The organism is Carnobacterium sp. 17-4 (assembly GCF_000195575.1).
Classification (GTDB): domain Bacteria; phylum Bacillota; class Bacilli; order Lactobacillales; family Carnobacteriaceae; genus Carnobacterium_B.
This window is the reverse complement of the sequence record NC_015391.1, coordinates 510,858-568,528: the sequence shown is the minus strand read 5'-3', so window position 1 is coordinate 568,528 and position 57,671 is coordinate 510,858. Positions and strand designations below refer to the sequence as shown.

At 37.6% G+C, this 57,671-nt stretch carries 52 protein-coding genes, 18 tRNA genes, 3 rRNA genes, 2 pseudogenes, 1 riboswitch and 2 other annotated features (2 of these 78 cut by a window edge); of the genes and pseudogenes, 14 read left to right on the top strand and 61 right to left on the bottom strand.

The window, feature by feature from the left end; translation table 11 throughout:
• The 3 genes and pseudogenes from leuS to CAR_RS13375 all read right to left on the bottom strand — a co-directional run.
• Positions 1 to 1,400, bottom strand: partial view of a leucine--tRNA ligase gene (leuS, locus tag CAR_RS02840; protein WP_041556106.1) — the 5' portion only. 1,018 nt of this gene lie to the left of the window's left edge; 1,400 of the gene's 2,418 nt are visible here — the first part of the coding sequence; the start codon lies at positions 1,398 to 1,400; its stop codon lies beyond the left edge, outside the window.
• A 68-nt stretch (positions 1,401 to 1,468) separates the two neighbouring features.
• Positions 1,469 to 1,709 (bottom strand) — a binding site (T-box leader).
• Positions 1,710 to 1,796: 87 nt separating this feature from the next.
• Positions 1,797 to 2,051: pseudogene (locus tag CAR_RS13300) on the bottom strand (heavy metal-binding domain-containing protein).
• Positions 2,052 to 2,088: 37 nt separating this feature from the next.
• Complete coding sequence (locus CAR_RS13375) at positions 2,089 to 5,856, bottom strand: LysM peptidoglycan-binding domain-containing protein (RefSeq protein ID WP_013710202.1); 3,768 nt, start codon at positions 5,854 to 5,856, stop codon at positions 2,089 to 2,091.
• A gap of 344 nt (positions 5,857 to 6,200) precedes the next feature.
• On the opposite strand from CAR_RS13375, the gene CAR_RS02830 reads away from it, so the two are divergent.
• Together CAR_RS02830 and CAR_RS02825 are read left to right on the top strand one after the other, a co-directional pair.
• Positions 6,201 to 6,860: a phosphatase PAP2 family protein gene (locus CAR_RS02830; RefSeq protein WP_013710201.1), complete on the top strand. Its 660-nt coding sequence runs from the start codon at positions 6,201 to 6,203 to the stop codon at positions 6,858 to 6,860.
• Between the two features lie 171 nt (positions 6,861 to 7,031).
• Complete coding sequence (locus tag CAR_RS02825) at positions 7,032 to 7,595, top strand: class I SAM-dependent methyltransferase (RefSeq protein WP_013710200.1); 564 nt, start codon at positions 7,032 to 7,034, stop codon at positions 7,593 to 7,595.
• A 53-nt stretch (positions 7,596 to 7,648) separates the two neighbouring features.
• Here CAR_RS02825 and metK read toward each other — a convergent pair whose 3' ends face one another.
• From metK to yugI, 26 genes are all read right to left on the bottom strand, one after another.
• Positions 7,649 to 8,839 carry a methionine adenosyltransferase gene (gene metK / locus CAR_RS02820; protein WP_013710199.1) on the bottom strand — a complete coding sequence of 397 codons (1,191 nt, stop codon included), beginning with the start codon at positions 8,837 to 8,839 and terminating at the stop codon, positions 7,649 to 7,651.
• Positions 8,837 to 8,924: riboswitch (SMK box riboswitch) on the bottom strand. Its footprint overlaps the gene before it by 3 nt.
• A 1,130-nt stretch (positions 8,925 to 10,054) precedes the next feature.
• Positions 10,055 to 10,126 (bottom strand) — tRNA-Glu (locus tag CAR_RS02810).
• A gap of 19 nt (positions 10,127 to 10,145) precedes the next feature.
• A tRNA-Ile gene (locus CAR_RS02805) sits at positions 10,146 to 10,219 on the bottom strand.
• Between the two features lie 8 nt (positions 10,220 to 10,227).
• Positions 10,228 to 10,298 (bottom strand) — tRNA-Gly (locus CAR_RS02800).
• Between the two features lie 10 nt (positions 10,299 to 10,308).
• Positions 10,309 to 10,381 (bottom strand) — tRNA-Phe (locus CAR_RS02795).
• Positions 10,382 to 10,396: 15 nt separating this feature from the next.
• A tRNA-Asp gene (locus tag CAR_RS02790) sits at positions 10,397 to 10,469 on the bottom strand.
• A gap of 37 nt (positions 10,470 to 10,506) precedes the next feature.
• Positions 10,507 to 10,579, bottom strand: a tRNA-Met gene (locus tag CAR_RS02785).
• Positions 10,580 to 10,606: 27 nt separating this feature from the next.
• Positions 10,607 to 10,696 (bottom strand) — tRNA-Ser (locus CAR_RS02780).
• Between the two features lie 37 nt (positions 10,697 to 10,733).
• A tRNA-Ile gene (locus CAR_RS02775) sits at positions 10,734 to 10,807 on the bottom strand.
• 19 nt (positions 10,808 to 10,826) lie between these two features.
• Positions 10,827 to 10,900: transfer RNA gene (locus tag CAR_RS02770), tRNA-Met, on the bottom strand.
• Between the two features lie 37 nt (positions 10,901 to 10,937).
• Positions 10,938 to 11,010: transfer RNA gene (locus CAR_RS02765), tRNA-Ala, on the bottom strand.
• Positions 11,011 to 11,020: 10 nt separating this feature from the next.
• Positions 11,021 to 11,094: transfer RNA gene (locus tag CAR_RS02760), tRNA-Pro, on the bottom strand.
• A 30-nt stretch (positions 11,095 to 11,124) separates the two neighbouring features.
• A tRNA-Arg gene (locus CAR_RS02755) sits at positions 11,125 to 11,198 on the bottom strand.
• A 3-nt stretch (positions 11,199 to 11,201) separates the two neighbouring features.
• Positions 11,202 to 11,290, bottom strand: a tRNA-Leu gene (locus tag CAR_RS02750).
• A gap of 50 nt (positions 11,291 to 11,340) precedes the next feature.
• A tRNA-Gly gene (locus CAR_RS02745) sits at positions 11,341 to 11,412 on the bottom strand.
• Positions 11,413 to 11,419: 7 nt separating this feature from the next.
• Positions 11,420 to 11,492, bottom strand: a tRNA-Thr gene (locus tag CAR_RS02740).
• A 35-nt stretch (positions 11,493 to 11,527) separates the two neighbouring features.
• A tRNA-Leu gene (locus CAR_RS02735) sits at positions 11,528 to 11,612 on the bottom strand.
• 41 nt (positions 11,613 to 11,653) lie between these two features.
• Positions 11,654 to 11,726: transfer RNA gene (locus CAR_RS02730), tRNA-Lys, on the bottom strand.
• A gap of 1 nt (position 11,727) precedes the next feature.
• Positions 11,728 to 11,803: transfer RNA gene (locus CAR_RS02725), tRNA-Val, on the bottom strand.
• Positions 11,804 to 11,829: 26 nt separating this feature from the next.
• A 5S ribosomal RNA gene (rrf, locus tag CAR_RS02720) occupies positions 11,830 to 11,945 on the bottom strand.
• 90 nt (positions 11,946 to 12,035) lie between these two features.
• Positions 12,036 to 14,956: ribosomal RNA gene (locus CAR_RS02715) — 23S ribosomal RNA — on the bottom strand.
• Between the two features lie 235 nt (positions 14,957 to 15,191).
• Positions 15,192 to 16,753: ribosomal RNA gene (locus CAR_RS02710) — 16S ribosomal RNA — on the bottom strand.
• Together the 16S, 23S and 5S rRNA genes with 18 tRNA genes alongside form the textbook arrangement of a ribosomal RNA operon.
• 537 nt (positions 16,754 to 17,290) lie before the next feature.
• Positions 17,291 to 17,821, bottom strand: coding sequence for a GNAT family N-acetyltransferase (locus tag CAR_RS02705; protein ID WP_013710197.1), 531 nt, complete (start codon positions 17,819 to 17,821; stop codon positions 17,291 to 17,293).
• Between the two features lie 203 nt (positions 17,822 to 18,024).
• Entirely contained in the window at positions 18,025 to 19,371 is a 1,347-nt protein-coding gene (locus CAR_RS02700; protein ID WP_013710196.1) for a glucose-6-phosphate isomerase, read from the bottom strand.
• Between the two features lie 132 nt (positions 19,372 to 19,503).
• The gene (locus CAR_RS02695) at positions 19,504 to 19,887 is read right to left on the bottom strand and encodes a hypothetical protein (RefSeq protein ID WP_013710195.1); all 384 of its coding nucleotides are present in this window, start codon (positions 19,885 to 19,887) and stop codon (positions 19,504 to 19,506) included.
• A gap of 65 nt (positions 19,888 to 19,952) precedes the next feature.
• Positions 19,953 to 20,333, bottom strand: coding sequence for a S1 domain-containing post-transcriptional regulator GSP13 (gene yugI, locus CAR_RS02690; protein WP_013710194.1), 381 nt, complete (start codon positions 20,331 to 20,333; stop codon positions 19,953 to 19,955).
• A 229-nt stretch (positions 20,334 to 20,562) separates the two neighbouring features.
• Between yugI and CAR_RS02685 the strand changes: the two genes are divergently transcribed.
• Positions 20,563 to 21,744 carry a MalY/PatB family protein gene (locus CAR_RS02685; RefSeq protein WP_013710193.1) on the top strand — a complete coding sequence of 394 codons (1,182 nt, stop codon included), beginning with the start codon at positions 20,563 to 20,565 and terminating at the stop codon, positions 21,742 to 21,744.
• A gap of 50 nt (positions 21,745 to 21,794) precedes the next feature.
• Here CAR_RS02685 and CAR_RS02680 read toward each other — a convergent pair whose 3' ends face one another.
• The gene (locus CAR_RS02680) at positions 21,795 to 22,385 is read right to left on the bottom strand and encodes a peptidylprolyl isomerase (RefSeq protein WP_013710192.1); all 591 of its coding nucleotides are present in this window, start codon (positions 22,383 to 22,385) and stop codon (positions 21,795 to 21,797) included.
• A gap of 201 nt (positions 22,386 to 22,586) precedes the next feature.
• On the opposite strand from CAR_RS02680, the gene CAR_RS02675 reads away from it, so the two are divergent.
• The 3 genes from CAR_RS02675 (at position 22,587) to CAR_RS02665 (ending at position 24,942) form a co-directional block, all read left to right on the top strand.
• Complete coding sequence (locus CAR_RS02675; protein WP_041556105.1) at positions 22,587 to 23,090, top strand: divergent PAP2 family protein; 504 nt, start codon at positions 22,587 to 22,589, stop codon at positions 23,088 to 23,090.
• A gap of 156 nt (positions 23,091 to 23,246) precedes the next feature.
• A complete protein-coding gene (locus CAR_RS02670; protein ID WP_013710190.1) occupies positions 23,247 to 24,239 on the top strand; it encodes an NAD(P)/FAD-dependent oxidoreductase in 993 nt (330 codons plus the stop codon).
• Positions 24,240 to 24,435: 196 nt separating this feature from the next.
• Positions 24,436 to 24,942, top strand: a complete 507-nt coding sequence (locus CAR_RS02665) for a phosphatidylglycerophosphatase A family protein (protein WP_013710189.1) — start codon at positions 24,436 to 24,438, stop codon at positions 24,940 to 24,942.
• A 56-nt stretch (positions 24,943 to 24,998) separates the two neighbouring features.
• Here the strand turns inward: CAR_RS02665 and CAR_RS02660 are convergent, their stop codons facing one another.
• Genes CAR_RS02660 through CAR_RS02645 form a run of 4 tightly spaced genes read right to left on the bottom strand, consistent with a single transcriptional unit; the run spans position 24,999 to position 28,665 of the window.
• Positions 24,999 to 25,598 carry a TIGR01906 family membrane protein gene (locus tag CAR_RS02660; RefSeq protein WP_041556790.1) on the bottom strand — a complete coding sequence of 200 codons (600 nt, stop codon included), beginning with the start codon at positions 25,596 to 25,598 and terminating at the stop codon, positions 24,999 to 25,001.
• A gap of 29 nt (positions 25,599 to 25,627) precedes the next feature.
• Positions 25,628 to 26,392, bottom strand: a complete 765-nt coding sequence (locus tag CAR_RS02655) for a TIGR01457 family HAD-type hydrolase (RefSeq protein WP_013710187.1) — start codon at positions 26,390 to 26,392, stop codon at positions 25,628 to 25,630.
• Positions 26,393 to 26,422: 30 nt separating this feature from the next.
• Positions 26,423 to 27,247: a YutD family protein gene (locus CAR_RS02650; RefSeq protein WP_013710186.1), complete on the bottom strand. Its 825-nt coding sequence runs from the start codon at positions 27,245 to 27,247 to the stop codon at positions 26,423 to 26,425.
• A gap of 26 nt (positions 27,248 to 27,273) precedes the next feature.
• Positions 27,274 to 28,665, bottom strand: a complete 1,392-nt coding sequence (locus CAR_RS02645; RefSeq protein WP_041556104.1) for a bifunctional metallophosphatase/5'-nucleotidase — start codon at positions 28,663 to 28,665, stop codon at positions 27,274 to 27,276.
• A 586-nt stretch (positions 28,666 to 29,251) separates the two neighbouring features.
• Between CAR_RS02645 and CAR_RS02640 the strand changes: the two genes are divergently transcribed.
• The 5 genes from CAR_RS02640 to CAR_RS02620 all read left to right on the top strand — a co-directional run bounded on the left by CAR_RS02640 (position 29,252) and on the right by CAR_RS02620 (position 32,624).
• Complete coding sequence (locus tag CAR_RS02640) at positions 29,252 to 29,980, top strand: amino acid ABC transporter ATP-binding protein (protein ID WP_013710184.1); 729 nt, start codon at positions 29,252 to 29,254, stop codon at positions 29,978 to 29,980.
• A gap of 21 nt (positions 29,981 to 30,001) precedes the next feature.
• On the top strand, positions 30,002 to 30,802 hold the full coding sequence (locus CAR_RS02635; RefSeq protein ID WP_013710183.1) for a transporter substrate-binding domain-containing protein: 801 nt from the start codon (positions 30,002 to 30,004) through the stop codon (positions 30,800 to 30,802).
• Between the two features lie 67 nt (positions 30,803 to 30,869).
• Positions 30,870 to 31,517 carry an amino acid ABC transporter permease gene (locus CAR_RS02630; RefSeq protein ID WP_013710182.1) on the top strand — a complete coding sequence of 216 codons (648 nt, stop codon included), beginning with the start codon at positions 30,870 to 30,872 and terminating at the stop codon, positions 31,515 to 31,517.
• Positions 31,518 to 31,560: 43 nt separating this feature from the next.
• Entirely contained in the window at positions 31,561 to 32,184 is a 624-nt protein-coding gene (locus CAR_RS02625) for an amino acid ABC transporter permease (RefSeq protein WP_041556787.1), read from the top strand.
• 107 nt (positions 32,185 to 32,291) lie between these two features.
• Positions 32,292 to 32,624: an MGMT family protein gene (locus CAR_RS02620; protein ID WP_041556103.1), complete on the top strand. Its 333-nt coding sequence runs from the start codon at positions 32,292 to 32,294 to the stop codon at positions 32,622 to 32,624.
• A 3-nt stretch (positions 32,625 to 32,627) separates the two neighbouring features.
• On the opposite strand, the gene CAR_RS02615 is transcribed toward CAR_RS02620, so the two are convergent.
• The 7 genes from CAR_RS02615 to CAR_RS02585 form a co-directional block, all read right to left on the bottom strand.
• Entirely contained in the window at positions 32,628 to 33,086 is a 459-nt protein-coding gene (locus CAR_RS02615) for a GNAT family N-acetyltransferase (protein WP_052303129.1), read from the bottom strand.
• Between the two features lie 6 nt (positions 33,087 to 33,092).
• Positions 33,093 to 33,533, bottom strand: a complete 441-nt coding sequence (locus CAR_RS02610; RefSeq protein ID WP_013710178.1) for a VOC family protein — start codon at positions 33,531 to 33,533, stop codon at positions 33,093 to 33,095.
• An 85-nt stretch (positions 33,534 to 33,618) separates the two neighbouring features.
• Positions 33,619 to 34,428: an aldo/keto reductase family protein gene (locus CAR_RS02605; RefSeq protein WP_013710177.1), complete on the bottom strand. Its 810-nt coding sequence runs from the start codon at positions 34,426 to 34,428 to the stop codon at positions 33,619 to 33,621.
• A gap of 161 nt (positions 34,429 to 34,589) precedes the next feature.
• Positions 34,590 to 35,156 carry a hypothetical protein gene (locus CAR_RS02600; RefSeq protein ID WP_013710176.1) on the bottom strand — a complete coding sequence of 189 codons (567 nt, stop codon included), beginning with the start codon at positions 35,154 to 35,156 and terminating at the stop codon, positions 34,590 to 34,592.
• 190 nt (positions 35,157 to 35,346) lie between these two features.
• On the bottom strand, positions 35,347 to 35,616 hold the full coding sequence (locus tag CAR_RS02595; RefSeq protein WP_013710175.1) for a toxin-antitoxin system YwqK family antitoxin: 270 nt from the start codon (positions 35,614 to 35,616) through the stop codon (positions 35,347 to 35,349).
• Between the two features lie 119 nt (positions 35,617 to 35,735).
• Positions 35,736 to 36,272: a DUF1697 domain-containing protein gene (locus tag CAR_RS02590; protein ID WP_041556102.1), complete on the bottom strand. Its 537-nt coding sequence runs from the start codon at positions 36,270 to 36,272 to the stop codon at positions 35,736 to 35,738.
• 45 nt (positions 36,273 to 36,317) lie between these two features.
• Positions 36,318 to 37,238, bottom strand: coding sequence for an alpha/beta hydrolase (locus CAR_RS02585; RefSeq protein WP_041556101.1), 921 nt, complete (start codon positions 37,236 to 37,238; stop codon positions 36,318 to 36,320).
• A 190-nt stretch (positions 37,239 to 37,428) separates the two neighbouring features.
• On the opposite strand from CAR_RS02585, the gene CAR_RS02580 reads away from it, so the two are divergent.
• Together CAR_RS02580 and CAR_RS02575 are read left to right on the top strand one after the other, a co-directional pair.
• On the top strand, positions 37,429 to 38,205 hold the full coding sequence (locus CAR_RS02580) for an ABC transporter ATP-binding protein (RefSeq protein ID WP_013710172.1): 777 nt from the start codon (positions 37,429 to 37,431) through the stop codon (positions 38,203 to 38,205).
• 2 nt (positions 38,206 to 38,207) lie between these two features.
• The gene (locus CAR_RS02575) at positions 38,208 to 39,854 is read left to right on the top strand and encodes a hypothetical protein (protein WP_041556100.1); all 1,647 of its coding nucleotides are present in this window, start codon (positions 38,208 to 38,210) and stop codon (positions 39,852 to 39,854) included.
• A 112-nt stretch (positions 39,855 to 39,966) separates the two neighbouring features.
• On the opposite strand, the gene CAR_RS02570 is transcribed toward CAR_RS02575, so the two are convergent.
• The 7 genes from CAR_RS02570 to CAR_RS13125 form a co-directional block, all read right to left on the bottom strand.
• Positions 39,967 to 40,545: a type 1 glutamine amidotransferase family protein gene (locus CAR_RS02570; RefSeq protein ID WP_013710170.1), complete on the bottom strand. Its 579-nt coding sequence runs from the start codon at positions 40,543 to 40,545 to the stop codon at positions 39,967 to 39,969.
• A gap of 140 nt (positions 40,546 to 40,685) precedes the next feature.
• Positions 40,686 to 41,090, bottom strand: coding sequence for a DUF956 family protein (locus CAR_RS02565; protein ID WP_013710169.1), 405 nt, complete (start codon positions 41,088 to 41,090; stop codon positions 40,686 to 40,688).
• 151 nt (positions 41,091 to 41,241) lie between these two features.
• Positions 41,242 to 42,153 (bottom strand): PTS system mannose/fructose/sorbose family transporter subunit IID, encoded by a 912-nt coding sequence (locus CAR_RS02560; RefSeq protein WP_013710168.1) that lies wholly within the window; start codon positions 42,151 to 42,153, stop codon positions 41,242 to 41,244.
• A 21-nt stretch (positions 42,154 to 42,174) separates the two neighbouring features.
• Entirely contained in the window at positions 42,175 to 42,975 is an 801-nt protein-coding gene (locus CAR_RS02555; RefSeq protein WP_013710167.1) for a PTS mannose/fructose/sorbose transporter subunit IIC, read from the bottom strand.
• A 38-nt stretch (positions 42,976 to 43,013) separates the two neighbouring features.
• Positions 43,014 to 44,000 (bottom strand): mannose/fructose/sorbose PTS transporter subunit IIA, encoded by a 987-nt coding sequence (locus CAR_RS02550; RefSeq protein WP_013710166.1) that lies wholly within the window; start codon positions 43,998 to 44,000, stop codon positions 43,014 to 43,016.
• Between the two features lie 485 nt (positions 44,001 to 44,485).
• Positions 44,486 to 44,638 (bottom strand): hypothetical protein, encoded by a 153-nt coding sequence (locus CAR_RS13130; protein WP_158305240.1) that lies wholly within the window; start codon positions 44,636 to 44,638, stop codon positions 44,486 to 44,488.
• 39 nt (positions 44,639 to 44,677) lie between these two features.
• Positions 44,678 to 44,830 (bottom strand): hypothetical protein, encoded by a 153-nt coding sequence (locus CAR_RS13125; protein ID WP_158305239.1) that lies wholly within the window; start codon positions 44,828 to 44,830, stop codon positions 44,678 to 44,680.
• 31 nt (positions 44,831 to 44,861) lie between these two features.
• Between CAR_RS13125 and CAR_RS02540 the strand changes: the two are divergent.
• Positions 44,862 to 45,533 (top strand): annotated as a pseudogene (locus tag CAR_RS02540) (bifunctional hydroxymethylpyrimidine kinase/phosphomethylpyrimidine kinase); the annotation flags it as partial.
• 384 nt (positions 45,534 to 45,917) lie between these two features.
• On the opposite strand, the gene CAR_RS02535 reads toward CAR_RS02540, so the two are convergent.
• The 13 genes from CAR_RS02535 to CAR_RS02475 form a co-directional block, all read right to left on the bottom strand.
• Positions 45,918 to 47,564: a peptide ABC transporter substrate-binding protein gene (locus CAR_RS02535; RefSeq protein ID WP_013710164.1), complete on the bottom strand. Its 1,647-nt coding sequence runs from the start codon at positions 47,562 to 47,564 to the stop codon at positions 45,918 to 45,920.
• A gap of 62 nt (positions 47,565 to 47,626) precedes the next feature.
• Positions 47,627 to 47,894: a binding site (T-box leader), on the bottom strand.
• A 165-nt stretch (positions 47,895 to 48,059) separates the two neighbouring features.
• Positions 48,060 to 48,461: a thioredoxin family protein gene (locus CAR_RS12820; RefSeq protein WP_013710163.1), complete on the bottom strand. Its 402-nt coding sequence runs from the start codon at positions 48,459 to 48,461 to the stop codon at positions 48,060 to 48,062.
• 21 nt (positions 48,462 to 48,482) lie between these two features.
• Positions 48,483 to 49,355 (bottom strand): PhnE/PtxC family ABC transporter permease, encoded by an 873-nt coding sequence (locus tag CAR_RS02525; protein WP_013710162.1) that lies wholly within the window; start codon positions 49,353 to 49,355, stop codon positions 48,483 to 48,485.
• Complete coding sequence (gene phnE, locus CAR_RS02520) at positions 49,352 to 50,143, bottom strand: phosphonate ABC transporter, permease protein PhnE (protein WP_013710161.1); 792 nt, start codon at positions 50,141 to 50,143, stop codon at positions 49,352 to 49,354. Before phnE ends, CAR_RS02525 begins: the two co-directional genes overlap by 4 nt.
• A 15-nt stretch (positions 50,144 to 50,158) precedes the next feature.
• Positions 50,159 to 50,932, bottom strand: coding sequence for a phosphonate ABC transporter ATP-binding protein (gene phnC, locus CAR_RS02515; RefSeq protein ID WP_013710160.1), 774 nt, complete (start codon positions 50,930 to 50,932; stop codon positions 50,159 to 50,161).
• 28 nt (positions 50,933 to 50,960) lie between these two features.
• Positions 50,961 to 52,019: a PhnD/SsuA/transferrin family substrate-binding protein gene (locus CAR_RS02510; RefSeq protein ID WP_041556098.1), complete on the bottom strand. Its 1,059-nt coding sequence runs from the start codon at positions 52,017 to 52,019 to the stop codon at positions 50,961 to 50,963.
• A gap of 110 nt (positions 52,020 to 52,129) precedes the next feature.
• Positions 52,130 to 52,942 carry a PHP domain-containing protein gene (locus tag CAR_RS02505; protein WP_013710158.1) on the bottom strand — a complete coding sequence of 271 codons (813 nt, stop codon included), beginning with the start codon at positions 52,940 to 52,942 and terminating at the stop codon, positions 52,130 to 52,132.
• Positions 52,943 to 53,647, bottom strand: coding sequence for a phosphonate C-P lyase system protein PhnL (phnL, locus tag CAR_RS02500; RefSeq protein ID WP_013710157.1), 705 nt, complete (start codon positions 53,645 to 53,647; stop codon positions 52,943 to 52,945).
• Between the two features lie 28 nt (positions 53,648 to 53,675).
• Positions 53,676 to 54,299 carry a chloramphenicol acetyltransferase gene (locus CAR_RS02495; protein WP_013710156.1) on the bottom strand — a complete coding sequence of 208 codons (624 nt, stop codon included), beginning with the start codon at positions 54,297 to 54,299 and terminating at the stop codon, positions 53,676 to 53,678.
• Positions 54,296 to 55,474, bottom strand: a complete 1,179-nt coding sequence (gene phnM / locus CAR_RS02490) for a phosphonate metabolism protein PhnM (protein WP_013710155.1) — start codon at positions 55,472 to 55,474, stop codon at positions 54,296 to 54,298. Before phnM ends, CAR_RS02495 begins: the two co-directional genes overlap by 4 nt.
• Positions 55,475 to 55,531: 57 nt before the next feature.
• On the bottom strand, positions 55,532 to 56,308 hold the full coding sequence (locus CAR_RS02485; RefSeq protein ID WP_013710154.1) for an ATP-binding cassette domain-containing protein: 777 nt from the start codon (positions 56,306 to 56,308) through the stop codon (positions 55,532 to 55,534).
• A gap of 55 nt (positions 56,309 to 56,363) precedes the next feature.
• Positions 56,364 to 57,233, bottom strand: a complete 870-nt coding sequence (locus tag CAR_RS02480; RefSeq protein ID WP_013710153.1) for an alpha-D-ribose 1-methylphosphonate 5-phosphate C-P-lyase PhnJ — start codon at positions 57,231 to 57,233, stop codon at positions 56,364 to 56,366.
• Positions 57,230 to 57,671: the final stretch of a carbon-phosphorus lyase complex subunit PhnI gene (locus tag CAR_RS02475; protein ID WP_013710152.1), read on the bottom strand. Its footprint extends 665 nt past the window's final position; the window shows 442 of its 1,107 coding nt (coding positions 666–1,107); the start codon falls outside the window, past its right edge — the gene reads right to left on this strand; its stop codon occupies positions 57,230 to 57,232. The genes CAR_RS02480 and CAR_RS02475 overlap by 4 nt, the downstream gene beginning before the upstream one ends.

Genomic DNA, 57,671 nt, shown 5'->3' with positions numbered 1-57,671 from the left:
TTTGCTAACGGAGATTCTCCGGTTCCACTTGGCTTGATTTCATCTGTTTTAGGCAATATCAATGGCAATTCAGATTCAGGTAATGTTGTTGATGTGCCATCTTCCCAATGTATAACGGGAATAGGTTCACCCCAATAACGTTGACGAGCAAATAGCCAGTCACGCAAACGATAAGTCGTTTCTTTTTTACCAACACCATTTCCTTCTAGCCATTTATTCATTTTATCGATTGCCTCTTCTTTGCCAAGACCGTCCAAAAAGCCAGAGTTGATGTGCGGACCATCTTCTGTAAATGCAGCATTTGCTACATCTCCGCCTTCAAGTACTGGGATGATTTCCAGTCCAAACGCTTTAGCAAATTCGTAATCGCGTTCATCATGTGCTGGAACTGCCATAATCGCACCTGTTCCATATGAAGCCAAGACATAATCTGCAATCCAAATCGGAATTTCTTTACCGTTTACTGGATTAATTGCATAGGCACCTGTAAATACTCCTGTTTTGTCTTTGTTTAAGTCTGTACGATCTAAATCACTTTTCAAGCTAACTTTTTCAATATAGGCGTTAACTTCTGCTTCTTGTGCCGGAGTAGTAATTTGTTTAACTAAATCCAACTCTGGAGCCATAACACTGTAAGTTGCTCCAAATAATGTATCAGGGCGTGTCGTAAAGACAGTAAACTTATGATCCGTTCCTTTAACTTTAAAGTCAACATTTGCCCCAATTGATTTTCCAATCCAATTGCGTTGCATATCTTTGATACTTTCAGGCCAATCCACTAACTCTAGATCATCCAACAAACGGTCAGCGTAAACTGTAATTTTCAGCATCCATTGTTTCATTGGTTTACGGTAAACTGGATGTCCTCCACGTTCACTTTTCCCATCAATCACTTCTTCATTAGCTAGTACAGTTCCTAGAGCCGGACACCAGTTAACAGCTACCTCTGCTTCATAAGCTAAACCTTTTTCATACAATTTAGTAAAAATCCATTGTGTCCATTTGTAATAGTCAGGATCTGTTGTATTTATCTCGCGCTCCCAATCGTAGCTGAATCCCAATGAGTTGATTTGACGGCGGAACGTTTCGATATTGTGAGCTGTAAATTCAGCTGGGTCATTTCCAGTATCCAATGCATACTGCTCAGCCGGAAGCCCAAATGCATCCCATCCCATTGGGTGCAATACATTAAATCCTTGAGCTCGTTTCATACGAGAAAGAATATCGGTCGCAGTATACCCTTCTGGATGTCCTACGTGTAATCCTTGTCCTGATGGATAAGGAAACATATCCAATGCATAGAAATTTTCCTTCTCAGCATCTTCTGTTGTACGGAATGTATTATTAGATGCCCAATATTTTTGCCATTTTTTTTCAATCGTTTTATGATTAAAGCTCATATTTATCCCTCTTTCATCTCTTTTTAAAAACAAAAAATCGCCCTATGAATGCAGATTACTATCTGTACTCATAGGACGACTAAACAATTAATTATTCGTGGTACCACCTATGTTTTCTCCAACCATTCTCTTACTGACAGAATACTTGCAGACTCCTCATACCCTTAACGCAGGTGCTACGTCTTTGTCTACTCTAATTTCAACAAAGCAACTCTAAAGGCGAGTTCGAAAGTCTTTTTTATGCATTTCCACCATCCATGCACTCTCTCAAAAAAAATCGTTTCTACTATTCCTTTTCACTGTTTTTTTCTATTGATTTCATTTTAACAAAAATTTGCTCCCGGAGCAATAAGAAAAGCAGTCTGTCCAGTTCAACATCTGCTAGAACCTGTTAATTCAAGTTAAACTTTTCAACTTTACTGCCGTTCCACTGCAAGTCACCATAATCATTCCGTTATCTGATCCTAAGGTTTCATAATCCATTTCCTCTAAAGCTTTGCTACGAGCTTCTAACAGTTCATTCTCGTATCCCTAAGCACGTCCAGCAAACATATTGCGCAGCCCAGCATCTATATCTTTAATTAAGTTGATACCAGAAATAACTTCTCCAAATAAAATTTCTTCATAAGATGAAATTTTATTTGAAAACAGAAACGGAGACCCAACTTTTGTCGAGTCTCCGTTATCATTATTTGATAATCAAAGATTGACCAACAAATATAACATCTGATTTTAAATAGTTTGCTGTTTTTAAGTCTGAAATAGACATGCCGTATTTTTGAGCAATATCCCATAGAGTGTCGCCACTTACAACTTTATGAGTTCCAGATGTAGTTGGTTTAGTTATTACTGCAGAATTAGAAGCTGCACCTTTATTTACTACCAATGTTTGACCAATACTGATTGCATCCGTTGATAGGTTGTTCCATGATTTCAAGTTTGAAATAGATACTCCATATTTTGAACTAATTGCAGTCAACGTATCACCTGATTTTACAGTGTATGACGTATTGCTTGTATTTCCAGTACTTGGCGCCGGTGTTGGCGTTGTTGTACCACCTTTGATCGTTAAGGCTTGATTCACATATATCGCATCTGTTTTTAAGTTGTTCCATGATTTCAAGTTCGCAACAGTTACACCGTGTTTTGAACTGATTCCAGTCAACGTATCACCTGATTTTACAGTGTATGACGTGTTGCTTGTATTCCCGGTACTTGGACTTGGTGCTGGTGTTGCCGTTGTGTTACCACCTTTAATCGTTAAGGCTTGATTCACATATATCGCATCTGTTTTTAAGTTGTTCCATGATTTCAAGTTTGCAACAGTTACACCGTGTTTTGAACTGATTCCAGTCAACGTATCACCTGATTTTACAGTGTATGACGTATTGCTTGTATTTCCAGTACTTGGCGCCGGTGTTGGCGTTGTTGTACCACCTTTGATCGTTAAGGCTTGATTCACATATATCGCATCTGTTTTTAAGTTGTTCCATGATTTCAAGTTTGCAACAGTTACACCGTGTTTTGAACTGATTCCAGTCAACGTATCACCTGATTTTACAGTGTATGACGTATTGCTTGTATTTCCAGTACTTGGCGCCGGTGTTGGCGTTGTTGTACCACCTTTGATCGTTAAGGCTTGATTCACATATATCGCATCTGTTTTTAAGTTGTTCCATGATTTCAAGTTCGCAACAGTTACACCGTGTTTTGAACTGATTCCAGTCAACGTATCACCTGATTTTACAGTGTATGACGTATTGCTTGTATTTCCAGTACTTGGTGCTGGTGTTGTCGTTGTGTTACCACCTTTAATCGTCAACGCTTGGTTCACGTAAATCGTATCTGTTTTTAGATTATTCCACGATTTCAAATTTGAAACAGTTACACCGTGTTTTGAACTGATCCCAGTCAACGTGTCACCTGATTTTACAGTGTATGACGTATTGCTTGTATTTCCAGTACTAGGACTTGGTGCTGGAGTTGTTGATCCACTTTTAATCGTCAATGTTTGGTTCACATATATCGTATCTGATTTTAAGTTATTCCACGATTTTAAGTTCGAAACAGATACACCGTATTGAGATGAAATTCGAGTCAACGTGTCGCCTGATTTTACTTTATAAGACGTGTTGCTTGTATTTCCTGTACTTGGATTTGGCGTAGGTGTTGTTGTCCCACCTGTTGTTGATCCACCTTTGATCGTCAATGTTTGGTTCACATATATCGTATCTGATTTTAAATTATTCCACGATTTTAAGTTCGAAACAGATACACCGTATTGAGATGAAATTCGAGTCAACGTGTCGCCTGACTTTACTTTATAAGACGTGTTGCTTGTATTTCCTGTACTTGGATTTGGCGTAGGTGTTGTTGTCCCACCTGTTGTTGATCCACCTTTGATCGTCAATGTTTGGTTCACATATATCGTATCTGATTTTAAATTATTCCATGATTTCAAGTTCGAAACAGATACACCGTATTGAGATGAAATTCGAGTCAACGTATCACCTGATTTTACTTTATAAGACGTGTTGCTTGTATTTCCTGTACTTGGATTTGGCGTAGGAGTTATTGTCCCACCTGTTGTTGATCCACCTTTGATCGTCAATGTTTGGTTCACATATATCGTATCTGATTTTAAATTATTCCATGATTTCAAGTTCGAAACAGATACGCCATATTTTGATGCAATAGCTGTCAATGTATCGCCTGATTTCACTTTGTAAGATGTACTGCTCGTATTACCCGTATCTGGTGTTGAAACATTATTATCATTTGATACCGGAATATTCGGCGTTGTTGGTGCTGTTTCTCCAGAAGATTTCGTGTCATACTGCGTTAAGTTATAAGTTTTTATAATAGCATTTAACTTAGAAGCATAGCTAGGATCCGTTGCGTATCGTCCTTGTAACCATGCAGTTGCTTCATATGCATTATTTGAATTACTGGCCCATGCACCTGAGTAATAGCCATTATCCCAAGAAGTTCCTCTTTTTAAGAGATTAGCGTTATCTTGCAATGATTCAGCATATGATGGGTATTTCTTAAAGTTTTGCGGGATGTAAATCCAACCTGTTGAAGAACTCCATTCAGATGTATACATTGTAACGGTATTCCCATTGTAACTTCCTTTTATACCAAATAAATTATAGTTTGGATTAGTTGATAATTTACTAGTACCATAACCGCTCTCTAATGCTGCTTGAGCAATCATAACTGAAGCATACAAATTGTTATTTGCAGCTACTTGTTTTGCATATGATGTAATGCCATTAACAAATCCAGCAGGTGTTGATGCATCTACAATTGCATTATTAGTATTAGTTGGCGTTGCTGTTGGTGTACTTTTTGACGCAGTTTCATTTAAAGCTAAGACTTGTCCTATTTTAATAAGATCTGTTGATAATTTATTCCATTTTTTCAATTGTGCTACAGAAACATTATTAGCTTTACTAATTTTATTTAGTGTATCACCAGACTTAACAGTATATGTTTTAGCCTTTTCCACAGCAGCTGTTGTTACTGTTGTTGCTACTTTTTTAGCCGAAGTCGTAGCTGCTATTTTAGCTGAAGTAGTTGCTACTTTAGGAGTTACTACTTTAGCTTCTTCTACGATAACTTCTTCTTTAACTTCTTCTTTAACTGGTTCTGTTACTGGTTCTACTACTGGTTCTACTACTGGTTCTACTACTGGTTCTACTACTTTGTTCTCTGGAATACTTGGTACTTCTACAACTACTGATTCAATTGGTTCAGTAGTAACATTATTATTTTCTTCTACTATTAATTTTTCTGTTGGAACACCCTTTTCGGTTTCCAATGATTCTTCTACTTCTGTTTCTTCTGTAACTACTGTAGCAGTATCCTCAGCTTCTTTTACTGATTCTTTTTCAGGTACATCAGCTTTAGATTCATCTAACTTTTCTGTGATGTCTGATTTTGGTATAACATCATCTGTCGTTTCAGTTTCTTCAATAACAACATCAATTGTTTCAATATCAGCGGGAGTTTCTGTTTCTTTATTTAACTCTGACGTTTCTAAAGCAACTGTAAATAATTCATCAATTTCTTCGATTGATAATTCTTCAAATTTTAAAGAATCAAAATGTTCAGTTGACAGAACTAATTTAAGTTCATCAATAAGTTGTTGTTTTTCAGTGGCATCTTCTTCTGGTATGTATTCGCTATTGGCTGCTTCTATGGCTACTTTTTGGCCTTCTTCAGTTGCAGTATTATTCTGTTCAATTGTTTCTTCCAGTTTTTGACTACTGGTCTCAGCTAATTCATTTGCACTAGCTGATGCAGAGAATGTTGGGAATGCTAGTAAACTCACTAATAACGTCGTACTGAAAACAGCTGTGCCTTTTTTGATCAATCCATTAGCGTTCTCTGATTGAACAAAGTTTGTTTGATTCTTTACAGCTGAAATTCTTTCTTTCCTTGTTTTTTCCAAAGTGAGTACCTCCTATTTTTTATTTTCACCATTTTTAGGGGTTAATTTCCATAGAACTATTGCTATTTTATTATAACTTTGCCACACTTATAATGATAGCTTAACTTAAGTAGATGACAGATTTTTAATAAACGTTACACAAACGTAATATACCGGAACTACATGTCTTAAATGTAATGAGAGAAAATAGATACCTCTTTAAAATTCAAATCTTTTTTCATTACCTTTCTTAAATAATATCTGTTCCTTTTAGTTTATTCTACACAATGAGTATGCTAAACTTATTCTTCAAGAGTACAAGTATCTCTGATGTGCTTATTTTAGAGAAAGTATGAGAAAAAATCATGAAAACTTCTACTGTTAAGCCCTTTTATACCTCCATTATTTTTTTGATTTGCATACTATTATTACTCCCATTTGGTGTCCTTGCTTTTGGAGTAGCTCAGCGATCAGAATGGCTAAATTCATTTGACCGATTTTTTGCTTCTCCAATTTTAGTCAATCGTTCTCCTGTAAAGACAACATTTTATTCTTTGATAACTGATTTAGGAGGTACTTTTTTTATTGTTTTACTGACTGTTTTAGTTGGTCTTTACTTTATATGGCGAAAAAAAGACTCCAAAACCGCTTATTGGTTTGTTTTTAATGTTGCTCTTGGAGCAGGTTTATTAAACCAACTGGTCAAATTCCTTTTCCAAAGAACACGTCCAACTATTGAACACCTTGTCTTGCAAGATGGATATAGCTTTCCCAGTGGTCATTCTATGGCTTCCTTAATTTGTTACGGTGGAATTGCTTTTTTAATTATTCAGTTCACGCGGAAGACATGGATTAAATGGTTAGTTAGTCTATTAGCAGCTTTAATCATTATTATTATTGGTATCAGTCGAATCTATTTAGGCGTTCATTTTCCATCGGATGTAATTGGTGGTTTTTGTTTAGCAGGTTCTTGGTTAGTCCTTTCTACTGGTTTTTATTCTATCAAAATTAAAAATCAGCATTAAGCGAAACAGATTATTATGTGTGATCATTTTTAGAAAGATCAATAAATTAAATCAGTTACCTAAGAGACAGAGTTTAGTAAAACTCTGTCTCTTTTTGTAGTCTATATAAATGAGTACATGCTAAAATAGACTAAACTGATTTGTCTATTTATAAAGTAGGAGGAATTAGCTATGCTTGAAAATGCACTACATTATAGTCGCACATTATTAACGAACACTCTAATACCTGGAGATAGCGTCATTGATGCAACTGTTGGGAATGGAAATGATACCGTTCTTTTAGCAACGTTGGTCGGTAAAAATGGGATGGTCTATGGTTTTGATCTACAAGAAAAAGCTATCGAAAAGACAAAGGAAAAACTTTTATTAACCGGTCTCTTCAACCAAGTAATGCTTTTCAACCAGGGGCATGAAACAATTGGTTCTGTATTACCACAAGATACTCTTATAGCAGGAGCAATTTTTAATTTAGGCTACTTACCTAATGGAGATAAAACAATTATTACAACAGGAAACACTACTTTGATAGCTGTTAAAGAAATATTATCCCGACTAAGAAAAGGAGGATTACTCTTACTAGTTGTCTATCATGGTCATAATGGAGGAAAAGAAGAAAAAGATGCGGTTCTAACTTATGTCCAAACACTCTCTCAAACTGACTATACCGTTTTGCGCTACGACTTTCTGAACCAAAAAAACAACCCTCCCTTACTCATTGCTATTGAAAAAAAATAAAAAAGGAACGGAGGTTGTTGGTCCTCGTTCCTTTTACTTTCTATTAAACTTATTTATTCAGCTAAAAATGCTTTTAAACTTTCTACTTTATCTGTATGTTCCCAAGTCAAATCAATGTCCGTCCGTCCAAAATGTCCGTACGCTGCTGTTTGTTTATAAATAGGTCTTTGTAAATCTAGCATCTTGATAATACCAGCTGGTCTTAAATCAAAATTAGCACGTACAGCTTCTATTAAACGAGATTCAGCAACCGTTCCAGTATCAAATGTATCTATAGCAATTGATACTGGATGAGCAACTCCTATTGCATAAGCTAACTGTACTTCACATTTATCTGCAAAACCTGCAGCTACAATATTTTTGGCAATATAACGAGCTGCATAACTTGCTGATCTATCCACTTTTGTAGGATCTTTCCCAGAAAAAGCCCCCCCACCATGACGAGCATATCCGCCATAAGTGTCGACTATAATTTTTCGTCCTGTTAATCCGGCATCTCCTTGAGGTCCACCAATTACAAAGCGACCTGTTGGATTAATAAAATATTTCGTATCTTCATCTAATAACTCATTAGCGATTTCATGTTTGATTACTAATTCAATCATATCTTTTTTCAATAATTCATATGTTACATCTGGATGATGCTGAGTGCTGATAACTATTGTATCCACACGCAATGGTTTATTATTTTCATCATATTCCACTGTAACTTGAGCTTTTGCATCTGGCCTTAAGTAAGAAACAATCTTTTCTTTTCTAACTACAGCTAAACGCTTTGTCAAACGATGACTCAATGAAATTGGCAATGGCATTAATTCTGGTGTTTCATTTACAGCAAAACCAAACATTAACCCTTGGTCACCTGCACCAATTTGATCCAATTCATCTTGATTGGCTTCTTTAGACTCTACCGAATCGTCAACACCTTGAGCAATATCTTTTGATTGTTCATCAATAGATACAATTACTGCACATGTGTCAGCATCAAATCCATATTTAGCTCTAGTATATCCAATTTCACGAATTGTATCACGCACCGTCTTTTGAATATCTACATAAGTTGAGGTAGATATTTCCCCAGCTACTAATACTAATCCTGTTGTCACGATTGTTTCGCATGCTACTCTAGCATCTGGATCCTTTGATAAAATTGCATCCAATATAGCATCACTAACTTGATCTGCTATTTTATCTGGATGTCCTTCTGAAACAGATTCAGAAGTAAATAATTTTCTTTCTGTCATTACATTGTTCCCCCTTTAATTGTTCGGTTACAAGGCTTCTCCACTTTTAAAGTGAATCCTCTCGGGAATCCGATTTGCAAACCTTATACATTTTACCATAATTCGTACATTATTAGTATCAAATCTACTGAAAATAGTGAATTTGATCAAAAATACCTTACTTTCTAGCCATTCAGCTTATTTATTTTTCATTTCTCTATACCATTAACCCTTTTTTAGGTAAAATAAGATTAGACAAATCACTAAAAGGAGTTTTTTCATTGGTGCACTCTATTTATAAATCTATCACACATTATCTTTATCATCCTTTATTTTTAGTTCTCGTTATTCCTTTATCTTATTTATTAATAGGTACACTTTATGCTGGTCAATATAGTTCATTTAATTTTATCCGTTTTCTCCTATTATATAGTTTTACTTTTTTAAACCACTTATTAGGAAATTTTTTATTTAAAACCATCAAATCACCTTTTTCATTTAATCATATTCCATTTCTTATATTTGAGGTATTAAATCTACTGCTCATCTATTACTTTGCTTACAACATCCATTACTTAGTAGGATTATTATGTTTCTTCTATAGCTTAGTGATTCACTTGCAATTTTATCTCGTTAAACAAGGTTATTCGTGGCTGATGCTATTTTTTTCTAGTGTATTTAAGGGTGGTATATTAACCTATCTAAGTTTTTTTGTTCAAGCAAATTTTATCCCTAATACACTTTTTTATTGGAGTATTCCCTTAATATTAATGGTCTTTTTAGTTGAACTAGGAAAACTTCAATTAAACTATACAAGAATTAATGGACAGTTAAACGAACACAATCCAAATAATCTTTTTTTAGACCACAAACACTTTCAACGTATCGTTTTATATTTACTCATTCTGATTTATGTAGTCAGTTTTATCCTTTTTATTCCTACTTTCAAGAGTCTATCGTTTATCTTTATATTTACTTTACCTTTTACTATTAAGGTGGTTCAATTGTCTTTTTCTACAAAAGAATCGATTTCAGCTAAATTAACGCAAAGAACCTTGCAACTCTGTTCCATTGCTTTTTTCATCTCATTTAGTATAATGCTCTTTATTTATACTTTTTGAGGCTATTCTCTTAAAGGTATCACTCGCATGGCGAGGATACCTTTTTACTTGTTTATACAATAGAAAAAAGGATAAGAGAAATTTCCTCTTATCCTTTTTATTCAGCTTTTTTTTATGACCCGTACGGGAATCGAACCCGTGATACCGCCGTGAAAGGGCGGTGTCTTAACCGCTTGACCAACGGGCCAGTCTAAATTTTAGTACAATGGGCCTAAATGGACTCGAACCATCGACCTCACGCTTATCAGGCGTGCGCTCTAACCAGCTGAGCTATAGGCCCAAAAAAAAAGCGGGTGACGAGAATCGAACTCGCATCAACAGCTTGGAAGGCTGTGGTTTTACCACTAAACTACACCCGCATTAAAAAAGTGGCCCGGGACAGAATCGAACTGCCGACACCTTGAGCTTCAATCAAGTGCTCTACCAACTGAGCTACCGGGCCAAGTATTAAATTAAACGGTCTCGACGGGAATCGAACCCGCGATCTTCTGCGTGACAGGCAGACATGTTAACCCCTACACCACGAGACCTTTTTTACATTTAAAACTATCTTTAAAAAAAGATAAATTGCGGGGACAGGACTTGAACCTGTGACCTTCGGGTTATGAGCCCGACGAGCTGCCAACTGCTCCACCCCGCGATAATATAAATGAATCATTTTTAAAAAAGGAGGATAAGAGATTCGAACTCTTGCGTGCTTTTACACACCTGACGGTTTTCAAGACCGTTCCCTTCAGCCGGACTTGGGTAATCCTCCATAATGGCACAAGGTTATTTTAATCTTTATTGATTAATGGACCTTGTAGGACTCGAACCTACGACCGGACGGTTATGAGCCGTCTGCTCTAACCAACTGAGCTAAAGGTCCAAGATCTTTAAAAAAATAATAGCGGCGAAGGGGATCGAACCCCCGACCTCCCGGGTATGAACCGGACGCTCTAGCCAGCTGAGCTACACCGCCATAATAATAAGGTAATAAGATGAAATTTTTTAAAAAGTGGAGCCTAGCGGGATCGAACCGCTGACCTCCTGCGTGCAAGGCAGGCGCTCTCCCAGCTGAGCTAAGGCCCCAAAATTTCAATCGGGAAGACAGGATTCGAACCTGCGACCCCTTGGTCCCAAACCAAGTGCTCTACCAAGCTGAGCTACTTCCCGTTACTGAGTTATTCTCTTTTTCAAAAGAAATGCACCCAAGAGGACTTGAACCTCTAACCCCTTGATTCGTAGTCAAGTACTCTATCCAATTGAGCTATGGGTGCAAATGGTGCCGAGGGCCGGAATCGAACCGGCACGGTGATCACTCACCGCAGGATTTTAAGTCCTGTGCGTCTACCTGTTCCGCCACCCCGGCATTAGAACAGCTGTTCATTCTTGCGAATGACCTCACTAGTTGAACTAGTAAGCGAAAGACGGGATTCGAACCCGCGACCCCCACCTTGGCAAGGTGATGTTCTACCACTGAACTACTTTCGCAAAAAAATGCCGGCTAAAGGAGTTGAACCCTCGACCCTCTGATTACAAATCAGATGCTCTACCAACTGAGCTAAGCCGGCTAAAGTGGTACTTCACTAATCATTCAACTAAAAAATGGTGCGGGTGAAGGGACTTGAACCCCCACGTCTCGCGACGCTAGATCCTAAATCTAGTGCGTCTGCCAATTCCGCCACACCCGCAATAAGTCTGGCATAACTAACCCTGCTTGAATGATTAGTTATGAGTCATGCAGGATTCGAACCTGCGACCCTCTGATTAAAAGTCAGATGCTCTACCAACTGAGCTAATGACTCATGGTGGAGGTTGACGGGATCGAACCGCCGACCCTCTGCTTGTAAGGCAGATGCTCTCCCAGCTGAGCTAAACCTCCATGGGAATAAAAAAATAATTGAATTTGCGTGGCAACGTCCTACTCTCACAAAGGGAAACCCTTCACTACCATCGGCGCTAAGAAGCTTAACTTCTGTGTTCGGCATGGGAACAGGTGTGACCTTCTTGCCATCATCACCACACAATTTCAATCGAAAGTCCGTTGGACTCTCAAAACTGGATAAAGTTTAAAGTGTAATTCGTTTGCTTACCTTCGTACACCGGGTATTGCTTTGGTTAAGTCCTCGACCGATTAGTATTGGTCCGCTCCGTATATCGCTATACTTCCACTTCCAACCTATCTACCTGATCATCTCTCAGGGGTCTTACTCACTTACGTGATGGGAAATCTCATCTTGAGGGGGGCTTCACGCTTAGATGCTTTCAGCGTTTATCCCGTCCACACATAGCTACCCAGCAATGCCCTTGGCAGAACAACTGGTACACCAGAGGTGTGTCCATCCCGGTCCTCTCGTACTAAGGACAGCTCCTCTCAAATTTCCTACGCCCGCGACGGATAGGGACCGAACTGTCTCACGACGTTCTGAACCCAGCTCGCGTACCGCTTTAATGGGCGAACAGCCCAACCCTTGGGACCGACTACAGCCCCAGGATGCGATGAGCCGACATCGAGGTGCCAAACCTCCCCGTCGATGTGGACTCTTGGGGGAGATAAGCCTGTTATCCCCAGGGTAGCTTTTATCCGTTGAGCGATGGCCCTTCCATGCGGAACCACCGGATCACTAAGCCCGACTTTCGTCCCTGCTCGACTTGTAGGTCTCGCAGTCAAGCTCCCTTATGCCTTTACACTCTGCGAATGATTTCCAACCATTCTGAGGGAACCTTTGGGCGCCTCCGTTACTCTTTAGGAGGCGACCGCCCCAGTCAAACTGCCCGTCAGACACTGTCTCCCAGCCCGATAAGGGCTGTGGGTTAGAGTGGTCATACAGCAAGGGTAGTATCCCACCAACGCCTCCACCAAGACTGGCGTCCTGGCTTCAATGGCTCCTACCTATCCTGTACAAGCTGTACAAACACTCAATATCAAACTGCAGTAAAGCTCCATGGGGTCTTTCCGTCCTGTCGCGGGTAACCTGCATCTTCACAGGTACTATAATTTCACCGAGTCTCTCGTTGAGACAGTGCCCAGATCGTTACGCCTTTCGTGCGGGTCGGAACTTACCCGACAAGGAATTTCGCTACCTTAGGACCGTTATAGTTACGGCCGCCGTTTACTGGGGCTTCAATTCTGAGCTTCGCCCGAGAGCTAACCCATCCTCTTAACCTTCCAGCACCGGGCAGGCGTCAGCCCCTATACGTCATCTTACGATTTTGCAGAGACCTGTGTTTTTGATAAACAGTCGCCTGGGCCTATTCACTGCGGCTGACCAATTGGTCAGCACCCCTTCTCCCGAAGTTACGGGGTCATTTTGCCGAGTTCCTTAACGAGAGTTCTCTCGCACACCTTAGGATTCTCTCCTCGACTACCTGTGTCGGTTTGCGGTACGGGCAGTTTGTTTCTAACTAGAAGCTTTTCTTGACAGTGTGACATCGGGAACTTCGGTACTTAATTTCCCTCCCCATCACAACTTGTTCTTATAGAAGCAAGCATTTGACTCACTTCAAAACTTGTTGCTTGGACGCGCATATCCAACAGCGCGTATTCCTTAGCCTACTGTGTCCCTCCATTGTTCAAACAAAACAAACTGGTACAGGAATCTCAACCTGTTGTCCATCGTCTACGCCATTCGGCCTCGACTTAGGTCCCGACTAACCCTGGGAGGACGAGCCTTCCCCAGGAAACCTTAGTCATTCGGTGGACGGGATTCTCACCCGTCTTTCGCTACTCATACCGGCATTCTCACTTCTAAGCGCTCCACTAGTCCTCACGATCTAGCTTCAACGCCCTTAGAACGCTCTCCTACCATAGAACCAATGGTTCTATCCACAGCTTCGGTGTTATGTTTAGCCCCGGTAAATTTTCGGCGCAGGGTCACTCGACTAGTGAGCTATTACGCACTCTTTAAATGATGGCTGCTTCTGAGCCAACATCCTAGTTGTCTAAGCAACTCCACATCCTTTTCCACTTAACATAAACTTTGGGACCTTAGCTGGTGGTCTGGGCTGTTTCCCTTTCGACTACGGATCTTATCACTCGCAGTCTGACTCCCGGATATAAATCAATGGCATTCGGAGTTTATCTGAATTCGGTAACCCGAGAAGGGCCCCTAGTCCAAACAGTTGCTCTACCTCCATGATTCTAATTCCGAGGCTAGCCCTAAAGCTATTTCGGAGAGAACCAGCTATCTCCAAGTTCGATTGGAATTTCTCCGCTACCCACACCTCATCCCCGCATTTTTCAACATACGTGGGTTCGGTCCTCCAGTGCGTATTACCGCACCTTCAACCTGGACATGGGTAGATCACTTGGTTTCGGGTCTACGACCACATACTCATTCGCCCTATTCAGACTCGCTTTCGCTGCGGCTCCGTCTCATCAACTTAACCTCGCATGGGATCGTAACTCGCCGGTTCATTCTACAAAAGGCACGCTATCACCCATTAACGGGCTTTAACTATTTGTAGGCACACGGTTTCAGGGGCTATTTCACTCCTCTTCCGAGGTTCTTTTCACCTTTCCCTCACGGTACTGGTTCACTATCGGTCACTAGGGAGTATTTAGCCTTGGGAGATGGTCCTCCCGGATTCCGACGGAATTTCTCGTGTTCCGCCGTACTCAGGATACTGATCAGAGTGAAATGGGTTTCGATTACAGGGCTTTTACCTTCTTCGGCGGACCTTTCCAGGTCGCTTCTTCTACCAATCTCATTTATGACTCTATGTGTTCAGTCCTACAACCCCAGAAAGCAAGCTTTCTGGTTTGGGCTATTCCCGTTTCGCTCGCCGCTACTCAGGGAATCGATTTTTCTTTCTCTTCCTGCAGGTACTTAGATGTTTCAGTTCTCTGCGTCTACCTCTACTGACCTATGTATTCAGTCAGTAGTAACATCCTATCAAAGATGCTGGGTTCCCCCATTCGGAAATCTTTGGATCAAAGCTCACTTACAGCTCCCCAAAGCATATCGGCGTTAGTCCCGTCCTTCATCGGCTCCTAGTGCCAAGGCATTCACCGTGCGCCCTTATTAACTTAACCTATGGTTAACAGTTAATTTTTAAACCTCATCTTTCGATGAGAACCTTAAAAAAACTCATTTTTAAAACTTTTCGGTGTGTTTCTGGTTTGTTACTTGAATTACACTTTTTAACTTTATCCAGTTTTCAAAGAACAACGTCTTGCAGCAACCAAAGTTGCGTTTTTTGAGAAGATTAGACCTCTCAAAACTAAACAAAGTAAGTACGAATGTGTGGGTTTCCGTTATATTCCTTAGAAAGGAGGTGATCCAGCCGCACCTTCCGATACGGCTACCTTGTTACGACTTCACCCCAATTATCTGTCCCACCTTAGGCGGCTGGCTCCCAAAAGGGTTACCTCACCGACTTCGGGTGTTACAAACTCTCGTGGTGTGACGGGCGGTGTGTACAAGACCCGGGAACGTATTCACCGCGGCGTGCTGATCCGCGATTACTAGCGATTCCGGCTTCATGTAGGCGAGTTGCAGCCTACAATCCGAACTGAGAATGGCTTTAAGAGATTAGCTTGGCCTCGCGACCTTGCGACTCGTTGTACCATCCATTGTAGCACGTGTGTAGCCCAGGTCATAAGGGGCATGATGATTTGACGTCATCCCCACCTTCCTCCGGTTTATCACCGGCAGTCTCACTAGAGTGCCCAACTGAATGCTGGCAACTAATAATAGGGGTTGCGCTCGTTGCGGGACTTAACCCAACATCTCACGACACGAGCTGACGACAACCATGCACCACCTGTCACTTTGTCCCCGAAGGGAAAGCCCTATCTCTAGGGTGGTCAAAGGATGTCAAGACCTGGTAAGGTTCTTCGCGTTGCTTCGAATTAAACCACATGCTCCACCGCTTGTGCGGGTCCCCGTCAATTCCTTTGAGTTTCAACCTTGCGGTCGTACTCCCCAGGCGGAGTGCTTAATGCGTTAGCTGCAGCACTGAAGGGCGGAAACCCTCCAACACTTAGCACTCATCGTTTACGGCGTGGACTACCAGGGTATCTAATCCTGTTTGCTCCCCACGCTTTCGAGCCTCAGCGTCAGTTACAGACCAGAGAGTCGCCTTCGCCACTGGTGTTCCTCCACATATCTACGCATTTCACCGCTACACGTGGAATTCCACTCTCCTCTTCTGCACTCAAGTTCTCCAGTTTCCAATGACCTTCCCCGGTTGAGCCGGGGGCTTTCACATCAGACTTAAAGAACCGCCTGCGCTCGCTTTACGCCCAATAAATCCGGACAACGCTTGCCACCTACGTATTACCGCGGCTGCTGGCACGTAGTTAGCCGTGGCTTTCTGGTTAGATACCGTCAGGGGATGAGCAGTTACTCTCATCCTTGTTCTTCTCTAACAACAGAGTTTTACGATCCGAAAACCTTCTTCACTCACGCGGCATTGCTCCGTCAGACTTTCGTCCATTGCGGAAGATTCCCTACTGCTGCCTCCCGTAGGAGTCTGGGCCGTGTCTCAGTCCCAGTGTGGCCGATCACCCTCTCAGGTCGGCTACGTATCATCGCCTTGGTGAGCCATTACCTCACCAACTAGCTAATACGCCGCGGGTCCATCCATAAGCGGTAGCCGAAGCCACCTTTTTTCCATTCGCCAGGAGGCGATTAGAAGTATGCGGTATTAGCATCCGTTTCCGAATGTTATCCCCCACTTATGGGCAGGTTACCCACGTGTTACTCACCCGTCCGCCACTCTTTGACTTCGGTGGGTGCAAGCACCCGGTGAAATCAAAGCGTTCGACTTGCATGTATTAGGCATGCCGCCAGCGTTCGTCCTGAGCCAGGATCAAACTCTCATATAAAATGATGCTTGAAGCTCATATTGATTGCTAGCGAATAATTATTCACTAATTTTGTTACTGTTGACTTAGCACTGCTAAGTCACCCTCACATTTGGTTCGTCTTACTTTGTTTAGTTTTCAAAGGTCTAAAGCGTGTTGCCTCGTTTCTGACAACTTCTAAATTATAGCAGTTGTTTTTCAACTTGTCAACAAGTTTTTTAAATAAATATTTTTTAATTGAATATTTATCCATTTGCCAGCTCAGTGTTCCCATGAGGACTTCAATAGATTAACATATTTATTTACGTTTTGTCAACATTATTTTTACAATAATATTTCCATCTATTTCGGTGTATCACTTATCTCTCTTAGCGACATCAATTACTATAACAAGTTTTTCGATACTGGTCAATAAAAAGATTTTGTTTTTTTTGTTTTTTTTAAAAAAGCGTATATTTTACCACTTTTTTGCATTTAAATTTGTATTACTTACTAATGAAACGAACAAAAGGACTGTTTCAAAAAAAGCCCTTCCTATTATCGTTCGCTTTTCCAAAATTACTTTAGTTGATATTGGTATAAGTTAAAGTCATTTATTTGTTCTCCCGCATTGAAATCTTCTTTACAATCGATCAATTCAAAGCTTTCATTACGGTACATTCGGTTTAAAAATTCATTTCCAGCAATACAATCTAGTCTGAGAGCTCTTTTTTGTTCTTTTTCAGCATAATCTTTAGCTGCATTGATCATCAGCTGTGGAATTCCCATACCAGCTTTGTCTCTCTTTATATTCAAACGGTGAAGGTAATAAAATTTATTTCCTTGATCCGTTCCCCATAAAGCAGCATCCCACTCACTTTGGTGATCCCACATTATGAACATTCCAACTAACTCATTATCTAAAGCTCCGTAGAATACTTCTCCTCTATCAATGGCACTCGCTGTATCATGATTATCATTACCTTCTAATATACCATTCCATTGTAACGATCCTTTAGCTTTTAACCATAGAGCTGTTTCTTTAAGTAACAGCTCTATCATTTCAAGATGTTCTGCTTTTGCTTGGTTTAATGTAAAATTTCTGCTCATTTTATTCCCCTTTCTTCTATATAGAGAGAAGTTTTTAACCATATTTTTGTTATTAAATACAGTACTACAAAAATTGTCGACTAACAATGACTTTTCACACTACTATTTCTAAAAAAAAGCCTAAACACCTTTTTTCTATCACTACGATAAGAAAAAGAGGTGTAAAGACTTTTGAAGTGTGTTGTTATTTCGGTACATCTAAATTATAGTCGTGCGTTTAATTCTTTACCTAATTCTTCAAATCCTGGTTTTCCTAGCAAAGCAAACATATTTTTCTTATATGCTTCTACACCTGGTTGGTCAAATGGATTTACACCATTTAAGTAACCTGATAGGCCGATTGCGATTTCAAAGAAGTACATCATGTAACCTAATGTATATGCATCTTGTTGAGGAATCGTTAAGATCATGTTAGGCACATCTCCGTCAGTATGAGCTAAAAGAGTTCCTTGGAAAGCTTTAGTATTTACGTAATCAATACCTTTCCCTTCCAAATAGCCTAATCCGTCTAAATCTTCTTCAGTAGCTGGGATAGCAATATCAAATTTTGGTTTATCTACTTTAATAACTGTTTCAAAGATATTACGTTGTCCTTCTTGGATGTATTGCCCCATTGAATGTAAATCAGTAGAGAAGTTTACGCTTGAAGGATAGATTCCTTTTTGGTCTTTACCTTCTGATTCTCCAGCCAATTGTTTCCACCACTCTGAGAAATATTGCAATGATGGCTCGTAGTTAACTAAAATTTCTGTATCTTTTCCTTTACGGTAGAAGACATTACGCAATACAGCGTATTGATATGCTTCATTTTCTTCGATTTTATCACTAGAGAATGCAACTGACGCATCTGCAGCACCTTTCATCAATTGATCAATGTCTGCTCCACTAGCTGCAATTGGCAATAAACCTACTGCTGTTAATACAGAAAAACGTCCGCCAACATCATCAGGAATGATAAATGATTCATAGCCTTGTGCATTTGCTTCTTGTTTCAAAGCTCCACGTTCTTTATCTGTGGTAGCATAAATACGTGCTTTAGCTTCATCTGCACCATATTTTTTTTCTAACAATCCTTTAAATACTCTAAAAGCAATAGCTGGTTCTGTAGTTGTACCAGATTTAGAAATAATATTTACTGAAAAATCACGGTCTCCGATTACTTGAATCAAATCGTGTAGATAGCTTGAACTAATACTGTTTCCAGCGAAAAGAACTTGTGGTGCTTTGCGAGTTTCTTTATCAAGTAAATTAACAAAAGAATGATTTAAGAAATCAATTGCAGCTTTTGAACCTAAGTAAGATCCTCCAATTCCGATGACAACCAGAATTTCTGAATCGCTTTGGATTTTTTTAGCCGCTTCTTTGATACGAGCAAACTCTTCTTTATCATAATTTTTTGGCAAATCGATCCAACCTAGGTACTCGCTACCTGCCCCAGTTCCTTTGCGTAACATTTCATCAGCAGTTGTAACCTGTTGTTGTAAGTTCGCGATTTCATGTGGTTGTACAAATTTCTCAACATTTGAATAATCAAATTTAATATGACCCACGTAAACCCCTCCAATTAATTGTCTTAAAGAATAAAAAAGCTATTCTCATACTCCTTAACTTTAGTTGTTTTAATAAAAAAAAGCAAGGAAAAAACGGCATTCCTCGAATGAGAAATGCCGTTACAGATAAACTTATTTAAATTGCGGAACTCCAGATATTTCCCATTTTTCTAATGTTTTTGTTAGCTCATCAGAATTCAACCAGGTTAGCGAGTTATCGCCGCTTTCAGTTAGAAGTCTATAATCAGCTTCTTCATCATAAAGTTCAAAAACAAATAAAGGGATACGGTTGTCATTAACTACTGCATTTGTCAGTTCATATAAATTTAAATCAGTTGCTTTAATAGGTAAAATTGTTTTTAGCGTCTCTAATATAGTAGCTAATCCTGTTTTAACATCACTGATTTCGGTGGTAGGGAATGAATGCATTTCAGCTTCTACTTCCACTAAAAAAACATACTTTCCTCCTGGTCCTTTTGCCATTATAGTTCCAGCTACCCATCTTTTCTCTGTCATTAGTTTACACCTCTAGCTATAGTTTTTAGCTCATTTGTTTTGTTTACAGTAGATTAATAGTCTCTTTAATACACTATTCTATTTTTTTCATCTTCTTTAGCTTCTTCAATCCATTTTGGCATTGACTCTTTTATTGTAGCAAAACCTAACTTTCCGACTTTTTCATGATGCTGCCTTCTCTTCTTAGGATGGTATTGAAATGTCGTATTTTCCTCTAACGTTCTTAGAGATAAACTGATTTTTTTCGTATATTCATCAATGTCTAATACCATCACTTCAATTTCATTTCCCACTGTTAAAACTTCATTTAAGTCTTTAACAAAACCATGTTTGCATTCCGAGATATGGATAAGCCCTTGTGTTTCATCATCAAGTGAAACAAACGCTCCATAAGGTTGAATTCCAGTAATTTTGCCTTTAATGACCATGCCAATTTTATACTTCATCCTATCACCTCGCTTATCCATTTCAAGAGTATTTTTATTTATATTTTTATTTTAGCATAAATAAACACTCAGCGTATTTAGAATACGTTTTCATTTTTTTTGAAACGAGACTTTATTTATGGTACCGGTTTTAAAAGAGGCATCATAGAAAAAATTATCTCTCTTCGGTTTTTACTAGTATACTTAACCATACATATAGAAACTAATTTTTGATTGGAGGAATAGTTATATGACTTGGGACTTTGATGAACAAATTGATCGCAGTGAACAAAGTAGTATTAAATGGGGGTATTCAAAAAAATTATTTGGAGACGAAGCTGTTTTACCAATGTGGGTAGCGGATATGGACTTTGCTAATTCACCTTTGATTTTAGATGCTTTGAAAAAAATAGTGGATCAACGTATTCTAGGCTATGCGTTTCCTCCCGCTTCTCTCTACCAAACTATCATAGACTGGCAAAAAAAACGTCATAACTTACAGTTGACACCCAAAGATATTTTGTTCTCTCCTGGAGTGGTTCCAAGTATTGCATTGGTGATCCAAACTTTTACAAACGAACAAGAGACTGTGATGATTCATGACCCTGTTTACACCCCTTTTGAAAATATGATTACATTGAATAACCGAAAAGTCATTCAAACTTCATTGATCATTGAAGACGGTTTGTTTAAGATGGATTTCATAGATATAGAACAACAGTTTATAAAAAGAAATGTAAAATTATTTGTTTTAAGCAATCCACATAATCCTGGAGGCCGTGTGTGGACCAAACAAGAGTTGGGTCAATTAGCAGACCTTTGTCAAAAATACCACATCATCTTATGCAGTGATGAAATACATGGCGATCTTATTTATCAACCGAATGATTTCATTGCTGTTGCAGCCATTAAGGAACCATACAAAGACTTTGTCATTACTCTAACGGCGGCTACTAAAACATTTAACTTAGCTGGGATAAAAAACTCAATGATTTTTGTCCAAAACGAAGACTTGCGTAATGCGTTGATTGTAGCTCAAGCCAAAACAGAACAAAATAGCATCAATACATTTGGTTACGCAGCAACCGAAGCCGCTTTTGCAACAAGCGAACCTTGGCTAGAGGAGCTAATGACTTATTTAAAAAACAACTTGGAAACGATTTGTGCATTTTTTGATACTGAACTACCTGAAGTTTTTTATATGAGACCCCAAGGAACGTATTTATTCTGGTTTGATTGTTCTACTTTAAACATTCCTGATAAACAATTGACCCGACATTTTGCACAAGTCGGGAAAATCGGTTTAAATGCCGGTTCAGATTATGGTCCTTCGGGAACAAACTATATGCGGTTAAATTTTGCTGCTCCTCATGCAACTGTTGTTGAAGGTTTGAAACGTATCAAATACGCTTTTGAACACCCAAAAGATTAAGTAAAAAAATAAACGAGCAACAGACATGACGTCTGTTGCTCGTTTTCTTTTTAGTTTAATTCAATGCTTTCAATAACAATATCGTTTACTGGTTTGTCTTGGGATCCGCGTTTTACATTTTGGATTGAATCCACAACGTCCATTCCTTCAATAACTTGACCAAAAACAGTATGACGGTTATCTAACCAAGGTGTTCCACCATTTTCTTTGTAAGCTTCAACAACTTCTGCAGCGTAACCAGCAGCTTCAAGTTGACCAATCATATTTGCTGGTGTTTGAGAAGCTGATACAATAAAGAATTGGCTTCCGTTTGTATGCGGACCTGCATTAGCCATTGAAAGAGCACCTTTAAGGTTAAATGCTTTATCTGAAAATTCATCTTCAAAAGAACTTCCCCAAATACTTTCTCCGCCCATACCGGTTCCAGTTGGGTCTCCCCCTTGAATCATAAAATCAGGGATAACACGGTGGAAAATAATTCCATTGTAGTAACCACTCTCTGCTAATTTAACAAAGTTTTCTACCGCTTTAGGGGCAATTTCAGGAAATAATTTAATTTTCAGATCACCCATTGTTGTTTTAATGGTAGCAACTTGTTCATTACTTGCTACTTCATTTGATAATTGTGGAAATTCAGACATTTTATCGTCCTCCTATTTTTTATATTTACTTCTCTATCATACCGAAATCTTGCTTGCATTGCCATTTTTTTTAGCTATCGAACAAAAAATAGATTACCTCTGTTTCTTTTTTTCTCTCCTTAACACATTTTTGTCAAAGAAAAGGTTGTTTCATGTTATGATATGAAAAAGAATATTGAATTTTTTAAAGGATGGTACACTATGCTTATTTTATCGAACTTTCCGCTTGTTGCGGCTTTTACAGCTATTACATTTGCACAAATTATTAAAGTTCCAGTAGCTTTTCTATTACAAAGAAAAACAACTTGGGCATTAGCTACTTCTACTGGCGGAATGCCTAGTTCACATTCAGCAGCGGTATCTGCCCTTATTACAGCTCTAGCCTTACAGTATGGTGTTGCTTCACCTTTCGTAGCCATTGCAAGTACATTTGGCGTTATTGTTATGTTTGATTCTATGGGTGTACGCCGACAAAGTGGTGAACAAGGAATCTTATTAAATCAATTAGTGGTTGATTTTCATATGTTGAGTAAAAAAGTGGTTAAACTTTCTCACGATTCGGCAGCCCTCGTTGATGAACAAACTGAGCGTCACTTAAAAGAATATTTAGGCCATAAGCCGATTGAAGTTTTCTTTGGAATCCTTACCGGTATTTTAGTCGCTTTTGCTACACAAGCTGTATTGACTTACTTTTCTATTTTATAATCTTTCTTCACCTTTTTATTGGTCCTTTTAGCTGCCTTGAAAGATACACGCAGTTAAAGGACCGTTTTTATTTCCATCTATAACTTCATATGTCTTGTATGCTATACTTTAAGACAATTTGAATGAAAAAAATTGCATCATTGGAGGAATTTAGTTTTGAATACTACTAAAGAAGTCTTTGATATTACGATTATTGGTGGTGGCCCCGTTGGCATGTTTGCTGCTTTTTACGGTGGAATGCGCAATGCAAAAGTTAAAATAATTGAAAGTTTGCCTCAATTAGGTGGACAATTGAGTATGTTATACCCTGAAAAAAAAATCTATGATATCGCAGCACTGCCCGTAGTGACGGGACAAGAATTAATTGATAATCTTTCTGAGCAAATCTCTCGTTTTGATCCAACGATTTGTTTAGAAGAAGAAGTGATTGATGTCATTAAAAATGATGATGGACTGTTCGAATTAACAACTGCCAAAACTACCCACTATTCAAAAGCGATTATTATCACTGCTGGTAATGGAGCATTCCAACCTCGTAGATTGGAATTGGATCAAGCCGATGAGTACGAAGGCAATACCCTTCATTATTATGTGAATAATATTGAGCAGTTTAAAGATCGGACGGTAGCGATTTGTGGTGGTGGCGATTCTGCGGTCGATTGGGCGTTAGCTCTTGAACCAATTGCAAAAAAAGTGTATCTCATTCATAGAAGAAATAAGTTTAGAGCTTTGGAACATAGCGTTTCCTTGCTTGAACAATCAACGGTTGAGATGATCACTCCTTATATCCCTGTAGCAATTAAAGGCAATCACCCACAGATTCAATCTGTTCAATTAAAAGAAGTTAGAGGCGAAAGCGAAAAAGAACTTGAAATCGATGATTTTTTGATCAATTACGGGTTTACCTCTTCCATTGGACCAATGAAAAAATGGGGATTTGACGTGAAACGTAATGAGATTCCCGTGAATACTAAGATGGAAACGACTGTTTCTGGTATTTATGCAGCGGGTGATATTTGTACTTATGATGGGAAAATCAAATTAATTGCGACTGGTTTTGGAGAAGCTCCGACTGCTATCAACAATGCCATGAGTTACATCAACCCAGACGAACGAGTACAACCCATGCACAGCACAAGTTTATTTTAGGAATGTGGCATAAAAAACTGTTACATTCTAATCTACTTGAGCCACATTTTGCTTAGTTTTGTTGCAATCCAATTGGGTAAGCTTCAGAAAGTAGATGTAGAATCTATTATTTTGAGCACTTTGTTAAATGGTTATTGCAAGTCATTTGTTCTGCTTTCTAGTATAATTAATCTATACTTAAAACGGAGGGATATGAATGGTAAAAGATACAAACGAGTTACACAAAAAATCTTTAGAATTATTAGATCAACGTGGCGTGAAATTAAAAGATATTGCTGAATTGGTTATGTTTTTACAGCAGTCTTATATCAATGATTTAACTTATGAAGTCTGTTTAGAACATGTAGAAGCCGTTCTCAAAAAAAGAGAAGTCCAAAATACAGTCCTAACTGGAATTCAATTAGATATTTTAGCAGAGAAAAAGCAATTGATGAATCCTTTACTGGATATCATTGTGGATGATGAAGGGCTATATGGCATTGACGAGATCATGGCTCTTTCTATCGTAAATGTCTATGGTTCAATTGGTTTTACCAACTATGGCTATATTGATAAAATCAAACCCGGTATTCTAAAAAAGTTAAACAGTCATGATGACAATGAAGTCCATACTTTCTTAGATGATATCGTTGGAGCTATTGCGGCGGCCGCTGCTAGTCGTCTAGCACATGCTCAACCCACCAAAAGTGATATTACACAATAATCGTTAACTAAAAATAAGACCACACTACTCAAATTTGAGTAGTGTGGTCTTATTTTTTAATGAAACGCTTTTCGTTTAGTGTAAAAATACCCAAAAATAATTTGTAGTTCAATTAATACAAAAGCTAAAATAAAGCAATGCATGAAGAAGGTTTCTGGCAATGCTAAAATAATCGGATCCGTAGAAGGATTGAACAGCCAAGCATCGTTATTAAAAAAAACTTTATGGAAAGCTACAAATAACTGATCAAAGCTGACAGCTATCATAAAGAGAACGACAAATGGAACAGCTATCGCAACTTGAAATGGACGAACCAATTTCCAGAATAATTGATTTTTCTTAATGTAGCGAATATAAAAGAATGATCCTACCGCTGTAATCATTGCAATAACATAGTCCAATATAAACAAACGTTTGACTTCATAAAAATGAAACAATCCACTTTCTGAACTTGGAAAATTAGGAAAGTTCAATTCGCTTACCCATGGCAAGTTCAAATAATTTAATAATACTCGATAGTTTTCCATTAATGTTTCTTTTGACAACCCAACATTTTGAGAGATTTTTAAGTAATCGATATCAAAAGCATATAATGGTGTCAAATTAATCGTTAGTACTATAGAAAATGACACGATAAATAAGAATAGACTAATCATTCCTACTACATGAAGGGCTTTTTCTTTCATTAAAACACCCACTCATCCAATGAATTTAGTAAATAAGTGGGTTGTTCTTCCACAAGTTCTAAATCTTTTAGAGAGGTAAAACCCGTAAGCACTAGTAAGGTGTCAACATTATTGTGAATACCAGCTAAAATATCGGTTTCGTAATTGTCACCTACCATGATAACCTCTTCTTTTGTTAAACCAATCGTTTTGATGGCCTCTTCCATAATGATTGCTTCCGGTTTCCCGATAAAAGTAGGCTGAACTCTTGTTGAGGCTATCAGTAAGGCTACTAATGAACCAGCACCAGGTACCATTCCTTTATCACTCGGTAGATTGGTATCTTTATTTGTCGCGATAAAGCGAGCACCTTTATGAATCGCTAAGGTTGCAACTTCAAAATCATGATACGTAACTTGTCGATCGATCCCCACAACCACGTAGTCCGGATTTTCTTCATCTTCAATAAAATCAGCATTTTTCAATGCATTTCTGAGTCCTGTTTCTCCTATTATATAAACTTTATTTCCTCCACCAAGGGAAGTTAAGTAATCTGCAGTTGCTAATGAGCTAGTGTATACCTCTTCTGCAGAAGTTTGAACGCCAAAGTTTTGAATTAAATTATCCGCTACTTCTTTTTGTGTTTTAGACGAATTATTAGTAACAAATAAATAAGGTATGTTTCTTTCTTGTAGTCTTTTAATAAATCGTGCAGCCGCTGGAATCGGCTCTTTTCCTCGATACATGGTGCCATCTAAATCAATTAAATATCCTTTATACTTCATTTACTTAACCCAACCTTTATTTTTATTCATTTATTTTGGAATAACTTTGCGACGGATACTGTATTGACGTTTACCTTTAGCATCCTTTACCGTTTCAACTGTTTCTTTTGGAACATTTTTTTCAACTGACTTCTCAACTGGCGAAATTTCCTTTTTGACAAAATCTTTTTTAGCCTTCACTCTATCGGATGACTTTTTAGGATTTACTGTTGTGCTTTGTTTTGGATCTGAATTTTTTGGTTGAACTTGTTTAATCACTTTTTCGTTTGTTGGACTTTTACTTTTTTGTGTTCTGCGTCTTTTAGGCTTGCTCGTTTTAATACGTTCTTTTTTGTCATCCACACGTTGTAAGACAAAATAAGGACAGCCAAAATTACAGTACTCGTATAAATAATCCTGAAGATTGGCAATACGTTGATCTTGAGGGACTTTCCGGTTACGGTTATCGTAAAAACCTTTTAGCCGCATTTGTTCAAAACCCCAGTCTGCTACAACATAATCGTATTTATTTAAAATCTCGCTGTAACGCTCACCTAATCGCTCTGCATCAAAAGCATCTCGATAATTTTGTACAATTTCAAATTTTTTGCCTTCTATCATAATAGTAGTAGCGTCAATTCTTTGAACGACCGGTTCCTCAACTGATTTAATTATTTCTTGTACTTCATTATCACCTGTATGTTCACCTGATTCTTCGATGCTGTGATTCTCTTCTGTAGTAGTGGGAACCATTTGCGCTTCTTTCACTCGTTTTTTGGGTCTTGGTTTAATCGGTCTTTTTTTTGCTGGAACGGCTTTTTTATGTGTTTTTGTCTCCTGAGCTCGTTCTTTAGTTGTTTCGTTTTCACTTGTCATTGCGTTCACCTGCTTTCTTCATCCGTTCATCTTATTAATTTATTTGTTGGGTAATGCTTTTTTAAATATTGACCTACAACATTGCGTATAAAATAAGGAAACAGTACTTCATTTTCCCCTTTGATTTCAATAGTAGGAAAAAATGGAATAAACATGAAATGATCTACTGTAGCAAATGTGTATTGTTTGGACCGCTCTATTGGCTTACCTAACCAAGAGACTTCCCCGGTCATTTTATCATAAGCTACTCCATTGTAACAGATTTCGCCAAAAACTTTCCCTCTAAATCCAATACCTTTAATCGGGAAATTTCGTAAAAACAAGCGATTTTTCTCCATTTCATAAATCATACGAATGAGATTTTCTCCATCTAGCGTGCACCTTAGGATACGCATAGGATGAGGTAAGATTTTGTGCAAGTCATCTTTCGTAACCGTTCCTTCAACCAATGGCTGCATAAATAGCCCTGCATTTAAAATAGCCGCATCTGTGTGTGCATATTCTTTAAGAGCTTCTAATCCAATTTCAACAAGTTCAGATTTGCCTTGCCAATTTACAGGAAAAGTAGCCGGTACAGTTGCAATTACCTGTTCATTTAGCAACTGATGTCCCTTTATTTCATAAGATTCGATTATCTCAGTTTCATTTTCAGGTGCTTTAATTGTAGCTGTTTCCTTAACGGTTGCATTGGCAGCTATGATTTTATTTCTTTCAATCTCTAATTCAATATGACCAACGTATTGACCGTATTTACCGGCGGCTGCAAGCAATGTATTTCTAACAACCTGCCCATGTGGCAATAAGTGATGTGTGTGGGAACCGATAATAACGGAAATCATCGGATACAGTTCAGCAATGCGTTGATCTTCACCAATGCCAAGGTGAGACAGTAAAATAATAGAATCCACTAAAGGAGTAATCATTTCTAGTATGTCTCCTATCACTTCGTCCGGATTTTTCACATCCCATCCAATCGGTTTGTAGCTTGTTGGAAAGGGGGCCGTTAAACCAAACAAACCAATCTTATGACCAGATTTTGTTTGAATGACATGGAAAATCTTTGCCCATTCTGGCGGAAATCCTGTTTTTGCATCGAATAAGTTTGAGATCACCACAGGAAAATTGGCTTCATCGTATAAATGACTCAATTGTTTTTTTGAGCTTCCGATACCTTCATTGTTTCCAATCGTAACTGCATCATACCCGACTTCATTCAGTAACAAGATATTTGCTGTTCCATCTGTTGCTTCCGTCAAAGGATGGACTCGATCACAGGCGTCTCCAATATCAAATGAAAATACCGTTTCATTTTCTTGTTCCAATCGTTTAGACTCTTCTCGTAAATAACCAGAAATTCTTGGCCAATTTTCAAAATGAGAATGAATATCGTTTGTATGATAAATGTGGATACGTTCCATTTTCTTCATCCTTTATTTCAGAAATTTATACTGCTCTTATTATACCAATCTTCAAAAAAAATATCTTGTCTATTTATCTTGTCTATTATAGAAGAAATGTTAGTTAATTTAAATAAAGATACATTTATTTAAGTTGCTCCTTTATTTAATGTGAAAAAGCGAAATGATTTGCAAACATCAATCTTTAATGATAAAATTTTCAATGCTGCAACATTTTAAAAACTAGCAGATAATAGATTGACTGTCTTCCTATTAGGTAGACGTTATTAGGAAACAAAAGTCTTCTATCTTTACTTTCACAAAACGCTTCTTCATACTTATGAAGACTTCTACCATCCCCCGATACGATTTATATAACCCAATATGAAGTCGTAATGTTGAATTCATTCGAATAGGAATAGTTGCTTTACAAAAAATAGAATACTCTATCTAACTGTAAGCATTAGAAAGTTCTTATTTGTTCTAAGCTTTTTTAGTGTTCAAAAACCAATTTTATTATTCCCGTAAGGAGTATGCAGGAGGTTTATACCCCTTACATGCTTCTTAATTTAATTACTTAACAATAGAAAACAAGGAGTGTGTTTAAATGATTGAATTTAAAAATATCGAAAAATATTACGGTGATTTCCATGCCTTGAAAAACATTAATCTTACCTTTAATCAAGGTGAAGTCGTAGTTGTTATCGGACCTTCTGGTTCTGGTAAAAGTACCATGTTGCGTTGCATCAATGGATTAGAAGATATTTCTGAAGGGGAATTATTGATTAAAGGTGTCAATCTTCATGCTAAAGATACGAACATCAACGAAATTCGTAAAAACGTTGGGATGGTTTTTCAACATTTCAACCTTTATCCGCATAAAACAGTTTTGGAAAACATTATGTTAGCACCAATGAAGGTCTTAAAACAATCTAAAGAAGAAGCACAAAAAAATGCTGAGAAATTTTTAGAAAAAGTTAACATGTTGGATAAAAAAGATTCTTACCCTTCTAATTTATCTGGTGGTCAGCAACAACGTGTGGCTATTGCACGAGGATTAGCTATGGGACCAGGAGTTTTATTGTTTGATGAACCAACCAGTGCACTAGATCCTGAAACAATTGAAGATGTATTGGATGTTATGAAAAAGTTAGCTAAAGAAGGTATGACAATGATCGTTGTGACCCATGAAATGGGATTTGCACGTGAAGTTGCTGACCGTGTTATTTTTATGGCTGAGGGAGAAGTTCTTGAAGACCGTGAAACAGTTTCGTTCTTTGAGAATCCTAAAGATGAACGTGCTAAACAATTCTTAAGCAAAATTATCAATCATTAATTTTATAGGAGGACTTTCCAGATGAAAAAATTAAACAAGCAATCTCTTTTTCTTCTCTTACTCCTACCTGTCTGCTTTCTTGCTGCTTGTGGTTCTAAAAGTGCAGCAAAAGTGGATATAGCAGAACGCATAGAAGAAAATCCTACCATTACATGGGGCGTAAAAGTAGATACCAACCTTTTTGGCCTTTATGATATTCAATCAAGCGAGATCAAAGGTTTCGATATTGACATAGCCAAAGCCATCACCGAAGAATTGACTGGAGATGCAGATAACGCAGAATTCGTTGAAGTTACCTCTAAAACACGTATCCCTTTATTAAAAAATGGAAATATTGATGCAATTATTGCAACAATGACCATTACTGAAGAAAGAAAAGAGCAAGTCAACTTTACGGATATCTATTTCGATGCTGGACAAGCTTTATTGGTTCCAAATGACAGCTCAATTCAAAGTTTAGACGATCTAACTGCTGACACAACCGTTTTAGCTGTTAAAGGCTCTACTTCTGCACAAAACATTCGTGAGTTATCGCCTGAGGCAAATGTATTAGAATTAGAAAATTATTCTGAAGCCTTTACTGCTTTGCAATCTGGCCAAGGAGATGCCGTTACAACTGATAATGCTATTTTATTAGGTATTATCGCCGATAACCCTGGCTATCGATTAGCTGGTGGAAACTTTACTCAAGAACCTTATGGGATTGCGATCAACAAAGGTCAAGATGCCTTTTTGAATGAAGTCAACGAAGCTTTGGAAACAATTAAAGCCAATGGCGTATATGACGCCATTTATGCTAAATGGATTCCTGAATTAGACTAATCCGTTTAGACCTTTATCAATAAAACAATTCATTTACAACTAAGAAATAAAAAAGCGAGGTGCACCTATGCTAACGATCTTAACAACCTACCAAGATGTTTTAATTGATGGGTTTCTAAATACATTGTATTCCAGTATTATTGCCTTATTCTTCAGTTTAATCATCGGTACATTAATGGCTATCTCTCAGTTATCTAAAAAGAAATGGCTAAAAAGATTGGCAAATGCTTATGTAGAGTTCTTTAAGAATATTCCCCTTTTAATCATTGTGATGTTCTTTTATGTAGTAGTACCTTTATATTGGTTCTCTATTGATGGCTTTACAGCTGGTACAATTGGATTAACTATTTACACTTCTGCTTTTATTGCAGAAACGGTCCGTGCTGGAATTATGGGCGTACCTAAAGGTCAAACAGAAGCTGGACTTTCAACCGGATTGACCCAAAATGAAACGATGCGGTATATTATTTTACCACAAGCTTTCAAAATCGTGATCCCGCCTCTTGGGAATCAATTCATTAATTTGGTAAAAAACTCGTCTGTTCTTGCAATGGTTACTGGTCTTGATTTAATGTATCAAGGCGATTTAATTGCCAGTGAAACCTTTAATACGTTCGATACGTATATCTTAATCGGCTTAATCTATCTCATCATTACCTTACCTTTAACATACTTGATGAGTTATATTGAGCGTCGCTTAAATGTAACATCTTAAAAGGAGGAGAAATCATTTGACTATTATAGAAGCTTTTTCATGGATGAACATCCGCTTCTTACTGGATGGACTTCTCGTTACAGTAGAAGTGGCCGTACTTTCAATTGTCTTTAGCTTTATTATCGGAGCTATTTTAGGATTGCTTCGGTACATGAAAATTCCCGTTTTTTCAAAAATCGTTGGAGGCATTGTTGATCTGATTCGTAACTTGCCTTTATTACTGATCATCTTTTTTACTTATTTTGCTTTACCGCAAATCGGCATTCGTTTAGACATCTTTTGGTCAGCAGTAGCTGCAATGACAATTTTTGAATCTGCTATGCTGTCAGAAATTATGCGAGCAGGCTTAAACTCTGTTCCTTCTGGACAAATGGAAGCTGGACGTTCTACCGGATTAACCTATCTTCAAACGCTATGGATAATCATTATTCCACAAGCTTTTAAAGCGATGGTTCCTCCAATCGTCAGCCAACTAGTATCTTTGATCAAAGATACTTCATTAGCTACCATCATTTCCTTACCAGAATTAACTCATAATGCTCGAATCATTTATGGCCAAAACACGACTTATGTGATTCCGATGTTTATTGCCTTAGCATTCTTCTACTTTATTATTTGTTACGCATTATCAAAAGTTGCTAAACGCTTTGAAACAAAATTGTCTTAATCAAAAATAGCTGTTCACTAAAACTAATTTTAGTGAACAGCTATTTTTTTTCCTTCATTTCGGTTACGATAGAAAAAGATGTTGAAGAAACGAGAAAGGATCTTACTATGACTCCCTTTACTGAACGTGTAATCCGTATTATCCAGTCTATTCCAAGCGGAAAAATTATGACTTACGGGCAAATTGCAGCCCTTGCTGGAAACGCTCGAGGTGCAAGACAAGTCGTCCGTATTCTCCATTCTATGAGCCAAAAGTATGATCTGCCTTGGCATCGTATCATTAATGCTAAAGGTGAAGTAGCTATCAAAGATGCTGAAGGAGCCTTTACTCAAAAAGATCGTTTACTTTCAGAAGGCATTACCTTGACACATTCCGGAAAAGTAGATTTAGTGGTTTACCGTTACCATCCCACGACTGAATTAATAGTTGAGGATCAATAAAAGTTACTGCGGAATATTTTTATACAAAAATACATTAGCTTCCGAGATATTAAAATTCATTTTTTGATAAAAATGATAAGCTGGTACATTTTTATCCGTTACTAACGTGATTGCCTCTAATTCTTTTTTCTGACAGTATTGTTCTAGATGCATCATTATTTCTTTTCCCACACCTTTTTGTTGATACTGTGGATGAACGTAAAATTCATCCACATAAACTTCATCTCCAGACCAAAATGTTCGTTCAACTCCGAATAATGCACCAACAATGGAAGACTTATCCACATAAACAAAGCCAAATGACCGTTTTCGGTGTATAAACTCTTGCAGATGGCTTTTAGCGGTATTTTTTGTCCACTTTTCATCCCATGGTTTGCTGTTATACACAGTTATCAACAGTTCTGCACACAAATCTAAATCAAACTCCGTCAATTCTCGAATTTCCCTATTTTTCTCTTTCAAAAAAACCTAACCTTCTTCCATTATCAGCATATCATTCTCATCAAATTTCCAACTAGCACTATATGCTACTTCCCAATGATAGCCATCTAAATCTTGAAAATACCCACTATATCCGCCCCAACTAACTTTCTCAGGTTCTTTAACGATCGTTCCACCACTTTGTTTTACAAGAGTAACCATCTCGTCTACTTCCTTTTCTGACTTTAGGTTGCAGGCTAGTGTAATCCCATTAAATCCCCTTTCTGGAATTGTTGGCGGAACCCCTTTGTTGATATCTTTTGCTAATTCTTCAATTGGAAATAGCTCTAATTTGCTGCCTTGATTATTGAAAAATACGATAGCGGGCTCTTCTACTTTTTCATAGGTTTTAAAACCTATATGTTTATAAAAGTTTAAAGCAGCTTTCATATCTCTTACTCCTAGACAAATTAAATTAATGCGATTCATCTTAACTCCTCCTATTAGCTTAATTTTTGTTTTATTGAGAGTGAAAAAGCTTATTTAAGTCTTGTAACTTAAATAAGCTCATAAGTTATAGTGTTTCAATTAAAAATTGATCTTCTTTGGTTAATTCAAAATCAAATAACTCTAAATTAGCTACTTGATGCTCTTTATTGTGTGATTTAGGGATAACCACAACCCCTCTTTGGATTTGGTAACGCAATAAAACTTGTCCCCAATTTTTCCCATAATTTTCAGCAATTTTATTTAATGTTTCTATTTGTTCTTGAGTAACTTTGCTTAATGGTCCCCAAGCTTCTGGTACAATATTATTACTAGTTAAATAGTCAATCAATTCATGATTCCATGTATGTGGATTAGATTCAATTTGATTCACTACTGGTTGAATCCGAGCAAAGTTACGCACCGTTTCCAACATATCAATGGTGAAATTGGATACTCCAATTGATTTGATTTTCCCGTTATCCACAAATGACTCAAGAACTTCCCAGGTTTGTTGCAATTTTTCATCATCTTCAATCGGATGATGAATTAAATACAAATCAATATAATCCGTTTGTAAATTTTTCAAACTGTTTAGTATAGTTTGATTAATCAATTTTTTTGAACCAATATACGCTTCATCTGAAGGAATCTTTGTGGTGATAAAAAATTCGCCACGTGGAATGCCGCTTTCAAAAATAGTAGCTCCGACCCCTTCTTCATTTCGATAAGAAATTGCTGTATCGATCAACCGATAACCAGCTTGTATTGCAGACTTTAATGAACTAAAATCGTTAGTCAAAGCTCCATTGTATTGATTGCCTTCTTTGCCATAAGTATTCGTTCCTGTTCCAACTACTGGTATATCTACTCCATTCGCTAACGTGATCATTTGCATTGAATCACTCCCTTAAAAGAATATCTACAATATCAATAATAATGATTCTATTGATATTTAGTCAAGTTTAGACCCTTTTTACTTAATGATTTCAGTACTCAAACAAAAAAACATCTTGCCTTTAAGTAGCTAAAGGCAAGATGTTTTTAAAATTCAGTTTATTATTCAGCTACAGTTGTTTCTCCAGTTACAGTGCCTGCATCTAATACTGCAGAATCCATTAATTCTTGAGTAGCAAATGTAAGATTTCCTTCAATAGTTGCATCAGCAAGTTCGAATCCTTCAGCTTCTACTACAACATCTCCAACAAATGTTCCGTTTTGGATTTTAAAGTTTGGTGTTTCAACAGTCATTGTTGGTGCTGTTAAAGTAAATTCGTCTGTAACATTATGATCTTCATCTTGTGCATACAAAGCTAATTTACGGTAAACATCTCCACTTTCTTCCCCTTTATCATAGAAAGTCCCTGCTACAACGATGTCATCATTTACTGTTACATCATCTGTAATAGCATAGATCCAAGTTCCGTCTTCGCTAAGTCCAGCTAAAACGTCTGCTGGATCATTGCTGATTGAAGCAGTTGTAACAACTTCTGTACTTTCTACAGCTGAAGAAGCTGTTGATTCTTTTTCTGCTGTATCTTCGTTGTTTCCACAACCTGCTGCAAAAATAATAAGTGATGCACAAGCCCCTAAAAATAATGCTCTTTTTTTGTTTGTTTTAATCATAATGTATCCTTACCTCCAATTTTTTTATGCGTTTCCAAAGCTATCAATACCATTATATTAAGAAGAATTGATCCGCCTTAACAACTACAAATATAGTGTACAACATCTTTGTGAATTATTCAACTTGTATTTGTTATTTAAAAAGTTTTTTTTTATTTTGTGACAAAAAATAGTATTTTAAGTAAATAAATCACTGTCTCTTTTCTTTTCCCTTATCAAATTGTGCTTCTTTTTCAACCTGTCCATCTTGATAAAAACGAATCCATTCACCATTTTTCATATCATTCTCTAAGTATCCAACCTGCCACAGTTCTCCGCTTTTACGGTAAAATTTCCAGTCTCCTTGCATCTTTCCATCAAAAGGACCTATTGCTTTTATTTTTCCATTTTCAAAATAATGTGTTCGTATTCCATCTTTAACCACTTGTTTAATTTGTCCATTTTTATAATATTCTTCCACATAAAACCTCCTAGTGATTATTTACACAAAACACAAGATTTATTACTGTATCAAAATACTAAAGCGTTTACTATTTTAATCTTATCTTTTATAATTCAAACTGGCAACCATATACACTTTTATAAAAAGGTACTTAATTTAAGTGTTGTATTCCGGTTCCTGATAGTTACTTGTTTATATAAAGGATTACCAATTAATTTTGAATAATAAGTCTTACTATAATTCTCCTTGAAAGAAGACGACCAAAAAATAGCTAGTTCCCCAATATAGATTTTTTCGTAGTTCTCATTAATCATCGATGAAAGTTTAGAAATCCCCTTCTTGTCAACTGAAGGCAATAAAAACAGAGCATTATGCTTGTAAAGCTCATTCTCTCCCCACCACGAAGGAATACTAGCGAGTTCTTTTTGGTATTTATCAGCAGAAATGATCACGACTTCAATTGGGAAAGAAAAGTGATCCGATAAGATTTTTTGACATTTTTCTAAAACAACCTGTTCACTGTCTTTTTCACTTTCAACAATTAAATTGCCGCTATTAATATGAGATCTGGCATTTACAAATCCAGCGTTGGTTAGATGCTGTTTTAACTCGCTCATTGGAACTCGATTTTTCCCTCCAACATTGACTCCTCGTAATAAGATAATAAATTGCATACGACCAAACCCCTTTATCCGTTTAGTTGACATACCTAAATATACTTATGGAGTACTCCATATAAAGTCAGCAACCAACTTATCTACTTGCGTATTTTCATGTAGTTGACTATGAGAAGCCTGTGATCCATTAACGGTTTCCTCACGATAATTCATTTCATTTTTTTGCATTAAATGACCAATCGATAATCCGCTTCTAATCGAAACTGTTCCATCTCCTTCTGACCCATCTTCCAGATCCCCAACGATGTTCAACATTTTAGTAATTCTAGGGTATTGTTTGATTCTTGTAGTAAAATCGCTATACCGTTCGCTGCTTACTAAAGGACCATTTTGATTTAAATCATTTAAAGATTGCTCCTCATTACCTGATACAAAGTCATTGAATGGAGCACCTATCGCTACGAAGTTATTTACTATCGGCAATGTTTTATCGTTTCCATATGTGACTAGATAGCGTAAACTACTTACTCCACCCATAGAGTGCCCGATTAAGTTAACTTCATTAATTTGATAGACTGTCTTTAAATAGGTTAAAACAGCTTTGATCCACTCTGCTTGATTCCATTCATTGTTCTTATTATCTGCAAACAACACTTGGATCATTGGATTGTTTGATTTATTTTGCCATTCACCGATTTCAGAAATAATGCCATCCGGCTGAACAGTTATCGTTAATACATTCCCCCCCCAACTATTCGCTTCAAATCGAGATAGCATTCCATTAAAACTGCCTGCTGTTCCTCCATACCCATGGATAAAAAGCGTCGGGACTGCCGTTTGATTGGTCGTTAATGGATCCGAAGAATCAATGTTGGAACTCATTTTTTCGCTTGCATTGGTTGACTGCTCCTCATTAGTTGTTTGGTTTTCATTAACCGATTCAGTGATTTCCCGGTTTCCACAACCCATGATTACAAAGCTGAACAAGATGACCATGAAAGGAAAACAAACCTTCTTTCGCATACATTACCACTCCCAACTACTTATAACTATAATAAACCATATTGTTATGTATAAAGCAAAAATCATTTTTTATTTCTAAGAAAATAATTTCTTTTTCATGTAGTTCATTTTACTTTAAGCTTTTGTTATAATAAAAAAAACATGTTATATAATTAGCAGAATGAATGATAAACATAAGGAGAATGCCTAAATGATAGAATTCAAAACTGTTTCAAAATCTTATAATAGTAAACAAGCGTTAAAAGAAGTCTCTTTCACTATCCGTTCAGGAGAAATTTTTGGTTTAATCGGACATAACGGTGCTGGAAAATCGACCGCCATCAAATCGTTAGTTAGTATCATTGAACCAAGCAAAGGCGAAATTTTAGTGGATGGAGAAAATATTGCAACTAACCGTCTTGCTATCAAAAAGAAAATCGGTTACGTTCCTGACTCTCCTGATATGTTCTTACGTTTATCAGCTATGGAATATTGGGATTTGATTGCTGTCGCTTATGAAATACCCGAAGAAGAAAAAGACAAACAACTATTAAAGCTAATGAACTTATTCGATATGATAGAAAATCAAGCTAGTATTATTAGTTCTTTTTCACATGGGATGCGTCAAAAAACCTTTGTTATAGGTGCCTTACTATCAGAACCAGAAATATGGGTTTTGGACGAGCCCATGACGGGATTAGATCCACAAGCAGCCTATGATTTGAAAGAATTAATGAGGCAACATGCAGCAAAAGGGAATACTGTGCTGTTCTCCACTCATGTATTAGAGGTAGCACAGCAACTTTGCGACCACATTGCGATCCTCAAGAACGGTGAAATCTTGTATGATGGGACGGTTGAAGAACTACAAGCGGAAAATGAAGATCAATCACTGGAGACGATTTATTTAAAAATGGCCGGAAGAACTCCAGTGGAAGAACAAACTAGCAGTAAGGTTGATCTGGCTTCTCCAGAAAGGAGAGGATGACCATGCGGCTGCAACATATCAAACAGCTGGCTAAAGTAAATCTGATTTCTGCTAATCCTCATCTAATCGAGAAAAAAAGGAGCGAAGAAGCAAAAACAAGAACGGCATCTTCGTTTCCGCCATATATGTCTGTTCTTTTGCAAAGTGGTCTTATGTTGTTGGTATTTTTTCTATTGTATAGTTTTATGTTTTTTTTCATAGACTTTACTCAGTATCCTGGCATGTTTACTACTTATATCGTTATGTTCATTATCATGGCTGTTCTGCAAGGATTCTATTTAGTTTATAATTTATTCTATGAGTCAAAAGATCTCATTCACTATCTTCCTTTGCCTTTCAAATGGAGTGAAGTTTTCACAGCCAAGTTGGCTGTCCTTGCACTAATGATATTGCCGTACTTGATTCCAATCTTATCTTTATTTATTCTGTTAGGACAGGATGCTGGACAGTCTATCCTTATTTCTATTATAGTTTCGTTGTTTTTATTTCTTTTACTGATGATGGTGGTCTTTTTCTTTTCTGTGGTTTTGGTTCATTTGATTACCAAACTGGCATTTTTCAAAAAAAATAAACAAGCCGTCACAACGACTCTTTATACTTTGTCCAGTTTAGGAATGACGGCTGTCATCCTTTTTATCTCTTCCATGGACCAAGAAGCTGACATTCCCTATGGGCAAGTCTTACCTGACTATCAAGTGATTCCTTTTGTTCAATCCTTCCACCAGGTCCTATTAAAGCCACTCAGTTTGAATGCTTGGTTTGGTATCTCTTTATGGATTGTACTACTAGCTATTTTGGCGTTAATCGTGTTCAAATGGGCAGTGCCCGGATTTTATCGGGAAGAAGAATTAGATGTAAGAGATAGACAAAAAAAGACAAAAAACCCAAAAAAAGACGACTCAACTGCTTTAGAGAAACCTTCCGTTTCTGTTAATCGAACCTTATGGAAATATAACTTTGGTCTTATTCAAGATGGTACACTTATCATGCAACATTTGAGTTCAAGTATTGTTTTTCCTGTCATTATATTATTAGGTCCAATTTTTACGAATGGGATTTATTTAGGAGGTATGACCTTACACTATTGGTCTTTGTTTTTCTTTGCTGGATTCGCGTATGCTTTCCTTACATTGAGTGCGACCTCAATTGTTGGTGTTATTATCTCACTAGATAGAGAAAACTTTATGTACCTAAAGTCCTTACCTTTTTCGATGAAAAACTACCTAAAGCAGAAATTTCTATTCGCTTTTATAGCGGAAGCTCTGCTCCCACTTATTCTAGGTATAGCCTTTATTTTTATTGCAAAACTACCTTTATTATTGGGAGTTCTATTCTTAGCTGGAATTATCATCGGGATTTTCGTACTATGTCACTATTACTTTGCCCGTGATTTCCGTCTATTATATTTGGAATGGCAGAATCTTACAGAGTTATTCAACAGAGGAGGAGCATTCATTCAATTTGTTAGTATTTTTAGCTCACTCATTATTGGGCTATTATCAATTCTTCTTATTGGCTTCTTATTGAATAACTTAACTCCTATCTGGCAAACAATCGTATCTGTGCTAACAGCTGCTATCCCAATTATGGCATGTATTGGTACTGTGAAATGGTACAACGAGCGCTTCTGGTCTCGTTTAAGTGACTAGCTTAGGATGATACAATAAATTTAAATAAGAATTAGAAAAAACGGATGGTCGCGTTTAAGCAACCACCCGTTTTTACTATTTAAAACAAAATCTATTTCTTTGAAACCCTTTTCTATCTTACAAATCCATTTTTAAAATTATCGTACCAAGCTTCTAGCTCTTTTGGTTCATCAATTTCTAACAATTTATATATTTCATAGGCAAACTCGACTGCGGCTGTTTCATTAGCGGTGATGATATTTTTATCTCGAATCGCCTGTGCTTCCAGAAAATTCGTTGCTCCATTATATTCATCTTGCGCTTCAAAAAACTCAAAACTGTCACCAGTATGTTTAACTTGATCCAGTAAACCATGACTGCCAAGAAAAATAGTCGCTCCACAAATAGCTGCTATCGGTATGTTTTGGTCAAGAACGTGTTTAATAAAACGAGCAATTTCTTCATATCGATTATCCTGCCATGAAAATCCACCTGGTAAGATGACTAAAGCCAAATTGCTAAGGTCGGTATACTCTTCAATCAAAAAGTCGATTTCAGCGCGTAAGCCGCCAATAGAAGACTTTGATTCTTTATCTAAAGCAATAGTCTTTACTGAATAGTGTGGAACAGAGTTTACTTCAGCAATAGCATACGAAGCTTCCCAATCCGCCCACTTATCAGTCAATAAAAGCAATACATCCTTTTCTACCATTCGAATTCCTACCTTCTTTATTATTTACTACATTTCCCCATATTTTTTTGCTTAGTATAACATATACACAAAAAAACCTAGAACAAATCTGTTCTAGGCAGGAATTGTTAATGAACAAGAAAAAGCACACTAAGATTTTATTATTTCTTTTTCTTAGTTTTTTTTATCTTCGTTTTCTTTTTCCCAATTGATTTAAACGCACGTTTTATAACCTCAAAGAAGCTTAAGGAATGGACCATATGACTTGGATCTACATATACTTGGATAGCTCGAAGAACTTTCTTAGGATCCTTAGATGAAAAGGTAAATGTCCCAGATCTTTTTGTTTCGACAGCATAACGTGGTATCCATTTTCCTTTAAACATTACTGAAGCAATGATATTCTCTACTTCTTCCCATGGAATTTGAACAAATTTACGTTTGTCTCGAGAATTAAAGAACTCAAACCCTTTATCACCAATCATTATTTTTCCATAATCCGTTAATCCTGTAAAAGCAGTGGCATCTATTACTAAATCTACTTTTGTATTAATTGATTCAACCATTCTATCTGCTCCATTTCATTTATCATCTTTTCATCATTATACGTTGTTTTAAGTGCTTAGAGCAATAAAAAAAGTGACTGAGATGATCCCAGCCACTTTTTTTTGCGAATTAGTAGTGATTCAGAGATTTTAACCGACTTTTTAGTTGATCTTATAAAAGTCCGATTAAATGTCCACCGATTCCGACTACGAATAAGCCAAGAATAATAACGATTGGACTAACTTTTTTCTTAAGCAACCACATACAGAACATTGTTAAAGCCAATGCAGCTAACCCTGGAATCAATTGATCCAAGTTGTTTTGTAAAGTTGTTACTTTTGTAGGTGAAAGCGCCAATCCTGAGTTGACTTGTTCAAAGGCTTGACGAATTCCTTCTCCACCATTAGGAAGTTCATCCCATTTGATGTATGCTCCTTCATCTAATTGAACTCTGGAAACAACCGGTTGGAAACTAATTGATACCCACCGCTGTACTAAAGCAGCCAGTACGAACATACCTAGAATTGATGCACCTTTTGTAATATCTTGTAATAACCCACCTGAAAGGTCTTCTGTGATTTTAGAACCGGCTTTATAACCGAATTCTTGTGTATACCACATGAATCCCCAACGAATTAAGTTCCAAGCTACGAAGAAAATGATTGGTCCAAGGATACTTCCACCCATTGCTAATGATGCTCCAAGAGCACCTAACATCGGACGTACAGTAAACCAGAACACAGGGTCACCAACACCGGCCAAAGGACCCATCATACCAACCTTTACTCCTTGAATTGCTACATCATCAACTGGAGCTCCGTTTGCACGTTCTTCTTCAAGAGCTAAAGTAACTCCAAGAATTGGTGAAGCAATGTATGGGTGAGTATTAAAGAATTCTAAATGACGTTTTAACGCTAATGAGCGTTCCTCTTTAGTAGTGTATAATTTTTTAATTGCTGGAATCATTGCATAAGCCCAACCACCATTTTGCATACGTTCGTAGTTCCAAGAACCTTGAATGAACGTAGAGCGCCATGCTACGGCTAAGCGATCTTTTTTAGTTAACTGAATTTTTTCTGCCATGTCTCTTCTCCTCCTTCAGGATTAATAATCGTTTAAGATATCGCCAAGCGGGTCACCAGAGTTACTTCCGCCACCATTTGAAGAACCACCCATTTTAGAAAGGTTCAAGTAAATAAGAGCTAAAGCTACGCCTAATGCTCCAAGAGCAATAAGAGTTAATTGAGAAATTGCTGCTACTACGAAACCGATAATGAAGAACGGCCATACTTCTTTTGTCGCCATCATGTTGATAACTAATGCATAACCAACCGCAACGACCATTCCACCACCGATTGCCATACCGTCAGTTAACCAAGCTGGCATAGATTCTAAGAATGATTGAACCGTTTGTGCTGGGATGAATAAAAGAGCTGCTGCTGGAATTGCAATACGAACTCCTTGCATACATACTGCACCAATGTGTAACATTTCGATTTTTCTGAAATTACCATCTTCAGCTGCGCTGTCCATTAAATGTACGATAGGTACAGCTAATGTACGAACAACCATTGTTAAGAAAAGTCCTGCTACTGCAAGTGGAACCGCAACTGCGATCGCTGCTGGAACTCCAGCTGCTCCTTGTCCACCTAATACTAAAATAATTGCTGATGCAACTGATGCTAATGCAGCATCTGGTGCTACGGCTGCTCCAATGTTTGCCCAACCAAGAGCGATCATTTGAAGTGTTCCGCCAAGAATGATACATGCTGTTAAATTACCTGTTACTAAACCGATTAATGTACATGCCACTAATGGTTGATGAAATTGGAATTCGTCTAAGATTCCTTCGATACCGGCTAGAAATGCAACAAGAATTACTAGAATAATTGATATTATAGACATAATAGGCCTCCTATTTAATTTATTATTTTATTAGTTCATTATGCGCGTGCTAATTCATTTTTTGCTTTTTTAAGAATCTCGTTCATATTGCCACTTGAATCATTTGGTACTTTACGTACATCAAATTTAACGCCTTTTTCTTTCATTTCTTCAAAAGCTTCAACATCATCTTGTCCCATTGAAAGAACTTTACTTACAACCACTTTACCTACTGAATGCGCCATAGAACCAACGTTAACTTCTTTAATGTCTACGCCGCCGTCCATAACTCTAACAACATCTCTAGGGTTTTCAAATAATAATAATGCTTTTGTGCCTCCAAAACGAGGGTCTTTAGCAATTTCAATCATTTTACTGATTGGAACAACGTTAGCTTTAACTCCAGGTGGTGCTGCTTGTTCGATCAATTTCTTACGAAGCTCATCTTTAGCAACAACGTCTGAAACGATGATAATACGGTTTGGTAACACAGATTTTGTCCATGCTGTAGCTACTTGACCATGTAATAAACGAGAGTCTACACGTACTAGACCTAATTTGATTTTGCCATCGCCAACTACTGTTCCTGGTGGGATCGAACCTTGTACTGGTTCACCAGTTGCAACTGCAGTTGTTGATACAGGTTCCAACTCTTCAGGTCTGATTCTAACGCCCTCTTTTGCTGTTTCAATGATATGAGCTGCAATTTCTTGAGCTGAATTCATTGAAAGACGAGATGCGTAAGCTTCAATTACCATTGGTAAATTTAACCCAGAAACGATTGCCCACTTCTCTTTATGTTCTTCAAACAAAGTGTTTGCTTGATTAAATGGAGTTCCACCCCATAAATCAACTAAGAACAATACTTCATCTTGATCGTCAAACGAAGCGATTGCAGTTTTCATTTTTGCTTTAATGTCTTCTGGTCCTTCGCTTGGCATTAAGGTAATAGCTTTAACATTTTCTTGTTCTCCAAAAATCATTGCGCCAGATTGCAAGATGCCTTCAGCAAATTCGCCATGGCTTGCTAGTATAATTCCTACCATATTTCTACCTCCTAAATATTTTATTTCTATTTTCTGATGAGACGAAACTAACAGAATCACTTCTTCATCATGTTTTTTAGTTTTATCTCACTTAAAAACACAACTCTTAAAGCTACAACACCGCCACCTTTCAATATCCTCTTTATCTAAACTTAAACTGTTTAGATTTTTTTAACAAGTTTATTGATTTGTCCATCACTTACTATATGCAATTTCTGTGCCAACTTTAGTGTATTGCTTTACATCCCTGTAGACTAGAGCTATGCAGTGATACACAAAACAAATAATCGATACACTAATTAGTGTATCGATTATTTGTTTTGTACTCTCTTATTTTTAACTTTTAGTGTATTGTTTATATTTTCTTATAACTTTTCTATTTTTAGATTAAACACACTCTTACATAAATTATTTAAGAATACGAAACCTGTGCAAAGTAGTGCTGTTCCTTACTATAGAAAGCATTATTAAAAATTTGTCTTGTTCTAATAAGCTAATGCATATTGAGCATACAATTCTGCTCCGACTTTCAACGTTTCTTTGTCTACGTTGAAACATCCAGAATGATGAGGCCAACAAGTATCTTTTTTAGGGTTACCACTACCCACAGTTGCAAATGCTCCTTGGATTTTCATCATATAATGACCAAAGTCTTCCCCACCATACATACGAGCGATTTATTCAGCATAATGTTTTAAATATTCTTCTACTTTATCGCGTGTTCTAGTATCAAATATACGGACCGTTTCTTCTATATGACCATTTTCTGCAATAACATTAAAGCGAGTCCCAACTTCCATTTTCCCTAAAGTTACAACAGCTGGCTGCATAGGATCCACAACTCGAGAAACAATAGATTGAACATTTACAGGCAGCGATGCCAGCGGCGGTGCTGGACTAGCGGCAGACCTAAAAACCTTCTCAGAATATAGCACTTATGGCATGGTAGCTTTGACTACTATTGCTACCATGGATCCGGATAATGATTGGAAGCATAATGTTACTACTCTGCCAATTTCAGTTGTGGAAGAACAATTAAAAACTATTCTGGCAGGAGATACTAAAATTGCCGCTATGAAAACAAGTATGCTTGGTTCAGTGGAAATTGTTGAACTTGTAGACAACACAATTTCTGCTTATCACTTCCCTAAAGTTGTTATTGACCCTGTTCTAGCATGTAAAGGAGAAGACGAATTATTAAATCCCGAAACGGCAGAAGCCATTCAAAAATATCTATTGCCTCTTGCGGATGTGGCAACTCCAAATCTTATTGAAGCTGGTATCTTTTCAGGACTAGGAAAATTAACCACCCTTGAAACAAAAAAAATCCATCCTGCTTACAACCATGGAGCTGGGTGCACTTTTGCTGCTGCAATCACAGCTGGACTAGCAACTGGGCTATCCGAAAAAGAAGCTATCTTCAAGGCTAAGGACTTTGTTACCGCTGCTATTGAGCATGGCTTTCGTTTTAATGAATTTGTTGGACCTATTTTCCATGGTGCCTACAGATTGAAAGATTCAGAAACAATCTAAAGAAAGTACTGTCAAATGATTGCAATCAATTTAAGCGGCAAGTAAATTTGTTACTGTATAGTTGATACACTATTAAGAACACCTCTTACTAGTATATTTATCGTTTTTTTATCTTAAAGTAAAGAGTATGCTTTTTTGGACAACTAACAACTAAAACCCGCAGAATTGCATTTTCTATGCAATTCTGCGGGTTTTAATTATAAAGGAAGAGACTTATGTCCCAACCTAGCTTAATAACTAGTTTTCTATGGCTCTACCTTTCTCATTTTCTAAAAAATAGCAAAATTTGAGTTACAGCACCATCTTCTAATCCAAAATCTGTTTGAAGCACAAGTTTTTTTCATACTTCCTATCTTTGGTAATAGCCGATTAGTTTGCTTTTAATTACTCTGTAATCGTGCCATTTCTGAAGGTAAAGTCAGATCCCAATAGATGACTTTCCAATCCTTGGACTGTAGGGCGTTGCAAGTAGTTCGTTGTACGTTGATACAATGGTTGGAAAGCAGCAGTATCCATCAGAATTTTTTCTGCTTCCAAAAAATTGGCGTATCTTACTTTAGAATCATTAGCATACGTTGTCTTACTTTCATCTATTAAAGCTTGGTATTCATCATTTTGATAAGCACCATAGTTATAAGGACTATCTGTTTCCAATAAAACAAAGAAACCTGTTGGATCTAAATCACCAGCTATCCATCCGGCTATTGAAAAGTCATAATTGCCAGAAGTTCGTTCTGTTTTGGCAACGTTACTTGGTACACTCCTAATGGTGACTGTTACCCCTGGGAGATGTTCTTGAACTTCACTTTGGATATAGGTACCAACTTTCTTAGAAGTTGCATCATCGTTTGTCAATAATTCAAGTTCTACTATATTACCTAATTTATCTTGTGCCAGAGCCCATTCTGCTTTAGCTTTTTCAGCATCGTAATCATTAAAAGAGCCATTGTCTGTACGGAAATCTTCATTGGTCTCAGGATTGGTTAGTAATTTTTGTGGTATTAAACCTCCTAGAGGTTCTGATCCATCTTCAAGCACATTTTCCGTCAATTCTTTTCTATCAATAGATAAAGCAATTGCTTTTCTTAAATGTTCATTGTTTAATGGACTATTTTCTGCGGCATTGTAAGTTAAGTACTGTAGAGCCAATTCTTGTTTACGGACAAGATTTTCGTCATTCTCAAATTGTTTTGCGTAATCTCCTGTTAATGTAACAACATCCAACTCACCGGTTTCATAGAGGTTCAATCCGGTAGATACTTCTTTAACCACTGTAACATTCACTCTGTCCAAAGCAATTTGATCTTTGTCATAATAGGATTCGTTTCTTTCGTAAGCCCAGCTAGTAGCGCCATCTTTCCAATCAACTAACGTAAACGGTCCATTATAAATGATAGCATCCGTATCTTGTCCGTAATTGTCACCTTGCGATTCCACAAACTCCTCATTTTGTGGGAAGAACCACCCGATTGCTAATAGGCTCAAAAAATTAGGTCTGGGAACTTCTAATTCCACTTTTAATTCATAGTCTGACACTGCTGAAACGCCAAATTCACTCAGTTCTTTTTCTCCCTTAACAATTTCAGAACCATTTTTGATATTTTCAAATAAGTAAGCGTTCGGTGACAATGATTCTGGATTTACCATTTTCCCCCAGGCGTAAACAAAATCATTTGCAGTTACAGGTGTGCCATTAGACCATTTTGCATCTTCTCTTAACTTAAATGTATAAGTTAAGCCATCCTCACTGATAATGGCCGGTTCTGCTGCAAGAGCTAGTTCAAGCTCATCTTCAGCATTGAAACGGTACAATCCTTCAAATATTTGCTCGATAACGGTGAAGGTATTGCGATCAGTAGCCTGAGTGGTATCTAATGTCGTGATTTCAGCACTCACGCCAACGCCTGTTTCTTGTACAGTTTGTGTGGTTGCTGAAGTATCTGAGCCGTTATTTCCTTCTGCTTGTGTACCACATCCAATCAATAATCCTGTTGCCAATACAATGCTTATCCCCAATGTCCATTTCTTCATTACTATTCCCCCTTTTCATTTATACAACAAAAAAATGCCCGCCCAATCTTAGTCTTTCGACTAGAAAGGACGGACATTTAAATTCCGTGTTACCACCTTAGTTTATGAAAATATCGCTATTTCCACCTTATTCAGTACACAATCCCACAAATGAAAAATCGTAAACTGATGCATCAGATAACGGGTGCTTACCGTAACAGTCTAAAAGAAACTCTCACTCGACTGCTCGACTCAAAGGCCATTTTCCATCAGAACTATCATTACCCATTTCCATCATCCGGGCTTTCTAAAAATTATTTTCTGACTTACTTTCCTTATCAAAGTCTTTATTTCTATCATTAAAAATTCATTATTTCTTAATCTTAAACAAATAATAACAGATAGTTTATAAACCTGTCAATAGTCAAAATAAGTTTATTAGCCTTTTCATTTAGCTAGACATACAAAAAGCCTTTGATAATTCAATGCAAATCGAATCATCAAGGACCTCATTTTTTATTTAGCAGTCAATAGTGTTGTAATTGATTCTTGAGAATCTGTATGATCTACATAATCGACTACTTCACCCATTTCTAACTTAACTAATTTAGGAACGGTCACAACTTCATTCTCATCTAAGATGTCTTGAAAATCCTCAGATCCATTGTGTTCATCGGTGTCATAGTAATAAACGGTTGCACTCGTATCATTTATGGCGTTTTCCAAAAGTGGTTCGAAAGCTTTGCAATACTTACACGTTTCCCGACCAAAGTAAATATAGGCGGTATCTTGTTCCATCACTTCCTCGTAGTCATCAGTATTATTCACACTTTTATAACTATCACCAGATAAATAAGTTAAGCCAGACACAACAAGAAGTGCTCCAAATACAAGCAACCATTTCATGTATTTTTTCATTAATTGATTCTCCTTAAATGATTACTTCGTTACTAAACTTCTCTTAACTTTTACCGAAATAGCTTCCAACAAGACACAAGTAATGAGAATCAAGAATGTAATTGCTCCTACTTCATGCATGTTGTAATAGAAATTACCAGACATAAACAGATTAAAACCAATTCCTCCGGCTCCAGCAGCTGCTCCCATTCCCAAAGCTATGATGTAATTGATCTCAAGTCGCATGAATGTCCATGCACTTAACGAACGAATCGTACTTGGCAATACACCTTGAAAGATAATTTGCCACCAACTTGCTCCAGTTGCTTTCAACGCTTCAGTGACACCTTCATCCATGTCTTCAAATGTCTCAGAGAACATTTTTGTCAGGTACCCTAACGAGTGGAATGAGATACCGATTACTGCTGCGACACTTCCTAATCCAGCAACAATCGCAAAAATAAGAACCCACATTACGGTTGGAATGGACCGAATAAGGGCCACAAAGGTTTTAATAATAGTAGACGTTTTCCCCCCACCAAGATTCTTAGCGGCAAATAATCCTAAGAAAAACGACACAATAGCGGAAAATAAAGTAGTCAAGAAGGCAATCGCGAAAGTGATCAACACTTGGATCAATGCTTCACCAAGAGTTATCGTTGTCAGATCTGCCTCCAAGAAAATGATTTTCAAATTCGCAAAGGTCGTAGCGATTGCTTCGCTCCAATTGATGTTGCCGTAGTCAAAACTCATGAATGCGTAAATACTAGTGAGTACTAATAAAATTAATACAATCCAAACATTGCGCATCGGATGCATTTGGTTCTGTACTTTTTGAGTAGATGAATCTTTTGACTTAGCCTTTCTTTTTTCTTCTATATCTTTCAACGTTAGTGGCAGCTCTCGTTCACTCATAGAATAGACCTCCTTACTCTATTGGAAATACCTTCCAATACCAGTACGACTACCATGATGCATAAGACGACCAAGCTACACGAATGATAATCAAGATTCTTATAATAGAGATTGAAGATGTGTCCAATTCCTGATCCTGTAAGCATACCAATCAAGGTTGCACTACGAATATTATTTTCAATACTGTACAGTACCCAGGAAATAACCCCAGAAATGCTATTGGGAAAGATGGCTTGTCCGACGATCTGCCACCAGTTTGCACCAGTTGCGGTCAATGCTTCAACAGATTCACTGGATGTTTCATCAATTGTTTCAATAAAAGCACGATTCATCATTCCAAATGTTACAAAAAACAAAGCTAAAAATCCGGTCATAATGCTCATACCAAATGAGAAGAGAAAAATCATCGACCAAACGATATCTGGTACGTTTCGGAAAAAAGAGGCAAATAACTTAGATGCCCAAGAAAGAAAAGAGTTGAATTTCGTCGCTTCAGCCCCGAAAAGTGCGAAAATATAGGCAAAGAAACTAGCTGTTGTAGCAGAAGCAATGGCCATCAAAACAGTCTCAACTAATTTCTCTACAATATTGGGTAACTTCAGCCAAGCCTCAGCATTTGGATAGAAATTTTGAATGATCCACATTGCCGCATTGGGAAAGGCGAATAATGCTTCACTATAATTGAATTCCAGCAGGATAGTCGCACCAACAGCCAATAGTAAAAGGATCAAGAAAGTAATAGTTGTTTTCCATCCTCGTGGTTGTGGTCTTTTTGTTGTTAATTCCATCTAATCCTCCTTTTCTTAAACAGATATGTCTGTGATAAGTTCTCCTGCTTCACTACCGTAAATCTCGTGAACTTTTTCATGTGTTAATTGATCCGGTGTTCCATCGAAGACAACTTCGCCATTACTCATACCGATGATCCGTTTTGAATAAGCCATCGCAACATCTACTTGGTGAAGATTACAAATAACGGTGATTCCCATTGTCTCATTGATATTTTTTAAATATTCCATGATAACACGTGAAGAACTTGGATCTAGTGAAGCAATTGGTTCATCACACAGGATCATTTTAGGATTTTGAATCAAGGCGCGAGCAATACCGACCCGCTGTTTTTGCCCACCGGACAGTTGATCACAGCGCTGATGAATTTGATCTTCAAGTCCCAGTTTATCTAAGATGGTTATGGCTTTTTCTTTGTCTTCATTTGTAAAAATGCCAAACATTCCTTTTAACGTACCAGTATAACCAAGTCGTCCATGACTTGTATTATCTAAAACGCTTAATCGATTCACTAAGTTGTAATGCTGAAAGATCATCCCTATTTGTCTTCTTAATTCACGCAATTTTTTTTTGTTCAATTTTTCAGTATCGACACCATCGAACTTGATCATGCCATCGGACGGTTCAATCATACGGTTGATACAGCGAAGGAGAGTTGATTTCCCAGCGCCAGATTTCCCAATGATTGAAATAAATTCTCCCTTTTCAACTGAGAAGTCGACGTCAGACAATGCTTTCTTGCCTTTTACATACTCTTTAGATACATCAGTCAATTCTAGCAAGGTCATTTTTTTAACTCCTTTTCTGTTTCATTGTTTAGTTTTCTGATAATTCGCGGATTGGATCAAACCAAGCATCTTCTGCAGGGATGAATTGTGAGTCTCCTTCTTTTTCAAACAAAGCACTATCTTCAGATTCTGGATCTTTCCAGATTCCGGAATCATTATTCATTTCTTCACTTGTGAAGATTTCTTTCAATGCAGCTTGATCTTCTGGTGAAGTTACATCATTGTTGATTACCATTGGAGCGTTCAAAACAGGTGTAACAGCAATTGAGACAAATTTTTGGCCTGCTAATCCACTAAATGGATCTGCTGCATCTTCTCTTACTGCATACGTTGTTCCAACTTCATTTTGTTCTCCTTCAACCGGTTCTACATAATTCGCTACACAAGTGTCACAGAATGCTGCAACATCTGCGCGGTCACTTATTAAATTAACAGCTGAACCTTGGTGAGATCCTCCAAATAGAACTTCGCTGAAAAACTTATCTTCTCCACCTTCCATTAAAGCTTCTTGTGTCAGATTTTCATCTGGGAAAGCTTCAACGATACCCGACGTTGGCACAACAAATCCAGATGTCGATGAATTTGAGACAAATGAGAAACGTTTGTCTTTAATGTTTTCAATGGAATAGCCTCCATTGCCATCACTGTATTGATCTTCGTTGCCTTTTTTAACGTTGATCCAGCTGTAATAAATAGCATCTTCTAATGTTCCAGATTCACCAGATGGAACAACTAGTGGAAGAACATTTTCATTTTTTTCGTTAGCTTCTACGTAACCTTGAGCTCCCATAAAGGCTAAGTTCGCTTGTCCACTTGCGATAGCTTCAATTGCAATAGCATAATCCGTTGTCAATTGATGCTCCACTTCTTTGCCTGTTGCTTCTTCAATGTAATTGCCGATCACTTCACGGGATTTTTCCATATCGCTTCCTGATTCATTTGGGTACCATACCATCGTGAGTTTGTCTGAGTAGTCTTCAGTTGATGCTGTTCCTGAATCTGTTGTCGCTGAACCACTGTTTCCACATGCTGCTAATACTAATGCACTCATTGATAATACTGCGAATTTTGAAAATACGTTTTTCATGATAGCCTCCAAATTTTTATTGTTTTTTCTTACATAGTTAAACTTAGCATTTGAATGTAAATTACCCGTTAGTTTTTGTATAACTTCTTGTCAATAATAGGTTAAGGAGTTTACTTTAAATGAAGAAGACTTCTTTCTGGTGTTAAACATTGTCCGACAGTTATTGGAATCCAATAGTTCCCATGGTAATCGGATCCTCCGGTCAAAAACAAGTTGAATTCTTTAGCTATTTCGCGCACTTTTTTGTGATCTTCTTCAGTATGGTCTGGATGATAAATTTCAATTCCTGCCAAGCCATTTTCAACCAGTTTAGGCACAATATCATATGAATCAAGTTGTCCCGGGTGCGCAAGAACCGGGAATCCGCCATCTGCCTTGATCGCACGGACAGCCAAGATAGCATCAATATATTCAATATCTCCTGCACAGATGCCGTCTCTTTTAAAAAGCTTTTGGTAGAGTGTTTTATATTCAGCTGATTCATATGCCTCATTAGTCAATGATTCCATAATATGCTGCTTGTAAAGTGTCGAAAAATCATCCTTTGATTTTTTCAGCTTGCTGGTATGAACCTCATAGCCATTGTCAATAAGAGTCTCTAATTGTAGCCAAGAATGATTGTTTCTTCTTTCTAATAATTCATTGCATAATTCATTGATATGATGCGTGGGGTACCGATAGTTATACCCTAGAATATGCACTTTTCGACTACGTTTGAAATCATAAGAGGATATTTCAATACCTGGAACAACGGTTATTCCACGCTTTTCTCCAGCTTCTTTCGCTGCAGGGTAAGTAGCCGTTGTATCATGATCAACAAAACTAATCATCTCAATGCCATTTTGTTGCGCTAAATCTAAAACTGTTTCAATACTGTCATAACCATCCGAAAATTCACTATGAACATGTAAGTCTGCTTTCATTTAGTTCATCTCCATTCTCCGGTCTTGCATGTGGTAAGTGTAATCACACAAACCATCCATGAATTCTAAATCGTGAAAAATACCGATCATAGTCGTACCTTCATTTTTCAATTTTTGGATAACTTCACGAACTTTTTGCTTTGATTCGTTATCAAGACTGGCAGTTGGTTCATCCAAAAGCAGTAAACGTGGATTTTTCACTGTTGCTCGAGCGATGTTCAACCGTAATTTTTCACCACCAGAAAATGTGACTGGATAACTGTCCCAGAGTTCTTCAGCGATATCAAAATGCTGCAGTGCTTCTTTTGCACGTTTTGTTGCTGTCGCTTGGTCCACTCCTGTTTCTAAGAGACTCTGCTCGACTAATTCCAATGTAGTCGTTCGCGGCATAACACTTAAAAATTGAGAAACATAGCCAATTTCATTTTTACGCAATTGGATAATTTCACGTTCTGACGCTGATGCTAAATCAATTTTCCCGAAAGATTCTGAATCATAAAAGATCTGTCCGTTTTGAGGTAGATACGTTCTATAAATGCATTTGATGATAGTTGACTTACCACTTCCACTCTTACCGACAACTCCTACAAAACCTCCTTTTTCCAGGCTGAAAGAGATTCCTTCAACAGCAGTCATCGTCTTATCTAGATGATGTGTCGTAAAGGTTTTCTCCAATTGGTGTATTTCAATGATTTTATTGGTCATGGTCTTCCTCCTTCTTATCTTTGTTCAACTACTTTTTGTATTTTTCCACAAAATCTACAATTGGTTCTCTAAAATCCTCAAACCGTTCTTTGATCGCTTCCGGTGTCCAATCCCACCACTGAATATGTTCAAGTGCGTTGATTATTTCTGGTTCAAAACGGTATTTCACCACTTTTGCAGGAACGCCAACAGCAATTGCATAAGGAGGAATGTCTTTTGTTACAATCGCTCCAGCTCCAATGATTGCCCCGTTGCCAATCGTAACTTCTGGCATAATGATCGTGCCGTGACCGATCCAAGTGTCATGTCCAATTGTCGTAATACGGTCAGCTCGGCGTTCTAAAAAAGATTGTTCAGCACTTTCTGCAAAACCATACATTTCAGGCCGGTAAGTAAAGTGATGCAATGAAGCACGTTCATAAGGATGATCAGTTGGTCCAATACGGACAGCTGCAGCAATATTCGCAAACTTTCCAATTTGAGCATTTTGAACGAAACAAAACTGACCAGTATAAGAATAGTCGTCGAAATGACTATTTTCGATGGAATTTAGCTCTCCAATTTCATTAAAGATGCCAAATGTAACATTTTTCATTTTTGCTGTAGGATCAATTGTTGGTTCTTGGGTCAATCTTTTTTTGTTGGTAATCATTGGCGATACTCTGTTCTGTAGATGATTTTCCCATCAACCATAACGGATTTAATAGCGGGATAGTCATCTTTTACTTTAATCAGTAATAAATCAGCTTTTTTACCTTCTTTGATAGAGCCAATCTCATGATCCAACTTCACAGCTTTTGCTGGATTAATGGTCAACATGCGAAACATATCCACTAGGTTGACGCCATATTTTTGGTGCATGATAAAAATGGCATGAATCAAAGCTGATGGGTAGTAGTCGCTGCATAGAATCGAAATATATCCTTGTTGGATACCTTCTGCAGCACTGAGGTTTCCTGTATGCGAACCGCCTAATAAAATATTTGGTGCACCAGCGAGGGTCCATAAGCCTGCATTGTGAGCGGCAACTGCCACTTCCAATGTAGTTGGAAATTCACTGATTGTTGTACCTAGTCGTTGGACGATATCCAACTTTCCGATTGAATCATCATCGTGAGAAGCAACTGCTATACCATTTATTACGGCTACCTCAGCAATCTCAGCTATTTTATCAAAAGCAATCTTTTCTTTGCCCTGATGTTTCACAATGATGGTTTCTGCTTCTGCATCCGTCATATCTTGATAGCCAGCAATTGTTTTTTTGAATATTTCTAAATTGCGATACTGCCCTTGGCCAGGGGTATGATCCATGAAAGAAATGAGGTGAATCTTGCCATTTTTAATATGCTCTTTCACTTGTTCTACCATTTCAAAATTATCAATTTCAAAACGAGCATGGACACGATGACGGATAAGATGATCTTTACTATGTGTATCATTGATTGCTTCGATTAAACGGTTCGCGTGTTTGGGTTGGCGAATGAGTTTCGCTCCAAAATCTTCTCCTTTATATAAAGAAAGCGAATGGAACATCGTTGTTACTCCATGTGTAATTAGAATCCGTTCGCTTTCGCGCAACCCCATGTCGAAATCCATCATCGCAGTCGGACGAGGCGAGACGATCGTCTCAATATAATCAGAATGAATGTCCACGAACCCTGGTGCAATAAAGCCTCCATCTGCATCCAGAATATGATATTCCGGACCATAACTCTCTACTTCATCCATAGACATGATTTTTTTGATGGTATCTCCTTCAACCACGATTGCAGCGTCTTCCAATAATGACTCCTCTAATACGATTACTCCATTTATGATAATGAACATGACTTTCCCCCTGCTAGTTTTAATTGGTATTCAACTCCACTACACTTTTTTGACTATCTAAATTAATGAATAGACGAGTTGTTGCGTATAGGCATGCTGTGGGTCTTCCAAGATCTGATCTGTCAGCCCTTCTTCAATAATTTCACCATTGTACATCACGATGGTCCTATCAGAAAGCATGCGTATAACGGATAAATCATGCGAAACGACAATCATACTAATTTGCAGCTCTCGCTGAATGGTCTTGATCAAGTCTAAGACATCCGCTTGCACACTCAAATCGAGACCCGTCGTCACTTCATCTAACAACAATACTGGCGGATTGTTCGAAAGTGCTTTAGCAATTTGAACTCTTTGTTGCATACCACCCGAAAAATTTTCTGGGGCTTCTTTAGAACGAAATGTTGGAATATTTACTTTATTGAGCAACTCATGTCCTCTATCAAACATGGCTTCAACATTCCTGTGGTCTGCGGCAATCATTTTTTCAGCAATATTGGCAATGGAAGAAAATTCCATCCGCAACCCTAGAATCGGATTCTGATAGACCATTCCCAGCAACATATTGCGAATCCATTTTTGGTGTTGTAAAGATACTTCGAAGACATTTTGTGCGCCTTCTTTATAATCAGCCAATAGATATTCTCCACTTGTTACGTCCATATCAAAATGGAGCGACTTCATCAATGTTGATTTTCCAGATCCACTTTCGCCAACGATGCCGATGATTTCACCTTTATAAAGATCAAAAGAAATATCTCGACAAGCGTAGACGGTCCCGCAACTTGGACAATAGTTCATTTCAAGATTTTCAGGGTGTCCTTGACAAGTCATGCAGCCTTTACCGAACTGTTTGTTCATGTTGCGAACGGATAACACTGGCGCTTCATTATTCATGTGTGCCCCCTCCTGTGACTGTGTTTTGTTGTTCATTTAAGACTTCCAACATGTAAGACTGATCATTGGTCAAATAATAGCTTTCTCCAGTTTTTTCATCCTGTAATTCATCAAGGAAAACATCTGTCAAACCAGTCATCCGACATGCGGCTCCAGAGAAACTTTCCGTTTCAAATGGGTAATCTTCGAAGTCGATTGAAACGACATCTGTATAAGGCGGAACGGCGTAGATTTTCTTCTCACGACCTGCTCCCAGTAGAATAAGTCCCTCATTCTGATTCATTTTAGGATTATCGAAACGCGGGATTGGACTTGGCGCCATAAGATAATGACCATTGACGATAACCGGATAATCCGATTGCATTGACGCTTTACCATAACGAACAATTTGTTCAAAGATGTGTAACCAGGAAACACTGTATTCTCCATACGCGTGCATTTCTTTCGTCTTCCGCTCAGATGGCTCAATCAATCTCAGTGGTTCAGGAAGCGGAACTTGTAGTACTAAAATTTGTTCTTCTGTAAGAGGTACTTCAGGGATTCGGTGGCGAGATTGGATAATAGTTGATTCAATCGTATGGATTGTTGTATCCACACCAGTTGTATCCGTAATCATCTTCTTAATGTTGACCGCATTGACACTTTCGTCAGATCCTTGGTCAATAACTTTCACAACGTCCTCTTCCCCAACTAGCGACAGACTAACTTGCAGCCCACCTGTTCCCCAACCACGTGCAATTGGCAACTCACGAGAAGCAAACGGCACTTGATAACCTGGAATAGCAACAGCTTTCAAGATCGTTCGACGGATTTCTTTTTTTGAATTTTCATCGAGGAAAGCATAATTTCCTTGGTAATTCATTCTGCTGTTCCTCCTTTTTTAATTTCTCGGATTCCATCCAGCAATGATTGGAAGGTAACGTAATGCGGCAACTTCAGATGTGAGATGAACCCAGTTGATTCGACAGAATCCACATGCAGTAGCACAAATTCTTCATCGGAAGTTGGGTAGCCATCTACTGGATGCTCCAACGAATAGTCCAGAACACTCATTGCAATTGTTTTTGTTTCATTTTGACCGAATGTCAGGCCATAGCCTACCGCAAAACTTTGCGTCGTTTTGCCATCTTTATCTGTGACATCAATAGGAAGAAAAGATTCCACTTCAGTCGTAATAATTGAACCGATATAATAAGCTTGGTCCTCTTCATCAGGATGACGGGCATCAGAAACATGGAGAGGCAATTCGCCAACCCGTAATTCTCCGATATTTGGGTGTGACGCTACTCCGTAACCACGA

Coding starts and splice junctions, on each gene's coding strand:
- CAR_RS02830 (WP_013710201.1), top strand. CDS start 6,201: ATGAAAACTTCTACTGTTAAGCCCTTTTATACCTCCATTATTTTTTTG.
- CAR_RS02825 (WP_013710200.1), top strand. CDS start 7,032: ATGCTTGAAAATGCACTACATTATAGTCGCACATTATTAACGAACACT.
- metK (WP_013710199.1), bottom strand. CDS start 8,839: ATGACAGAAAGAAAATTATTTACTTCTGAATCTGTTTCAGAAGGACAT.
- CAR_RS02705 (WP_013710197.1), bottom strand. CDS start 17,821: ATGAGCAGAAATTTTACATTAAACCAAGCAAAAGCAGAACATCTTGAA.
- CAR_RS02695 (WP_013710195.1), bottom strand. CDS start 19,887: ATGACAGAGAAAAGATGGGTAGCTGGAACTATAATGGCAAAAGGACCA.
- yugI (WP_013710194.1), bottom strand. CDS start 20,333: ATGAAGTATAAAATTGGCATGGTCATTAAAGGCAAAATTACTGGAATT.
- CAR_RS02685 (WP_013710193.1), top strand. CDS start 20,563: ATGACTTGGGACTTTGATGAACAAATTGATCGCAGTGAACAAAGTAGT.
- CAR_RS02680 (WP_013710192.1), bottom strand. CDS start 22,385: ATGTCTGAATTTCCACAATTATCAAATGAAGTAGCAAGTAATGAACAA.
- CAR_RS02675 (WP_041556105.1), top strand. CDS start 22,587: ATGCTTATTTTATCGAACTTTCCGCTTGTTGCGGCTTTTACAGCTATT.
- CAR_RS02665 (WP_013710189.1), top strand. CDS start 24,436: ATGGTAAAAGATACAAACGAGTTACACAAAAAATCTTTAGAATTATTA.
- CAR_RS02660 (WP_041556790.1), bottom strand. CDS start 25,598: ATGATTAGTCTATTCTTATTTATCGTGTCATTTTCTATAGTACTAACG.
- CAR_RS02655 (WP_013710187.1), bottom strand. CDS start 26,392: ATGAAGTATAAAGGATATTTAATTGATTTAGATGGCACCATGTATCGA.
- CAR_RS02650 (WP_013710186.1), bottom strand. CDS start 27,247: ATGACAAGTGAAAACGAAACAACTAAAGAACGAGCTCAGGAGACAAAA.
- CAR_RS02645 (WP_041556104.1), bottom strand. CDS start 28,665: ATGGAACGTATCCACATTTATCATACAAACGATATTCATTCTCATTTT.
- CAR_RS02640 (WP_013710184.1), top strand. CDS start 29,252: ATGATTGAATTTAAAAATATCGAAAAATATTACGGTGATTTCCATGCC.
- CAR_RS02635 (WP_013710183.1), top strand. CDS start 30,002: ATGAAAAAATTAAACAAGCAATCTCTTTTTCTTCTCTTACTCCTACCT.
- CAR_RS02630 (WP_013710182.1), top strand. CDS start 30,870: ATGCTAACGATCTTAACAACCTACCAAGATGTTTTAATTGATGGGTTT.
- CAR_RS02625 (WP_041556787.1), top strand. CDS start 31,561: ATGAACATCCGCTTCTTACTGGATGGACTTCTCGTTACAGTAGAAGTG.
- CAR_RS02620 (WP_041556103.1), top strand. CDS start 32,292: ATGACTCCCTTTACTGAACGTGTAATCCGTATTATCCAGTCTATTCCA.
- CAR_RS02610 (WP_013710178.1), bottom strand. CDS start 33,533: ATGAATCGCATTAATTTAATTTGTCTAGGAGTAAGAGATATGAAAGCT.
- CAR_RS02605 (WP_013710177.1), bottom strand. CDS start 34,428: ATGCAAATGATCACGTTAGCGAATGGAGTAGATATACCAGTAGTTGGA.
- CAR_RS02600 (WP_013710176.1), bottom strand. CDS start 35,156: ATGATTAAAACAAACAAAAAAAGAGCATTATTTTTAGGGGCTTGTGCA.
- CAR_RS02590 (WP_041556102.1), bottom strand. CDS start 36,272: ATGCAATTTATTATCTTATTACGAGGAGTCAATGTTGGAGGGAAAAAT.
- CAR_RS02585 (WP_041556101.1), bottom strand. CDS start 37,238: ATGCGAAAGAAGGTTTGTTTTCCTTTCATGGTCATCTTGTTCAGCTTT.
- CAR_RS02580 (WP_013710172.1), top strand. CDS start 37,429: ATGATAGAATTCAAAACTGTTTCAAAATCTTATAATAGTAAACAAGCG.
- CAR_RS02575 (WP_041556100.1), top strand. CDS start 38,208: ATGCGGCTGCAACATATCAAACAGCTGGCTAAAGTAAATCTGATTTCT.
- CAR_RS02570 (WP_013710170.1), bottom strand. CDS start 40,545: ATGGTAGAAAAGGATGTATTGCTTTTATTGACTGATAAGTGGGCGGAT.
- CAR_RS02565 (WP_013710169.1), bottom strand. CDS start 41,090: ATGGTTGAATCAATTAATACAAAAGTAGATTTAGTAATAGATGCCACT.
- CAR_RS02560 (WP_013710168.1), bottom strand. CDS start 42,153: ATGGCAGAAAAAATTCAGTTAACTAAAAAAGATCGCTTAGCCGTAGCA.
- CAR_RS02555 (WP_013710167.1), bottom strand. CDS start 42,975: ATGTCTATAATATCAATTATTCTAGTAATTCTTGTTGCATTTCTAGCC.
- CAR_RS02550 (WP_013710166.1), bottom strand. CDS start 44,000: ATGGTAGGAATTATACTAGCAAGCCATGGCGAATTTGCTGAAGGCATC.
- CAR_RS13130 (WP_158305240.1), bottom strand. CDS start 44,638: ATGATGAAAATCCAAGGAGCATTTGCAACTGTGGGTAGTGGTAACCCT.
- CAR_RS13125 (WP_158305239.1), bottom strand. CDS start 44,830: ATGCAGCCAGCTGTTGTAACTTTAGGGAAAATGGAAGTTGGGACTCGC.
- CAR_RS02535 (WP_013710164.1), bottom strand. CDS start 47,564: ATGAAGAAATGGACATTGGGGATAAGCATTGTATTGGCAACAGGATTA.
- CAR_RS12820 (WP_013710163.1), bottom strand. CDS start 48,461: ATGAAAAAATACATGAAATGGTTGCTTGTATTTGGAGCACTTCTTGTT.
- CAR_RS02525 (WP_013710162.1), bottom strand. CDS start 49,355: ATGAGTGAACGAGAGCTGCCACTAACGTTGAAAGATATAGAAGAAAAA.
- phnE (WP_013710161.1), bottom strand. CDS start 50,143: ATGGAATTAACAACAAAAAGACCACAACCACGAGGATGGAAAACAACT.
- phnC (WP_013710160.1), bottom strand. CDS start 50,932: ATGACCTTGCTAGAATTGACTGATGTATCTAAAGAGTATGTAAAAGGC.
- CAR_RS02510 (WP_041556098.1), bottom strand. CDS start 52,019: ATGAAAAACGTATTTTCAAAATTCGCAGTATTATCAATGAGTGCATTA.
- CAR_RS02505 (WP_013710158.1), bottom strand. CDS start 52,942: ATGAAAGCAGACTTACATGTTCATAGTGAATTTTCGGATGGTTATGAC.
- phnL (WP_013710157.1), bottom strand. CDS start 53,647: ATGACCAATAAAATCATTGAAATACACCAATTGGAGAAAACCTTTACG.
- CAR_RS02495 (WP_013710156.1), bottom strand. CDS start 54,299: ATGATTACCAACAAAAAAAGATTGACCCAAGAACCAACAATTGATCCT.
- phnM (WP_013710155.1), bottom strand. CDS start 55,474: ATGTTCATTATCATAAATGGAGTAATCGTATTAGAGGAGTCATTATTG.
- CAR_RS02485 (WP_013710154.1), bottom strand. CDS start 56,308: ATGACTTGTCAAGGACACCCTGAAAATCTTGAAATGAACTATTGTCCA.
- CAR_RS02480 (WP_013710153.1), bottom strand. CDS start 57,233: ATGAATTACCAAGGAAATTATGCTTTCCTCGATGAAAATTCAAAAAAA.